62 protein-coding genes and 1 tRNA gene (1 of these 63 only partly in view) are annotated in these 55,932 nt (G+C 63.3%); 19 read left to right on the top strand and 44 right to left on the bottom strand.

Going from position 1 to position 55,932, the window contains the following annotated elements; translation table 11 throughout:
* Positions 1–412: 412 nt before the first annotated feature.
* Positions 413–3,160, bottom strand: coding sequence for a pyruvate, phosphate dikinase (gene ppdK, locus VKS22_12980; protein HLW71523.1), 2,748 nt, complete (start codon positions 3,158–3,160; stop codon positions 413–415).
* Between the two features lie 75 nt (positions 3,161–3,235).
* On the bottom strand, positions 3,236–4,576 hold the full coding sequence (locus VKS22_12985) for a glycine--tRNA ligase (protein ID HLW71524.1): 1,341 nt from the start codon (positions 4,574–4,576) through the stop codon (positions 3,236–3,238).
* A 279-nt stretch (positions 4,577–4,855) separates the two neighbouring features.
* Here VKS22_12985 and VKS22_12990 point away from each other — a divergent pair, with 279 nt between their 5' ends.
* Positions 4,856–5,113 carry a hypothetical protein gene (locus VKS22_12990; protein HLW71525.1) on the top strand — a complete coding sequence of 86 codons (258 nt, stop codon included), beginning with the start codon at positions 4,856–4,858 and terminating at the stop codon, positions 5,111–5,113.
* 12 nt (positions 5,114–5,125) lie between these two features.
* On the opposite strand, the gene VKS22_12995 is transcribed toward VKS22_12990, so the two are convergent.
* From VKS22_12995 to priA, 11 genes are all read right to left on the bottom strand, one after another.
* Positions 5,126–5,464 (bottom strand): P-II family nitrogen regulator, encoded by a 339-nt coding sequence (locus tag VKS22_12995; GenBank protein HLW71526.1) that lies wholly within the window; start codon positions 5,462–5,464, stop codon positions 5,126–5,128.
* A 232-nt stretch (positions 5,465–5,696) separates the two neighbouring features.
* Positions 5,697–6,311, bottom strand: a complete 615-nt coding sequence (gene plsY, locus VKS22_13000) for a glycerol-3-phosphate 1-O-acyltransferase PlsY (GenBank protein HLW71527.1) — start codon at positions 6,309–6,311, stop codon at positions 5,697–5,699.
* Positions 6,311–6,387 (bottom strand) — tRNA-Pro (locus tag VKS22_13005). Before VKS22_13005 ends, plsY begins: the two co-directional genes overlap by 1 nt.
* A gap of 101 nt (positions 6,388–6,488) precedes the next feature.
* Positions 6,489–7,160, bottom strand: a complete 672-nt coding sequence (gene rpe, locus VKS22_13010) for a ribulose-phosphate 3-epimerase (GenBank protein HLW71528.1) — start codon at positions 7,158–7,160, stop codon at positions 6,489–6,491.
* Positions 7,161–7,210: 50 nt separating this feature from the next.
* Positions 7,211–8,608 carry a 16S rRNA (cytosine(967)-C(5))-methyltransferase RsmB gene (rsmB, locus tag VKS22_13015; protein HLW71529.1) on the bottom strand — a complete coding sequence of 466 codons (1,398 nt, stop codon included), beginning with the start codon at positions 8,606–8,608 and terminating at the stop codon, positions 7,211–7,213.
* The gene (gene fmt, locus VKS22_13020) at positions 8,605–9,657 is read right to left on the bottom strand and encodes a methionyl-tRNA formyltransferase (protein ID HLW71530.1); all 1,053 of its coding nucleotides are present in this window, start codon (positions 9,655–9,657) and stop codon (positions 8,605–8,607) included. The genes rsmB and fmt overlap by 4 nt, the downstream gene beginning before the upstream one ends.
* Positions 9,620–10,168, bottom strand: coding sequence for a peptide deformylase (gene def / locus VKS22_13025; GenBank protein HLW71531.1), 549 nt, complete (start codon positions 10,166–10,168; stop codon positions 9,620–9,622). Before def ends, fmt begins: the two co-directional genes overlap by 38 nt.
* A 31-nt stretch (positions 10,169–10,199) precedes the next feature.
* On the bottom strand, positions 10,200–11,003 hold the full coding sequence (locus VKS22_13030; protein HLW71532.1) for an ABC transporter ATP-binding protein: 804 nt from the start codon (positions 11,001–11,003) through the stop codon (positions 10,200–10,202).
* Between the two features lie 12 nt (positions 11,004–11,015).
* Positions 11,016–11,924 (bottom strand): alpha/beta hydrolase, encoded by a 909-nt coding sequence (locus tag VKS22_13035; protein ID HLW71533.1) that lies wholly within the window; start codon positions 11,922–11,924, stop codon positions 11,016–11,018.
* A 157-nt stretch (positions 11,925–12,081) separates the two neighbouring features.
* Positions 12,082–12,414 (bottom strand): hypothetical protein, encoded by a 333-nt coding sequence (locus VKS22_13040; protein ID HLW71534.1) that lies wholly within the window; start codon positions 12,412–12,414, stop codon positions 12,082–12,084.
* A gap of 627 nt (positions 12,415–13,041) precedes the next feature.
* Positions 13,042–15,555: a primosomal protein N' gene (gene priA / locus VKS22_13045; protein ID HLW71535.1), complete on the bottom strand. Its 2,514-nt coding sequence runs from the start codon at positions 15,553–15,555 to the stop codon at positions 13,042–13,044.
* Between the two features lie 117 nt (positions 15,556–15,672).
* Here priA and VKS22_13050 point away from each other — a divergent pair, with 117 nt between their 5' ends.
* The 7 genes from VKS22_13050 (at position 15,673) to VKS22_13080 (ending at position 21,908) form a co-directional block, all read left to right on the top strand.
* A complete protein-coding gene (locus VKS22_13050) occupies positions 15,673–16,443 on the top strand; it encodes a glucose 1-dehydrogenase (GenBank protein HLW71536.1) in 771 nt (256 codons plus the stop codon).
* Positions 16,444–16,487: 44 nt separating this feature from the next.
* Complete coding sequence (locus tag VKS22_13055; protein HLW71537.1) at positions 16,488–17,036, top strand: uracil-DNA glycosylase; 549 nt, start codon at positions 16,488–16,490, stop codon at positions 17,034–17,036.
* Positions 17,033–17,941, top strand: a complete 909-nt coding sequence (locus VKS22_13060) for a MoxR family ATPase (GenBank protein HLW71538.1) — start codon at positions 17,033–17,035, stop codon at positions 17,939–17,941. The genes VKS22_13055 and VKS22_13060 overlap by 4 nt, the downstream gene beginning before the upstream one ends.
* Positions 17,942–17,953: 12 nt before the next feature.
* On the top strand, positions 17,954–19,198 hold the full coding sequence (locus VKS22_13065; protein HLW71539.1) for a VWA domain-containing protein: 1,245 nt from the start codon (positions 17,954–17,956) through the stop codon (positions 19,196–19,198).
* 114 nt (positions 19,199–19,312) lie between these two features.
* On the top strand, positions 19,313–20,920 hold the full coding sequence (locus VKS22_13070; GenBank protein ID HLW71540.1) for an FAD-binding oxidoreductase: 1,608 nt from the start codon (positions 19,313–19,315) through the stop codon (positions 20,918–20,920).
* On the top strand, positions 20,917–21,387 hold the full coding sequence (locus VKS22_13075) for a nitroreductase/quinone reductase family protein (protein ID HLW71541.1): 471 nt from the start codon (positions 20,917–20,919) through the stop codon (positions 21,385–21,387). Before VKS22_13070 ends, VKS22_13075 begins: the two co-directional genes overlap by 4 nt.
* Positions 21,384–21,908 carry a macro domain-containing protein gene (locus VKS22_13080; GenBank protein ID HLW71542.1) on the top strand — a complete coding sequence of 175 codons (525 nt, stop codon included), beginning with the start codon at positions 21,384–21,386 and terminating at the stop codon, positions 21,906–21,908. The genes VKS22_13075 and VKS22_13080 overlap by 4 nt, the downstream gene beginning before the upstream one ends.
* Positions 21,909–21,973: 65 nt before the next feature.
* Here VKS22_13080 and VKS22_13085 read toward each other — a convergent pair whose 3' ends face one another.
* Both VKS22_13085 and VKS22_13090 read right to left on the bottom strand, forming a co-directional pair.
* A complete protein-coding gene (locus VKS22_13085; GenBank protein ID HLW71543.1) occupies positions 21,974–23,683 on the bottom strand; it encodes a mechanosensitive ion channel family protein in 1,710 nt (569 codons plus the stop codon).
* A gap of 521 nt (positions 23,684–24,204) precedes the next feature.
* Entirely contained in the window at positions 24,205–24,588 is a 384-nt protein-coding gene (locus VKS22_13090; GenBank protein ID HLW71544.1) for a hypothetical protein, read from the bottom strand.
* Positions 24,589–24,637: 49 nt separating this feature from the next.
* On the opposite strand from VKS22_13090, the gene VKS22_13095 reads away from it, so the two are divergent.
* The gene (locus VKS22_13095; protein HLW71545.1) at positions 24,638–26,815 is read left to right on the top strand and encodes an ATP-dependent RecD-like DNA helicase; all 2,178 of its coding nucleotides are present in this window, start codon (positions 24,638–24,640) and stop codon (positions 26,813–26,815) included.
* An 11-nt stretch (positions 26,816–26,826) separates the two neighbouring features.
* Here the strand turns inward: VKS22_13095 and VKS22_13100 are convergent, their stop codons facing one another.
* The 6 genes from VKS22_13100 to VKS22_13125 all read right to left on the bottom strand — a co-directional run bounded on the left by VKS22_13100 (position 26,827) and on the right by VKS22_13125 (position 31,508).
* The gene (locus tag VKS22_13100) at positions 26,827–27,486 is read right to left on the bottom strand and encodes a hypothetical protein (protein HLW71546.1); all 660 of its coding nucleotides are present in this window, start codon (positions 27,484–27,486) and stop codon (positions 26,827–26,829) included.
* A 23-nt stretch (positions 27,487–27,509) separates the two neighbouring features.
* Positions 27,510–27,995: a DUF2231 domain-containing protein gene (locus VKS22_13105; protein ID HLW71547.1), complete on the bottom strand. Its 486-nt coding sequence runs from the start codon at positions 27,993–27,995 to the stop codon at positions 27,510–27,512.
* A 20-nt stretch (positions 27,996–28,015) separates the two neighbouring features.
* Positions 28,016–28,369, bottom strand: a complete 354-nt coding sequence (locus tag VKS22_13110) for a hypothetical protein (protein HLW71548.1) — start codon at positions 28,367–28,369, stop codon at positions 28,016–28,018.
* Between the two features lie 237 nt (positions 28,370–28,606).
* On the bottom strand, positions 28,607–29,983 hold the full coding sequence (locus VKS22_13115; protein HLW71549.1) for a S41 family peptidase: 1,377 nt from the start codon (positions 29,981–29,983) through the stop codon (positions 28,607–28,609).
* Between the two features lie 73 nt (positions 29,984–30,056).
* A complete protein-coding gene (locus VKS22_13120; protein HLW71550.1) occupies positions 30,057–30,635 on the bottom strand; it encodes a TlpA disulfide reductase family protein in 579 nt (192 codons plus the stop codon).
* 3 nt (positions 30,636–30,638) lie between these two features.
* Complete coding sequence (locus VKS22_13125; protein HLW71551.1) at positions 30,639–31,508, bottom strand: prolipoprotein diacylglyceryl transferase; 870 nt, start codon at positions 31,506–31,508, stop codon at positions 30,639–30,641.
* A gap of 106 nt (positions 31,509–31,614) precedes the next feature.
* On the opposite strand from VKS22_13125, the gene dtd reads away from it, so the two are divergent.
* The 4 genes from dtd (at position 31,615) to VKS22_13145 (ending at position 34,481) form a co-directional block, all read left to right on the top strand.
* The gene (gene dtd / locus VKS22_13130) at positions 31,615–32,058 is read left to right on the top strand and encodes a D-aminoacyl-tRNA deacylase (GenBank protein HLW71552.1); all 444 of its coding nucleotides are present in this window, start codon (positions 31,615–31,617) and stop codon (positions 32,056–32,058) included.
* A 95-nt stretch (positions 32,059–32,153) separates the two neighbouring features.
* Entirely contained in the window at positions 32,154–32,627 is a 474-nt protein-coding gene (locus VKS22_13135; GenBank protein ID HLW71553.1) for a DUF1285 domain-containing protein, read from the top strand.
* Positions 32,624–33,112 (top strand): tRNA (cytidine(34)-2'-O)-methyltransferase, encoded by a 489-nt coding sequence (locus tag VKS22_13140; GenBank protein HLW71554.1) that lies wholly within the window; start codon positions 32,624–32,626, stop codon positions 33,110–33,112. Before VKS22_13135 ends, VKS22_13140 begins: the two co-directional genes overlap by 4 nt.
* A gap of 37 nt (positions 33,113–33,149) precedes the next feature.
* The gene (locus VKS22_13145; GenBank protein HLW71555.1) at positions 33,150–34,481 is read left to right on the top strand and encodes an alkaline phosphatase family protein; all 1,332 of its coding nucleotides are present in this window, start codon (positions 33,150–33,152) and stop codon (positions 34,479–34,481) included.
* Between the two features lie 18 nt (positions 34,482–34,499).
* Here the strand turns inward: VKS22_13145 and VKS22_13150 are convergent, their stop codons facing one another.
* Positions 34,500–34,958 carry a VOC family protein gene (locus VKS22_13150; protein ID HLW71556.1) on the bottom strand — a complete coding sequence of 153 codons (459 nt, stop codon included), beginning with the start codon at positions 34,956–34,958 and terminating at the stop codon, positions 34,500–34,502.
* 31 nt (positions 34,959–34,989) lie between these two features.
* The gene (locus VKS22_13155) at positions 34,990–36,477 is read right to left on the bottom strand and encodes an amidohydrolase family protein (protein ID HLW71557.1); all 1,488 of its coding nucleotides are present in this window, start codon (positions 36,475–36,477) and stop codon (positions 34,990–34,992) included.
* A 213-nt stretch (positions 36,478–36,690) separates the two neighbouring features.
* Here VKS22_13155 and VKS22_13160 point away from each other — a divergent pair, with 213 nt between their 5' ends.
* From VKS22_13160 to VKS22_13180, 5 genes are read left to right on the top strand one after another with little or no spacing between them, the layout of a single operon-like run.
* On the top strand, positions 36,691–37,446 hold the full coding sequence (locus VKS22_13160; GenBank protein HLW71558.1) for an SDR family oxidoreductase: 756 nt from the start codon (positions 36,691–36,693) through the stop codon (positions 37,444–37,446).
* A gap of 37 nt (positions 37,447–37,483) precedes the next feature.
* Entirely contained in the window at positions 37,484–37,921 is a 438-nt protein-coding gene (locus VKS22_13165; GenBank protein ID HLW71559.1) for a nuclear transport factor 2 family protein, read from the top strand.
* 4 nt (positions 37,922–37,925) lie between these two features.
* Positions 37,926–38,342, top strand: a complete 417-nt coding sequence (locus VKS22_13170) for an OB-fold domain-containing protein (GenBank protein HLW71560.1) — start codon at positions 37,926–37,928, stop codon at positions 38,340–38,342.
* Between the two features lie 22 nt (positions 38,343–38,364).
* The gene (locus VKS22_13175; GenBank protein ID HLW71561.1) at positions 38,365–39,561 is read left to right on the top strand and encodes a hypothetical protein; all 1,197 of its coding nucleotides are present in this window, start codon (positions 38,365–38,367) and stop codon (positions 39,559–39,561) included.
* A complete protein-coding gene (locus tag VKS22_13180) occupies positions 39,558–40,751 on the top strand; it encodes a M20 family metallopeptidase (GenBank protein ID HLW71562.1) in 1,194 nt (397 codons plus the stop codon). Before VKS22_13175 ends, VKS22_13180 begins: the two co-directional genes overlap by 4 nt.
* A 3-nt stretch (positions 40,752–40,754) precedes the next feature.
* Here the strand turns inward: VKS22_13180 and VKS22_13185 are convergent, their stop codons facing one another.
* From VKS22_13185 to VKS22_13225, 9 genes are all read right to left on the bottom strand, one after another.
* A complete protein-coding gene (locus VKS22_13185) occupies positions 40,755–41,537 on the bottom strand; it encodes an alpha/beta fold hydrolase (GenBank protein HLW71563.1) in 783 nt (260 codons plus the stop codon).
* A gap of 73 nt (positions 41,538–41,610) precedes the next feature.
* Positions 41,611–42,573: a hypothetical protein gene (locus VKS22_13190; protein ID HLW71564.1), complete on the bottom strand. Its 963-nt coding sequence runs from the start codon at positions 42,571–42,573 to the stop codon at positions 41,611–41,613.
* Positions 42,574–42,765: 192 nt separating this feature from the next.
* Positions 42,766–43,080 carry a hypothetical protein gene (locus tag VKS22_13195; GenBank protein HLW71565.1) on the bottom strand — a complete coding sequence of 105 codons (315 nt, stop codon included), beginning with the start codon at positions 43,078–43,080 and terminating at the stop codon, positions 42,766–42,768.
* 330 nt (positions 43,081–43,410) lie between these two features.
* A complete protein-coding gene (locus VKS22_13200; protein ID HLW71566.1) occupies positions 43,411–43,740 on the bottom strand; it encodes a hypothetical protein in 330 nt (109 codons plus the stop codon).
* Entirely contained in the window at positions 43,733–44,698 is a 966-nt protein-coding gene (locus VKS22_13205; protein HLW71567.1) for a tyrosine-type recombinase/integrase, read from the bottom strand. Before VKS22_13205 ends, VKS22_13200 begins: the two co-directional genes overlap by 8 nt.
* Positions 44,699–44,705: 7 nt before the next feature.
* Positions 44,706–45,590, bottom strand: a complete 885-nt coding sequence (locus tag VKS22_13210; protein ID HLW71568.1) for a hypothetical protein — start codon at positions 45,588–45,590, stop codon at positions 44,706–44,708.
* A 367-nt stretch (positions 45,591–45,957) separates the two neighbouring features.
* Positions 45,958–46,134, bottom strand: a complete 177-nt coding sequence (locus VKS22_13215; protein HLW71569.1) for a hypothetical protein — start codon at positions 46,132–46,134, stop codon at positions 45,958–45,960.
* A gap of 68 nt (positions 46,135–46,202) precedes the next feature.
* Positions 46,203–46,598 carry a hypothetical protein gene (locus VKS22_13220; protein HLW71570.1) on the bottom strand — a complete coding sequence of 132 codons (396 nt, stop codon included), beginning with the start codon at positions 46,596–46,598 and terminating at the stop codon, positions 46,203–46,205.
* A 167-nt stretch (positions 46,599–46,765) separates the two neighbouring features.
* A complete protein-coding gene (locus VKS22_13225) occupies positions 46,766–46,912 on the bottom strand; it encodes a hypothetical protein (protein HLW71571.1) in 147 nt (48 codons plus the stop codon).
* 6 nt (positions 46,913–46,918) lie between these two features.
* Between VKS22_13225 and VKS22_13230 the strand changes: the two genes are divergently transcribed.
* Complete coding sequence (locus tag VKS22_13230; GenBank protein HLW71572.1) at positions 46,919–47,083, top strand: HigA family addiction module antitoxin; 165 nt, start codon at positions 46,919–46,921, stop codon at positions 47,081–47,083.
* Positions 47,084–47,145: 62 nt separating this feature from the next.
* On the opposite strand, the gene VKS22_13235 is transcribed toward VKS22_13230, so the two are convergent.
* The 12 genes from VKS22_13235 to VKS22_13290 all read right to left on the bottom strand — a co-directional run.
* A complete protein-coding gene (locus VKS22_13235) occupies positions 47,146–47,961 on the bottom strand; it encodes a hypothetical protein (GenBank protein ID HLW71573.1) in 816 nt (271 codons plus the stop codon).
* Positions 47,962–48,002: 41 nt separating this feature from the next.
* Positions 48,003–48,443: a hypothetical protein gene (locus VKS22_13240; protein ID HLW71574.1), complete on the bottom strand. Its 441-nt coding sequence runs from the start codon at positions 48,441–48,443 to the stop codon at positions 48,003–48,005.
* 35 nt (positions 48,444–48,478) lie between these two features.
* Positions 48,479–48,970, bottom strand: coding sequence for a hypothetical protein (locus VKS22_13245; GenBank protein HLW71575.1), 492 nt, complete (start codon positions 48,968–48,970; stop codon positions 48,479–48,481).
* The gene (locus VKS22_13250; GenBank protein HLW71576.1) at positions 48,971–49,717 is read right to left on the bottom strand and encodes a hypothetical protein; all 747 of its coding nucleotides are present in this window, start codon (positions 49,715–49,717) and stop codon (positions 48,971–48,973) included.
* A gap of 24 nt (positions 49,718–49,741) precedes the next feature.
* Positions 49,742–50,248, bottom strand: coding sequence for a hypothetical protein (locus tag VKS22_13255; GenBank protein HLW71577.1), 507 nt, complete (start codon positions 50,246–50,248; stop codon positions 49,742–49,744).
* Positions 50,236–50,595: a head-tail connector protein gene (locus tag VKS22_13260; GenBank protein HLW71578.1), complete on the bottom strand. Its 360-nt coding sequence runs from the start codon at positions 50,593–50,595 to the stop codon at positions 50,236–50,238. The genes VKS22_13255 and VKS22_13260 overlap by 13 nt, the downstream gene beginning before the upstream one ends.
* 3 nt (positions 50,596–50,598) lie before the next feature.
* The gene (locus VKS22_13265; protein HLW71579.1) at positions 50,599–51,042 is read right to left on the bottom strand and encodes a hypothetical protein; all 444 of its coding nucleotides are present in this window, start codon (positions 51,040–51,042) and stop codon (positions 50,599–50,601) included.
* 21 nt (positions 51,043–51,063) lie between these two features.
* Positions 51,064–51,693 carry a hypothetical protein gene (locus tag VKS22_13270; protein HLW71580.1) on the bottom strand — a complete coding sequence of 210 codons (630 nt, stop codon included), beginning with the start codon at positions 51,691–51,693 and terminating at the stop codon, positions 51,064–51,066.
* 29 nt (positions 51,694–51,722) lie between these two features.
* Positions 51,723–53,324: a hypothetical protein gene (locus VKS22_13275; protein HLW71581.1), complete on the bottom strand. Its 1,602-nt coding sequence runs from the start codon at positions 53,322–53,324 to the stop codon at positions 51,723–51,725.
* A 111-nt stretch (positions 53,325–53,435) separates the two neighbouring features.
* A complete protein-coding gene (locus tag VKS22_13280; GenBank protein ID HLW71582.1) occupies positions 53,436–54,485 on the bottom strand; it encodes a hypothetical protein in 1,050 nt (349 codons plus the stop codon).
* A 2-nt stretch (positions 54,486–54,487) separates the two neighbouring features.
* Positions 54,488–55,465, bottom strand: a complete 978-nt coding sequence (locus VKS22_13285) for a hypothetical protein (GenBank protein ID HLW71583.1) — start codon at positions 55,463–55,465, stop codon at positions 54,488–54,490.
* Positions 55,466–55,590: 125 nt separating this feature from the next.
* On the bottom strand, positions 55,591–55,932 hold the final stretch of the coding sequence (locus tag VKS22_13290; GenBank protein ID HLW71584.1) for a hypothetical protein. 1,473 nt of this gene lie beyond the right edge of the window; the window shows 342 of its 1,815 coding nt (coding positions 1,474–1,815); its start codon lies beyond the right edge, outside the window; it ends in the stop codon at positions 55,591–55,593.

Consider the following 55,932-nt stretch of genomic DNA (forward strand, 5'->3'; position numbering starts at 1 on the left):
GCTTTCCCTGCTCCTCCATCCCTGCTATCGCTTTCCATGGCGTCATCCTCCGGCACCCGCCGCCTAGCGGGTGTGAGTTGTGGCTCAACTCGCCGGATCTTGACGCCTTTTCACTTTTCCACCAACTTCCCGACACTACCAGTCCAATTAGAATAGAGAGAGTGCTTATTATACCCCATCCAGTTTTTAAGTACTTGATGACGGCATTAAGCTTCCCGGACGCATCTCGAGAGCTTGCTGTTGGCTCTATACCTGGAGGATGCCGCCGAGCCCTTTTCTCGCGAGACTTCTTTCCCATAACTAGAGCTTTTTAGCACAGTTAAGCTCTGTTCGTCGGATCTCGCCGTCGCGCCAAGAGCGTGCGGAAAGCCGGATCTTCGTCGGCTTCCGATAGTCGTCGAGCCGCCCCAGCCTAAACGTCTTTAAAATCGCGCTTGCTTTTGCGCGATTCGATCGCGGCCTGCGCCGCCGCGAGCCGCGCCACCGGCAAGCGGTAGGGCGAGCACGAGACGTAGTCGAGACCGAGGCGATGGCACAGCTTGACGCTGGCCGGGTCGCCGCCGTGCTCGCCGCAGATGCCGAGCTTGAGATTTTTCTTGACCTTGCGCCCACGCTCGATCGCGATTCGCATCAGATCGCCGACGCCGTCGGGGTCGAGCTCCTGGAACGGATCCTTTTTGTAGATTCCGCGCGCGACATAATCGCCGAGAAATTTTGACGAGTCGTCGCGCGACAGCCCGTAGGTCATCTGCGTCAAGTCGTTGGTGCCGAAGGAAAAGAAGTCGGCGACGGCGGCGATCTCACCGGCCTCGATACAGGCGCGCGGCACTTCGATCATTGTGCCGATCGTGTAATGCAGCTTTTTTCCGTTGCGGCTCGCGACTTCCTTAGCGACCTCGCGAATATCGGCGGCGAGCAGGTCGAACTCTTTGCGATCGCCGATCAGCGGCAGCATGATTTCCGGAATCGCATTGACCCCCTCGGCGCGCAACTGGCTCGCGGCCTCGAGGATCGCGCGGGCCTGAGCCTTGTAGATTTCCGGATAGCTGACGCCGAGGCGGGCGCCGCGGTGACCCAGCATCGGATTGAATTCCTCGAGGCTGTCGCGGATCTGCGTCAGGCGCTCCGGGTCGGCGCCGGTAATCTCGGCGAGCTTGGCGATCTCTTCGGCGGTCTTGGGCAGGAATTCGTGCAGCGGCGGATCCAGCAGGCGAATCGTCACCGGCTTGTCCGCCATCGCGCGCAGGATCTTGATGAAGTCCCCGCGCTGCATCGGAAGGATCTTCTCGAGCGCGCGCGCCCGCTGCGTACTATCCTCGGCCAGGATCATTTCGCGCACGGCGTCGATTCGGCCAGGTCCGAAAAACATATGTTCCGTGCGGCACAGTCCGATGCCTTCGGCGCCGAAATCGAGCGCGACCCGCGCGTCCACCGGCGTGTCAGCGTTGGCGCGCAGCCCGAGCCGGCGTTCTTTGTCCGCCCAGTTCATGAAAGTGCGAAAGAAGACTGACATCTCGGGTTGCGCGGTCGCCACCTGGCCCGTCATCACTTCGCCGGTCGCGCCGTCGAGCGTGATGAATTCGCCGCGATGGATGTCGCGGCCGCCGGCATGCATCACGCCCGCCGCATAGTCGATCTCGATCGCGGAACATCCGGCGACGCAGCATTTGCCCATCCCACGCGCCACCACTGCGGCATGACTGGTCATGCCGCCGCGCGCAGTCAGGATGCCCTCGGCGACCTGCATCCCGTGGATATCCTCGGGCGAGGTCTCGTGGCGCACGAGGATCACGTGGCGGCCGCTCTGATGGGCGGTGACGGCTTCGTCGGCGGAAAAGACCACGGCGCCGGAAACCGCGCCGGGCGAAGCGGGCAAGCCGCGCGCGATGACGTCCTTTTGCGCTTTGGGATCGAGCCGCGGATGGAGCAACTGCTCGAGTTGCACCGGCTCGACCCGAGTCAGCGCGGTGCGCTTGTCGATCAGCTTTTCGCCGACCATCTCGACGGCAGTACGCACCGCCGCCTGCGCCGTGCGTTTGCCGCCGCGCGTCTGCAGCATGAAAAGGCGGCCGCGTTCGATCGTGAACTCCATGTCCTGCATGTCGCGAAAGTGCTTTTCCAGCCGCGCGGCGATTTTCAGCAACTCGCGGTAGACCGCGGGGAATTGTTCTTCGAGCGTCGGCGTTTGCGCGGCGCGCTGCTTCTCGCCGACATTGTTCGCGGCGGCCGACTTGCGACCCGCGGCGAGACTGATCTGGCGCGGCGTGCGGATGCCGGCGACGACATCTTCGCCCTGGGCGTTGGGCAAAAACTCGCCGTAGATGCCGCGCTCGCCGGTTGAGGGATCGCGCGTGAAGGCGACGCCGGTGGCGCAGTCGTCGCCGAGGTTGCCGAAGACCATCGCCTGGACGGTGACGGCGGTGCCCCAGTCGCCCGGGATATTGTTGAATTTGCGATAGGCGATCGCGCGATCGTTGTGCCACGAGTCGAAGACCGCGCCGATCGCGCCCCAGAGCTGTTCCTTGGGATCCTGGGGCAGGTCGCGGCCGACGCGGCGGCGAATCAACTCACGAAACTCGCCGACCAGTTCCTTGAGGTCATCGACGGAGAGCTGAACGTCCTCGGCGACGCCGCGGCGGTGTTTTTTCTGCTCGATCAGCTCCTCGAAGGGATCGCGATCGAGCTGGTTTTCCGGCTTGAGCTTGAGCACGACGTCGCCGTACATCTGGCAGAAGCGCCTATAGGAATCCCAGGCGAAGCGCGGATTGCCGCTGGCCGCCGCGAGCCCCTCGACCGTGGCGTCGTTGAGCCCGAGATTGAGGACCGTATCCATCATTCCGGGCATCGAGACTCGGGCCCCCGACCGCACCGAGACCAGCAACGGATTCGCCGGGTTGCCGAATTTCTTGTCCAGGGCTTTTTCGATCCGAACTACGCTTTGAGCGACGCCCGCCTCGAGGCCCTTCGGATATTTGTGCTTGTGATCGTAAAAGTAGTTGCAAACCTGCGTCGAGATGGTGAAGCCGGGCGGCACCGGCAGTTTGAGCGAGGCCATCTCGGCGAGATTGGCGCCCTTGCCGCCGAGCAGGTCGCGCATCGACGCGCGGCCTTCCGCCACCTTGCCGCCAAAGAAATAAATTTCCGGATGAACTCGCGCCATGATGCAGATCTCTCCCGCAGTCTTCGGATAATTTAGTTGGTCCCGCGGCGACGCGGCCGGGCGGCCTCGCTTCGTTCAGCCCCCGATGCGCTCGCGCAATAGCCCGGCCAAATCAGCGATCGCAACGCGCTCCTGCGCGGTGGTGTCGCGATCGCGCACTGTGACGGTGTCGTCGGCCATCGTCTGATGATCGATCGTCACGCCATACGGCGTGCCGACCTCGTCCATCCGCCGGTAGCGCCGCCCGATGGAACCTGCCTGATCATAGCCGACGGTGAAAAATCGTTGCAGTGATTCGCGCACCACCTGCGCCTTCTCGGGCTGGCCGCCCTTGCGCAGCAACGGATAGACTGCGACCTTCACGGGCGCGAGCCGCGGATCAAGCCGCAGCACGATGCGCTCCTCGTGCTCGACGACGTCTTCGTCGTAAGCGTCGAGCAGGAAAGCGAGCAGCGCGCGATCGAGCCCGGCGGCCGGCTCAATCACCCACGGACGGTAGCGGCTTTTGGCCTCCTCGTCGAAGTAGGTGAGGTCCTTGCCGCTAAATTTCGCGTGTTGATCGAGATCGAAGCTGCCGCGCCGCGCGATGCCCTCGAGTTCGCCCCAGCCGAAGGGATAGAGGAACTCGACGTCGGTGGTGCCGCGCGAATAGTGCGACAACTCATCCTGCGCGTGGGGCCGCAGTCGCAGGTGATCGGGCTTGACGCCGTACCTGACGTACCAATCGAAGCGCGCGGCGACCCAGTAGTCGAACCAGCGTTGCTCTTCGTCCGGCTCCGGCTTGACGAAAAACTCCATCTCCATCTGTTCGAACTCGCGCGTGCGGAAAATGAAATTACCCGGGGTGATTTCATTGCGAAAGGATTTTCCGGTCTGCGCGATCCCGAACGGCAATTTGACCCGTTGGGTATCGATCACGCTCGCGAAGTTGGCGAAGATGCCCTGCGCGGTCTCGGGGCGCAGATAGATCGTGCTCGCAGTGTCTTCGACCGGACCCATGAAGGTTTTGAACATCAGGTTGAACTGACGGGCCTCGGTGAGCTCGCCGCCACACTCCGGACAGCGCGGTCCGGCGATCTGATCGGCGCGAAAGCGCTGTTTGCAACTCTTGCAGTCGACCAGCGGGTCGGTGAAGTTCTGCAGATGACCGGAAGCTTCCCAAGTGCGCGGATGCTGCAAGATGGCGCTATCGAGACCGATCACATCAGTGCGCCGCTGCACCATCTCGCGCCACCAGGCCTCACGGACATTGCGTTTAAGCTCGACGCCGAGCGGACCATAATCGAAGGTCGAGCCCAGGCCGCCATAGATCTCACTGGTGGGAAAGACGATTCCGCGCCGTTTGCACAGGTTCACGAGTTTTTCCATCGTGACCGGGCGCTTGGTCGCCGGTAGCGCTGCGGCAGCTTCGGACAACTACTCCTCCTTCTTGCGGTAAGCCGTGCGCCCGCAAATCCCCCAGAAGAGAGCGGCGAGGCCGGGCGTGTTATCCGTCAGTTATGCTTTTCCTCGGAGAAGCGATCAAAGTATCATGCGCGTGCCGGTGCAGCAATTTTGTCGTGCCCCAATGACCGTTTAGAGTTCAGCGACCGTCAGCGATCAGAAAAACAGAAGTCGAGGATGCGAAAAGCTCGAATCAAACTCAGGACTGCGGTCTGCCTCGCCTTACTGATGCTTGTCGGATGCAGTCATTCGGTGGTCGCTCACAATGGCGAGACCACCGTCAACGTCTACCCGAGCAAACAGCAGTTCGACAAGGTCAAGTCGATGAAGTCACAAGGCGGGGCCGCTGGATTCCTGGGCGGGCTGGGCGAAAGCATGCTCGCCAAGCAGATCGACAACAATACGCCGGTGAAAATCTTGTCGAGCGATGACGAAGGCGCCACCATCGAGGTCTTGGACGGAGCTGAGAAAGGCCTTCAAGGCTACGTAGCGAAAGATAACTTAGATTGACGGATTTGTGCCTCAGAGTGCGTTGGAACCGCGCTCGCCGGTGCGGATGCGGACGACCTCTTCCATCGGCATCACGAAAATCTTGCCGTCGCCGATGCGGCCAGTGCGCGCTGCCCGCTCGATCGTCTCGACTACCTGCGCGGCCATATCGTCGGAAACTATGATCTCGAGCTTCACTTTGGGCAGGAAGTCCACGACGTATTCCGCGCCGCGGTAGAGTTCTGTATGCCCCTTCTGACGCCCGAAGCCCTTGACCTCGCTGACCGTCAGACCTTGTATTCCCACGCTAGATAGCGCCTCTTTAACCTCGTCGAGCTTGAATGGCTTTATAATCGCCTCAACCTTCTTCATATGACTCCTCTGCCGAGGCCGCAGGACGCCATTTGGACGCCGCTTCGGCTTCTCCTCAGTAGCTTTCTCAGAAGTTGAACCGTCCACGCAAGTGCCCCGTCTCGGCGTCGAGTCCTGCCCGACCACGCAAGCGGGGTGCCAAATGGCTTTGCAGTGCACGCTAACCGCCAGCGCATCCCATTTGTCCGAATAACAGGCATTAGGCTAGTGAATATACATTAGCGCGCTGACCCTATGCAGCGCCGATTTTGCGTTCCGTCCCGCTTATCAGGCGTTGGATATTCTCCCGATGGCGCAAGACTACCAGCGCCGACATTACGATTGCGAGTAAAACGTACGGCCGCGGTGAATGGGTCACGGCGACTGCGGCGGGCAACGACATCGCCGCGCCGAGCGACGCCAGAGACATTATCCGGCTGAGGGCGAGTACCGCGACAAAGACCGCGAGCGCGATTGCGATCGCGATTGGCGCGAGGCCTAGCCACACGCCCAGCGCCGTCGCCACGCCGCGGCCGCCGCGAAGCCGCAGGAAGACCGATGCGATCGCCCCGACGAATGCTGCAAGCGCGACCAGCCTCAAGTGCGATGGCGCCGGCTCGAAGCGCTGCGCGATTAGCACCGGAATCAGCCCCTTAAGGAGGTCTCCCGCGAAGGTCAATGCGGCGGGAATTTTTCCGCCGGCGCGCGCCACGTTGGTCATCCCGATATTTTTCGAACCAACCGTGCGCGGATCGAAGCCGAACGCCTTGCCGACAATCACGCCGACCGGAATCGAGCCGCACAGGTATGCCAGGATTATCAGCGCGACGAGAATTAGCTTCCCCCCGAAGGCGCGCCCAGGTCGGATGGTCGGGGTGACTGGATTTGAACCAGCGACTTCTGCGTCCCGAACGCAGCGCTCTGCCAGTCTGAGCTACACCCCGAAACCGATGTCCGCAACCGTGACCGACGCGCAGGGCATCGGTTATACCATCGCCCCGTCGGTAACGCGAGTTGAGCGCGCGGGATTGGCGAGCGGCTTAGGCTAACCGGCGGAGGCCGTCGCGCGACGCATCCGCGCGATCACCTCGGCGTAATCGGGCTGGCCGAAGATGCCGGAGCCGGAGACGAAAACGTTGGCGCCGGCCGCCGCCACTGTCGCGATGTTCTCCGCCTTGATGCCGCCGTCAACTTCCAGATCAACCTCCAGCCCGCGGCGGTCAAGCTCGGCCCGAATGTGACGCAGCTTATCGAGACTCTCCGCGATGAAGCCTTGGCCGCCGAACCCCGGATGCACGCTCATCACGAGGATCATATCGAGATGCGCGGCCGCGGCGATAATGCGGTCGGGTGCGGTCTCGGGGTTGATCGCAACCGCAGCGCGGATACCGAGGGAATGCATACGCTCGGCGATCGCGGGCAAATCAGCGCAGACCTCGGCGTGCACCGAGAGCGAATCCGCGCCGGCTTTGACGAAGGGCTCCAGATAGCGCTCGGGCTCCTCGATCATCAGGTGGGCGTCCAGCGGCAACCTGGTAATACGGCGGACCGCCTGCAAGACCGGGATACCGATCGAAAGATTGGGCACGAAGTGGCCGTCCATCACGTCGAAATGGATTAGATCGGCGCCGGCGGCCTCGACCCGCCGGATGTCCTCGCCCAACGCTGCGAAGTCGGCCGAGAGGATCGAGGGAGCGATTTTGCAGACCCGTGTCACTGCTTTAAGTTATCGCGTGGTCTTTCGCCTCGCCACTACGCACCCCGGCACTACGCTAACCGTCTTAGTCGCGCGGCGAAGAAGGCGTCACGCGCGGCGCGGTCGGGGCGGGTGCGCAAAAAGCCATTTGCATCAATTAACTCCGACAGCGGCGACGCGCTTGGACGATCGATCACGAACTCCGAATGCTGCGCGAGAAAATCATTGACCACGCCTGCGCCCTCCTCAGGCGCGAGGCTGCAGACGGCATAGACCAGGATGCCGTTGGGAGTGAGCAGCGTTGCGGCCTGCTCGAGCATCGCGCGCTGGAGATGCGCCATCCGCGTGAAGTCGTGCGGCGCCAGCCGCCAGCGAATCTCAGGATGCTCGCGCAGGGTTCCAAGGCCGGTGCACGGGGCGTCGAGTAAAACGTAGCTCACTGATCGCTGACGAATGGGCAGCGATTGGGATGAGTCGCATCGAGCGACGTGGACGTGGTCGTGCTGCAAGCGCGCCGCGATACCGCGCGTCTGCTTCAGGCCGGCCAGATTGAGATCGAGCGCGACGACCCGCCCATCCGGTCCGACCAGCTCGGCAAGATGCGTGCTTTTACCGCCGGGCGCCGCCGCGCAGTCAATCACAATCGCGCCTGGCGGCGGCGCGAGCAACCGGGCGACGAGCTGCGAGGCCTCCGCCTGCTGCGCGAAGAGTCCCGCACGGAACGAGTCGCAGTCGACCGATGCGGTGCGATCAACGATCAGCGTTTCGGGGAATAGACCGCCGCGGGAGATAACTATCGCGTCGCGGCCGAGCCGTGCGGCCAACTCATCTGCGGCACCGCGGCGAAGATTGAGCCGGAGCACATTCGGCGCGGTGAGATTGTTCGCCGCCATGATCGTCTCGGCCTCTGCGACGCCGAACCAATCGACGAATTTCTTGACCAGCCATCGTGGATGCGAGTGCGTGACGGCGAGGTAACCCATCTCGTCGCGCGCGCGATCGGGCATCGGGGCGGGACTGCGGGCTGCGGCGCGCAGGATCGCATTGACGAAGCCGCGAGCGCCGTTGCGGCGACGCGTCTCGCCGGCGAGACGCACAGCAGTATCAACGGCGGCGTGAGCTGGTATTCGCGTGAGCTGGCGCAACTGATGAAGGCCCATCCGCAGGATCGCGCGGACGCGCGGGTCGAGTTCGGTGAGCTTGCGCGATGACAATCGGGCGAGTTCGTAGTCGAGCCGCCGCTGCCACGCGAGCGTCCCCAGCACGAGTTGGGTTGCGAGGCCGCGATCGGCGGGACGGTTAAGTTCGGCGAGCCGATGGCCGAGCAAAACGTCGGCAAACGCGTGATCGACCTCGACTCGTAATAAAATTTCGAGCGCGATCCGGCGGGCTTGCAATCCGGCGGGCTCCTCGCGGACGGGCCCGGACGGCGGCTTCGCCCGCTGCCGTCCATCGAGGGGCTTGCTCAATTTTCTGAGCTCATTCCCAGACTCATTCCGATTTTGGCGCGGCGACCGCGAAAAAATTCCGCTGCACTCATCCGTCGCCGTCCGGGCGCTTGTACTTCGAGCAGCCTCAGTGCATCGGCGCCGCATCGCACGATGGGAATAGGCTTAAGCTCCATCAGGGTGCCAGGATTCGCGGTTGCCTCCGCGTAAATGCCCTCAGGAGCGAGCGCGGTCTTCCATAAGAGCAGCTCTTCGTTATCGAACATCGTGCGGGCGGTTGGCCATGGATCGTAAGCCCGCACCATCCGCTCGATGCGATGCGCGTCCGCGCGCCAATCGATCTGCGCGTCATTCTTGGTCACTGGATGGGTATAAGTAGCGAGCGTTTCGTCCTGCGGGGTTTCGATCAATTCGCCGCGACGAATCCGCCCGAGAGCCTCGATCAAAGCATCGGCGCCCAATTCTGCGAGCTTCGCCTTGAGGCTGCCCTGCGTCTCGTCCGCCGCCAGTTCGAGCGAGCGTTGGAGCAAGATTGGGCCGGCGTCCATCTGCTCGGTGATGCGCATGATGGTCACGCCGCTTTCGCGGTCGCCGGCCAGGATCGCGCCTTCGATCGGCGCGGCGCCGCGATGACGCGGCAGGATCGAAGCGTGGACGTTGAGCGGAAGCAGGCGGGGCGCGGCGAGAATGGCATTGGGCAAAATGCGGCCGTAGGCCGCGACGACCAGCAAGTCCGGCGCGAAGGCCTCGATCTGAGCCAGAAATTCCGCGGTGCGAATTTTCGCCGGCTTGAGTGTCGCCAGCGCGTGACGGGCCGCGACCGCGGCGACTTCGGACGGTTCGAGCTTGAGGCCGCGCTTGCGCGGCTGATCCGGTCTGGTCACGACGCCGACGACCGCGAACTCCGAACCTCGCTCTGCGACCAGGCGTTCGAGGATCCGAGCCGCCAGCGCGGGCGTTCCCATGAAGATTATGCGTAGAGGTGGCGCGCCGGTTCGGCCGAACCTCGCAGAGTCCGCCGATCCGGGCGCGTCAGATGAGGGCGCGGGAGGGCTTGCTGGATTTTTCATCCGCCCGGCCTTCCTTAATCAGTTTAGCTCGTTTGCGCCGGTAGAGGTCGCGTTTGATGCGGCTGATGCGATCGATGAAGAGCGTGCCGTCGAGATGATCGATTTCGTGCTGCAGCGCGACCGCGAGCAACTCGTCGGCCTCGATTTCGATCTGCTTCTGATCGGGCGTCCAGGCGCGGACGAGCACGCGCGCGGCGCGCTTGACCTCGGCGGTGTAATCGACCACTGAGAGGCAGCCCTCCTCCCACATGATCGAGCCGTCGCGCTCGACGATTTCCGGATTGATCAGTTTAAGCAGATGCTTGCCCAAGTGCTCGTGGTCGGTATCGAGCACGACGATGCGCCGCGAATCGCCGACCTGAGTCGCCGCCAGGCCGACCCCGGGCGCGGCATACATCGTTTGCACCAGGCTCTCAACGAAGCCGTTAACGCCACCGTCGATATTCTCGACCGCGTCTGCGGCGATCTTCAAGGCGGGGTCGGGGAACTTACGGATTTTGAGCAATGCCATCGAGGTGATTCAAATTACCAAAGGACCGAAATCAGATCACCACGGCAGCGCTTGGGCTGACCGCGAGCGCGTAGCGGCCGCGATTGCGACGTAATCTGACGGAGGCTGCAAAGGCGCGCGACAAGGTCTTTGAAGTCAGCACCGCGCTTTTGACGCCACTCGCCAGCACGCGCCCGCCCTTAAGCACCAGCACGTGCGAGAAGGCAGGCATGATCTCCTCGACGTGATGGGTCACCAGAATCAGGGTTGGCGCGCCGCGGCGCTGCGCCAGCCGTTCGATGAATTGCACAAAATGCTCGCGCGCTGCCGGATCGAGGCCGGCGCACGGCTCGTCCAGAATCAGCAGTTGCGGCCGCGCCATCAGGGCGCGACCAATCAGGACGCGCTGCCGCTCGCCTTGCGAGAGCACGCGCCAGGGCCGCTCGCGGATCGCGACAGCCTCGATCTGGCGCAGGATCTTTTCCGCTTGCGCGCGCTCGGCGGTGGCGATCTCGCCCCACATTCCGATCATCGCGTGGCGGCCGCTGATGATCGTCTCGAGCGTATTCTCATGCCCGACCATGAGCTGGTGGACGCTCGTACTGACGATGCCGACGCGCTTGCGCAGTTCGCGCCAATCGCTGCGGCCGTAGGTCTCGCCGAGCACCGCGATCGAGCCGGCGGTAAGCGGCATATAGCCGGTAAGAGTGCTGAGCAACGAGGTTTTGCCCGAGCCGTTGGCGCCCAGGATAACCCAATGCTCGCCGCGGCGGACGGTCCAGTCGAGCCCGTCGAGGATCAGCGCGTCGCGCTCAACGCGCAGTCCCGCGACTTCGATTACCGGACGGCTCGCCACGCGCTTATGGATTCAGCCGACGACGCCCTGTGCGCGGAGAAAAGTCTCCATCGCGTGGATGCACTCGTGCGGCTTTTCGATCTGGAGGAAATGGGTGGTTTCGGCGATCGCTTCATACGCGACGCCCGACTCCGCGGCGACCGCCTGGCCCAGCCGCGCCGGCGGCATCGAGTCCGCGACGTCCGGGTCGCCGCAGATGAGCTTCACCGCAACAGGCATCTGAGCGAGCCCGGTCCACACCGTCGTGTCGCGATTGGTGCGAAAGACTTTGGCCTCGAACTCGCGCGGGCAGGCCAACAGCCATTGATTGGCGCGATCATCCCAGCGCAACGTCGCACGCGCCATCAGTTCATACGCCTCGGGCTTCCAGCGCGTCAGGCGGCGCGCGAAGCTGGCCGCGAGCTCCATCGGATCGGCATAACCGGGGGTGCGTTTTTCAGCGCGATCGGCGATCTCCTCCTCGTTCATAAACTGAACCGAACGCAGTCGATGGCTCTCGGGTGGATAGTAGGGAGGGTCAAAGAGCACCAGCGGATCCCAGCGCGGGCCGAACCGTTGCGCCTGCATCGTGGCGGCGATGGCGGCGAGTGAGTGGAAAACGCCGGTCGTGCGCCTCGCGCCGAAGCGCTCCTGGCTCGCGGAATAGATCTGTTCGAGGTCGCGAACAAATTGATTCCAGTTATGATTCTCGAAAGTGTGGCGCGGATTCTGTCCGTGATTGCGAAAGTCGAAAAGGATCAGATCGTAGTGATCCCGAAGCAGGCTCCAGAACGGGTAATAGCCGTCGATCGCGAGTCCGTTGCCATGGCTTAAGGCTAGACGCGGGCCGGCAGGATTGCCGTGACGGCGCAGGCGGATAATCGCCCCATCGCTCATCGCCAGGTCGACAGTTGCGCTTGGTTCAGGAAGTTCGATCGCCAACTCGGGTCTCCACGGCCTCGCGGCCCGCGCCGGATGCTAACAGTATCCGGGGCAGACGCGCAAAATTCTTCGTGGTTCGGCGCGACGGATGGCGAGCCAGTCGGCGCACGTTTGGCGGAACAGCGTCCTTGGCGTGAGTGTGCGAAAAGGGTCTCGATCAGCCTCCGAATCGGACGGCGTCATGATTATCCAAGGCGCTGCGCACGTCGTCCTCGGATACCGTCTCACCGCTTTGCAGTTTCTTAAGGAGAGCGTGGACCTGCTCCGCCTTCTGGTAGTAGGCGACGCCTTCGTCGCTGTCTTCGCCGGTGTATGACGCTGCGTTTAAGCGATCAAGGTGCTCGGCCCGCTCAAGCGTCGCAATCATGCGAGCGGCCTGGGGCGTATTCGGCCTCACCGTATTGGAATCGCTGGACGACCCCGCCCAAGCGAAAAGTGGGACGCTCAGCATCAAGGTGAGAGCGATCAAACTGGCGATCAGCGTTTTCATCGTTTGCTACCTCCTTTAACATTCGGATGGTTGGCGTGGAGCCGCTGGTGCGGGTCGAATTACAACGTTGCGATCAGCGCCGGCCGCCTCCATGGCCGCCACCGGATTCGGATCCGTGCATCGAGAACGACCCCCGCTCAGCACTCGCTAGAGGCGCACGGATGGCTTCCGCGCGGCTCGTAGCCGATGTTTCCCATCCGCGGTGACCGCGAGGACCGCAGAAGCCTTCGTCACAATCGTGATCGCCGTCACCATAAGCAACATATGGGTAATATGGATAATAACCGCCATCCGGAAAGCCATACCAGAACGGATCACCAACGTACTGTTGCTCTCCATAGGTGTAATCGTAAACGTTGCCGTAAGGCTGCGGCCAGGCGCCCGCCGAGAAGCATCCGGCGACGCCAGCGGCCAACGTCGCGATCAATACTGCCCTCAGAATTAATGCCGTCTTATTCGTCGCTCTGCACCGTTTCGCCCGGCTGGTTCGCGCGCGGAGCGCATCGTGGTTGCCGTCCCCGATCCTGGCTGGGCAAATCTTCTCACTATTTAGACGTTGCCGCTGACCTCTAACTTCATCTCCCGGCGTCGGCGTTTTTCAAGAGCTGTTCGGGCTCGCGCGTCTGCCTACATCATGTTCACCGGATCGAGATCGATCGCGACGCGGACGCCGGCGCGCTCGGCTGCGGCGTCGACTTCGGTACGCATCGCCGCCAATGCACGGCGCAACTGATCGAGCCGGGGAGATTTCACCACGACCTGCCAGCGGAAGCGCTGCTTGATGCGCTCGATCGGGGCAGGCGCGGGCCCCAGTATCCGCATCGAGTCCGGGGCCACGGCGCGGCCGAGAAGCGCCGCGACCCGGCTCGCGATCGCGCTGACCGCCGCAGCAGCCGGGCCTTCGATTCGCACCAGCGCCATCCGTCCGAACGGCGGATAGCCAAGTTCGTTGCGTAAATCGAGCTCGCGCCGCATGAAGCGCGCGTAGTCCTGATCGCGCGCCGCGCGCACGCTGTAGTGATGGGGAGCGTAGGTCTGGATCAGGACGCGGCCGGGTTTGTCGCCGCGACCGGCGCGTCCCGCGACCTGGGTCAGGAGCTGAAAGGTGCGCTCGGCCGAGCGAAAATCCGGCAGGTTCAAAGTCAGATCCGCCAGCACCACGCCGACCAGGGTTACGCCCGGAAAATCGAAACCTTTGGTGATCATCTGCGTGCCGACGACGACATCGATTGCGCCGCGCCGGAGTGCTTCGACGATCGCGCCGCGCGCGCCACTGCGCCCGCTGGTGTCGCTGTCCAGCCGCTCGATGCGCGCGGCGGGCAGCAGGTCGGCGATCGCCTGAGTCAGTCGTTCGGTGCCAAAACCTTGGCCCTCGAGGCCGAGGCCGTCGCAGGCTGGACACTTCTCGGGCGCGGGCGCGTGCGCGCCGCAGTAATGGCATCGTACGGTGCGATCGCGCAGATGAAACGTCATGCTCACGCTGCAGTTGGCGCACGCGATCACGTTGCCGCACAGATGGCACTGCAGGAAATTGTGATAGCCGCGCCGGTTGAGGAAGACGATGCTCTGTCCGCCGGCAGCGAGGTTGCCACGCAGGGCGTCGATCAGCACCGGCGACAGCGGGACCGGCGGAGCCTCGGCGGACTCGAGATCGGCTCCATTGCGAGCGTCGGGCGCGGGTGGATTTTGCCGCAAATCGAGCAGCTCGACGGCGGCCAACTCCCGCCCGGAGACTCGCGCCGTCAGCCGCGTCATCTTGTAGCGGCCGCGCCGCGCGTTAGCGTACGACTCCGCCGAGGGCGTCGCCGAGCCGAGCACCACCGGGCATCCGCTCAGCCGCCCCAGCTTCACCGCGAGGTCGCGGGCGTGATAGCGGATACCCTCTTCCTGCTTGTAGGCCGGATCGTGTTCTTCATCGACAACGATCAGGCCGGCGTCGTGCAGCGGCGCGAAGATGGCGGAGCGCGGACCGATGATCACGCGGGTCGCGCCGCTTAGCGCGGCCATCCAACCCGCCCATCGTTCGACGACATTTTGGGCGCTATGGAGGACGGCGGCGAGCGCGCCGAAGCGTTGGCGAAACGCCTGTACGACCTGATCCGCCAGCGCGATTTCCGGCACGAGCACGATCACTTGGCGTCCGGCCGCCAAAGCCTCGGCGGCGAGCCGCACGTAAACCTCCGTCTTGCCGCTGCCGGTGATACCCCACAGCAGAAAAGTCTCGAAGCGCCGCTCGCGGATCGCTGGAACGATCTCGGTGATCACGGCCGTCTGTTCCCAGGTCGCTTCGTAGGGCGACGGCGCCGCGGCGGCGACGGTGTCGCGAACGCCATGAGCGTCGGAGGGAACCAGTTCGGCGACGCCGCGCGCGATCAGGCCGCGCAAAACCAATCGGGCGTTGACAATCGCGCCGGCAAGCTCTTCGAGCGGCAGGCCTGCTGCGCCGGCAGCCGCCAGCCGTTCGACGATCGCGCGCTGCTTGACTCCGCGCAGAACTCCGCCCGCGTCGCCGACGAGCCGCACCGATTGGTGTTGCGTGTCGCGATGGCGGCCGCGGGCGCCGTTACGCGGCTCGGCATAGCCGTCTGCGAGCAACCGGTTCAGGGCAGCTTCGACCGACTCCTCCTGACCGAGCCGACGGAGCTGGCGCGCCGTCATCCCGCGCTTCGCCAACGCGGCGAGTATCGCGCGTTCGAGTGCACTGAAAGTCGCAGCAGCGAGCGGCGAAGGTTCAGCGGCAACGTGAAAGCGCCGGTGGGATTCCACCCGAGCCGTCGCCGGCATCACGCTGCGATACGCCTCAGCAAGCGGCGCCATATAGTAGGTCGCCATGAAGTTGATCAGTTCGAGATGCGGACGATCGAACAGCGGCCGCGCGTCGAGCAGTTCGAGTACGGCCCGTGGCGCGACGCCGCCCGCGTCGAGCTTTTCGCCAACTTCGAGCACGATCGCGGTGACGCGTCGGGAGCGTAACGGCACGAGCACACGACTGCCGGCAGTCAGACGCTCAGCCAACGCCGGGGGTACGCAGTAAGTGAGCTGCTCGACGGGGCCGGCGCTGCCGACAATCATTACGCGCGCCCGCAACTGAGCGGCGGACAATTCCGGGTCGGTGTTCCGATTCGCGCTGCTATGATCCATTTGCAAGCGTGCCAGTCTAACATGCGGCGCGGAGCGACCGCCGATCGCCGCAAATTGCATTTTTCCCGCCGGCTGCTACTTAACGCTTGAGACAATTCCAAGGCAGGAGGCGCGCCGATGAGACTCGAGAATAAGGTTGCGATCGTTACCGGAGCAGGACGCGGGATGGGCGGCGCAATCGCGCGGCGTTTCGCGCGCGAAGGCGCGCAAGTCGCGGTGGCGGAGATCGATGAAGCGAGCGCGCACGAAACCTTCGAGGCGATCGGCCGCCGCGGCATCCTCGTGATGACGGATATGAGCAGCGTCGCGGAGATCAACGCGCTGGTGGACAAGACGATCGCGCAATTCGGCCGCGTCGATATTCTGGTCAACAACGCCGGCGTCACCAAAAGCCTCGGATTTTTCGACGTCACCGAGGCCGACTGGGATTGGATGCATTCGATCAACGCGCGCGGGCTCTTCTTCTGCATGCAGCGGACGGCGCGCGAGATGGTCAAGCAACGCTCGGGCAAGATCGTGAACATCGCCTCGATCGCCGGCAAAGGTTTTCGCGGCACTTCCAACATCGCCTACGCCGGCACGAAGGGCGCGGTAATTGCGATGACAAGGGTCGGTGCGTCGCAACTCGCGCGGCATAATATCAATGTCAATTCGATCTGCCCGGGCGCAACGCGCACGCACATGTACGAGACGATTCAAAACGAGATCGTCAGCAAGCGCGGCATGACGGCAGAGGAGGCGCAGCGCCGGATGGACGCGCAAATTCCGCTGGGCCGCTCGAATTCGCCGGACGACATCGCCAACATGGCGTGCTTTCTCGCCTCGGGCGAGGCAGACAACATCACCGGACAATCCTTCAATGTCGATGGCGGCCTGATGTGGGATTAAGTCCCCGCCCCGCAGACGCGACGACATTGAGCGCCTTGCAAGAAATGCAGCGCAGTTGCATGCGCTGTCCGGCGTTGGTGCGCTCGCGTTCGCGCGTGGTGCCGGGCGCAGGCGCGGCGCCGGCAACAGTAGCCTTTGTCGGGCTGGCGCCGGGACGTTTCGGCGGCGATCGCACTGGACTCCCGTTCAGCGGCGATCGCTCGGGCGACCTGCTCCGCAGTATGGTGCGCCGCGCCCGTCTGGACGGCGTCTTCATCACAAATCTGGTGCGCTGCAATCCGCGCGACGGACGCGGACGCAATCGCGATCCCGATAGCAGAGAAATCGCCAATTGCCGGAGCCATCTCGAAGCGGAGCTCGCCATTGTGCGCCCAACCGTGGTCGCCTGTCTCGGACGGATTGCGTGGCGCGAGCTGGCCGGACGCGACGTCCCGTTCAATCCGCGACGGCCGCAATTGATTCTCGCCCGCGGGCTCAAGCTCTATCCGATGTACCATCCGGCCTACATCAATCGCGGCGCTTGCACGAAGCGAGCATATGCGACGCAATTCACGCGGCTGGCACGGTTGATCCGCTGTCCCATCGTCAATTGACTGCGACGGGAGTCCCGACGATCCTCGACTGGGTGGAGATCACCGCGGAGTTCGTCAATGAAGGGCTGCGGCGCGCGCGCTACATCACGAACGAGCGCGCCGCGACGGCAATTTTCCTTGCGCTGGCGCTCGAACAGCCGCTGCTGATCGAGGGTCCCGCCGGCGCCGGCAAGACCGAGGTGGCCAAGGTGGTCGCCGCGATGCTCGAGACCGAACTGATTCGCCTGCAGTGTTATGAAGGACTCGACGAGGCGCACGCGCTCTACGAATGGAATTACCAGAAGCAGTTACTGCGATTGCAGGCCGGCGAGCACGAAGGGCTGCGCTGGGAGGCCCTGTCGGATCAGCTCTTTTCGCGCGATTATCTGCTGGAGCGGCCGCTGCTGAAGGCGATCCTCGCGCCGCGCCGGGTCGTGCTGCTGATCGACGAGATCGACAAGGCCGACGAGGAATTCGAGGCTTTTCTGCTCGAAGCGCTTTCGGATTTCCAGGTCAGTATCCCGGAGCTCGGGACCTTGCGGGCGCACGAGCGCCCGGTCGTCGTGCTGACTTCTAATCGCGCGCGCGAACTGTCCGAGGCCTTGTGCCGCCGCTGCCTGCATCTCTTTATCGATTTCCCGGGAATCGAGCAGGAACGCGAGATCATCCGGCTTAAAGTCCCCGACCTTCCCGAGCAGAGCGCGCTCGCCGTCGCACGCTTCGTCAACGCGCTGCGTAAGCTTGACTTGAAAAAGGCGCCGTCGATCGCCGAGACCCTGGATTGGACCCGCGCGCTCGTCCGCCTGGGAATCAGCGAACTCGACTTGCCGGCGATCCGCTCGACCCTTGGCCTGCTGCTCAAACACGAAGACGACCGTACTCGCGCCGAGAGTAAGCTTACTGCGATCCTCGGCCGCGCCCGCTAACCCACAGCGCCGATGAGCCAACCGCTCGGCGATCGGCTTCTCGAATTTATCGCCGCGTTGCGGGCGGACGGCGTGCGGATCTCGGTCGCGGAGTCGCTCGATGCGATGCATGCGGTCGCCGCAGCCGGGTTGGCGCGCGTGCGCTTGCGCGAAGCGCTGCGCGCGTCCCTGATTAAGGACGAAGCCGACAATCTATCGTTTGAAAGTTTGTTCGCCGGCTATTTCGAGGCGTCGGGGCAACGGCCAGGCTCACCCCTCAACAGCCGTGGCGCGAAGACCGGGGTTACTGGGAGTGGCGGCGGTCGCGCAGAGGGTGCGACCTCAGTGAAGCCGAATACCAGCCACGAGCCGCCACTCACGCAATCCGGCAAGCCGAGTCCGTCCCGTCACGACGGCAAGGCGTCGGACGGCGCGATGCGAGATTCCGAAGAGCGATCCGATCACGGCCGCGAGGGCGAATCCGCAGCGAGTCATGAACGCAGGGAGCAGTCGCATGCCGCGGCTTCATCCGATACGCACGATGGTGAAGCCTCGCGTCACGCCGGTCTGAGGACGTTGGAGCGCACACCCTTCGCGCGCTACTCGGATTTGGAATACGCCACGGCCCGCGAAATTCTGGCGATCCTCCAGCGGCGGCTGCGCGTGAGCCTCGGCCGGCGGATGCGTTTCGCGCGGCGCGGCCGGCTGGATTTTCGCCGGACGATTCGCGCGGCGACCCAGCGCGGCGGCGCGCTGATCGATTTACGCTTTCGCGCACGGCGGCCGCGGCACATCGACCTGCTGATCCTCGCGGACGTTTCCGGCTCGGTGCATTATGCCTCCACCCTGATGCTCGAGCTGATCGCCGGCGCGCGCCAATGTTTTCGCCGGATGCGGGCTTTCGTTTTCATCGACCACCTAGCCACCGCGGATTTCGAGCGAGGTCATCTGGTGATGACTCCGGCGCTCGATCTGTACGCGCGCTCGGACTTCGGGCGGGTCTTTGCCGAGTTACGCGACCATCATGGAGCTTTGCTGACCAGCGCGACCGTGCTGGTGATCATGGGCGACGGCCGCAACAACCGGCGCGCGGCGCGCACGGACCTCCTGCGCGATATTGCAGGCCGTTGTCGCTCGACGATCTGGCTTAATCCCGAAGCGCCGGAACGCTGGGGCACCGGCGACAGCGCGATCGACTCGTACCGCAAAGCGGTGGATCTGTTGCTGCCGTCGGGCAATCTGCGCGAGCTCGAAGCCGGCCTCGCGCGAATTGTCTGAGCTTCAGGTCATCAAGTCTGCGCGTAACTCGATGCGGGTTCGCCCGGCTTGCCGACGCCCGCCGCGGCGGAGCAAAATCGGCTTCATCACAGTTCGGCCCGAGGAGTTGATCGCATGGCGGAACGCAAGCGCAAGTTTTACGGCTGGGGCTACGAGGATCAGGGCCCCAATGCCGAACAGCAGCAGCAAATGGCCAAGCGGATGGCCGAGCGCTTCGGCCTCGCGGAACTGAAGATTACGCCCGCGCCAACCGCCGCCGAACTCCAGTTGCGCGCGCCGCGCGTCAAGCCGCCCGATACGCTCGCGGCGCTTTGTTCTGTCGAGCCGCACGCCCGCGCCGAACACAGCTACGGCCGCAGCTATCGCGACATCGTGAGGGCGTTTCGGCGCGACTATCCCAATCCATTCGATTTTATCGCTTATCCGCGCGACGAAAGCGACATCGTCAATCTCCTGACGTGGTGCGACTCGGCGCGCGTTGCCGCGTCGCCGTATGGCGGCGGCTCGAGCGTGACCGGCGGCGTCGAACCGCCCAGCCGCGGCGACTATCGCGGCGCCATCTCGATCGATCTGGGCAGGCTCGATCGCGTGCTTGAAGTCGATCGCGCGTCGCGCGCCGCGCGTATCCAGGGCGGCGTCTTCGGCCCGGCGCTCGAGGATCAGTTGCGCCCGCACGGCCTGACGTTGCGCCACTATCCTCAATCCTTCGAGTTCTCTTCCCTCGGCGGCTGGATCGCGACGCGCTCGGGCGGCCACTACGCCACCTTGTATACGCATATCGACGACTTCGTCGAAGCGATCCGCGCCGTCACCCCGGCGGGCCTGCTCAAATCGCGCCGCCTGCCCGGCTCCGGCGCCGGACCCAGTCCCGACCGGATGTTGATCGGATCGGAAGGCATACTCGGCATCATCACGGAGGCCTGGATGCGCCTGCAGGATCGCCCGACGTTTCGCGCGGGCGCGTCGATTACGTTTCCGGATTTTCTCACCGGCGCGAAAGCCGTGCGCGCGATCTCACAGTCCGGGCTTTATCCCGCAAATTGCCGGCTGCTCGATCCCGGCGAGGCGGCAAACGCGGGTGCGAATCAGGGCGAGGCCGCGGTGCTGGTGCTGGCTTTCGAGTCCGCCGATCATCCGCTCGAGCCCTGGATGAAGCGCGCACTCGAATGCTGCGCGGATTTCGGCGGCCGGATTCCTGAGGCTGCCACCGCAACTCGCACCGATGCCGCGGCTACGCACGAAGGCGCAGCCGGCGCCTGGCGCAACGCCTTTCTCAAAGCGCCGTATCTGCGCGACGCCGTCGTCGCGATGGGCATGGTTTCCGAAACCTTCGAGACCGCGATCACCTGGGATCGCTTCGAGGATTTTCACACTCGCATGATGGAGCGCGCGCGCGACGCGGTCACGCGGGTCTGCGGCGCGGGCACGGTCTCGGTGCGCTTTACCCACGCATACCCCGACGGCCCGGCCCCCTATTACACGATTCTTGCGCCCGGCAAACGCGGCTCGGAACTCGAGCAGTGGGACGAAATCAAGCAGGCCGTGTCAGACAGTTTGATCAGCTTCGGCGGCACGATCACTCATCATCATTCGGTGGGGCGCGACCATAGGCCCTGGTACGACCGCCAGCGTCCCGAGCTCTTCGCGACGGCGCTGCGCGCTGCCAAGCGCGCGCTCGATCCCAACGCGATCCTCAATCCCGGGGTGCTGATCGATCCATGACGACAAGCGTTGACCGGGTCTTCGCGCGGCCGAGCTTGTTCGAGCGCGGCTTCAATCGCTTGTTCGGCGCGATGGTCGGGCTGGGTCTCGCTCTGCCGCACAACTATCTGCTGCAAGTCCGCGGACGCAAAAGCGGTCGTCTCTACTCGGCGCCGATCGACCTGCTCGTGATTGATCAGCGGCGCTTTCTGGTCTGCCCGCGCGGGCGTTCGCAGTGGGTGCGCAATGCTGAGGCCGGCGGTAAAGTTGCGCTGAAAAAGGGCTGGGCGCTGCGGAAATTCACTATCCGCGCCCTGCCCGACGATGAGAAGCCGGAAATTCTCGAGCGCTATCTCGATAGCTTCAAGCTCACCGTGCAAAGATATTTCCCCCTGCCAGCAGGTTCTCCCGCGCAAAGCTTCGCAGAGTTCGCCAACCGCTACCCGGTCTTTGAGCTGCTCGCGACGGAGGATTCATCGCAACCGTGAATTTCGACTGGCGTGCGTGCGTGACGATCCGGCAGGGCGACCTGACCGCGGCTAACGTCGACGCGATCGTTAACGCCGCCAACAACGATCTGATCCTCGGCGGCGGTGTCGCGGGCGCGATTCGGAGCAAAGGCGGTCCGACGATTCAGCAGGAGTGCGACGCGGTCGGATCGGTGCCGATCGGCGAAGCGGCGATCACGGGCGCGGGCCGCTTGCCGGCGAAGCATGTGATTCACGCGGCCAGTATGCAGCTCGGCGGGCGCACTACCGAGCAAAGCTTGCGTGAGAGCACTCGCAATTCACTGCTGCGCGCCAAAGAGAACGGGTTGCGCACGATCGCTTTTCCCGCGATCGGCACGGGTATCGCCGGCTTTCCGCTCGCTCGATGCGCCGAGGTGATGCTCGTCGAGGTGCGCGAGCACCTGCGCGGCGCGACGTCCCTCGAGCGCGTCGAGTTCGTGCTCTACGATCGCCCTGCACTCGCGGTCTTCGAGAGCGTCTTCGTGCGGATGACGGATTGAGACGATAGCGACGGCCAATGCTGCCGCGACTGGCCGGTCAGGGCGGCCAAGGCGGGCGGCCCGATTCAGCTCTTCGCGGCAGCATCCGCCACGGGTTCGACGGGCGGCGCGAGATCGTTCTGAATCGTCGGAATGCCGGCGGTGGCGATGCGCAGGCCGGGCTCACGCTTGATCGTGTCGAGCAGACGGCGCGTGATTTCATCGGCGGTGCGCACAGCGCCAGTGAGTCGCGCCGGATAGCGAATAACGATTTCCAGTCCGTTTGAGCCAAGGTACAGCCGGGCATTGGGCCGCGGCGTATCGATCCGAATCGCCAGCTCCTTTTCGGCGAGCCGATATTCGCTCTGGATGCGATCACGATCGCGCGCAAAGACATCGTTCACCACTTCGGTGAGCCGCTGTTCCGCAACCCGATAGTCACAGTCGGGGGCGAGTGAAAGCCGCAGTTCCTGCCATGCGAAGGTGGTGCCGGGAAGCTGGCGATAAAAGTTGCTGTTGGGCTGAAAGACCACGGAGTTGGGAAAAATGACGGCGCGGCCGGTCGGTTCACGTCCGCTGTCGTCGCCCGCGAGTTCCATCAGCGTGAGCTTGAAGAAACCACTCTCGAGCACGTCGCCGGTAATGCCGGCGATTTGGACGCGGTCGCCAACGCGCAGCCCGAAGCGGCCGCTCAAGTAGAAATATCCCGCCATCGAGAGGATGACGTTCTGCAGGGCGAGGGCGATGCCCGCCGCGGCGAGGCCCATCACGGTGGCGAGGGCGCCGAGCTGACTGGCGAAGGCGAGCAGGGTTAGCAGCGCAATCGCGACAATCACGAGCAGGCGGCGCAACTGGAGCAACTGGGCGCGGCGCTGCGGATCCTGGACGTACCTGAAAGTGAGGCGGCGCCAGAGCGCGGCAGCGACAAAGATCGCGACCAGGATCAGGGCGAACGCGGCCGCGCGAATGATCAGACCGCGCAGCGCGTCGTTGAATTGCTGGCGGACCGCGTCACGCCAGCGAGTGAGGCTGCCGACGTAAAGGTCGAGGAGGACCGCCTGCTTGGAGAGCGGCAGGCTGGCCGCGCTCAGAAGCTTGCCGCGCCGCGTCAGTTGGTCGATTTCGGCTTGCGTCTGTTTGAGGGTATCGGCGTTTTCATCGCCCGCGCCGCCGGTCTGTGCGAGTCCCAGACTGTCGAGTTGGGCGAGGCGCTCGAGCAGAGGAGCGCGCAGAGCCAGATCCTCATTGCGAAGGTTCTGTGAGAGCGTGATAGCCAGCGCGAGATTACGGGCCTTGCGATCGATTGCGAGGATAGCTTCGGCGCGGCCAAGCAAGCCGGCCGACGGCATCGGGGCAAAAGCCATAGAGGAAGCGGAAACGGCGGTGGCTGCGGGCGCGGAGCGCTCGAGTTCGTCGATTTGGGTTTCAAGTCCGGCAGAACTGCCGGTGGCCTTGGTCGTCTCGAAGGCGATCATCGCGTCGATGGAATCAAGATGCGATTGGGCGAGACCGATTTGCGCTTGCAGGGTAAGCGCCTTATGCCTGAGCGCGTCGCGCGCGGATCGTGGGGCGCTCGCCAGATCGCCGCGTAGCTGCTTGAGCTGCTCAGCGAGTCGATCGTGGCTGGCCTGCACCTGCGCGCGGCGCGCCTGGAGCTGCTCGAGCGTCGGGTCCGCGCCGTTGGCGGCGCCCAGCGCAGCAGGTTGCGGCAGTTTCACGCTCTGGCCGGTCGCGGACTGGTGCGAAGCCGCGAGCAAGGCGGCGGCAGCGCGAGCGAAATCAAAAGCCAGTTTCAAAATCTCATCAGCGGTCTGTCGTTCCTCAAGAACGTAGAGGGTTTCCTCGGGTTCGCCCGCAGAGTGAAACTGCTCGGCTACGGTGTTATGCCAGCGGATGACGCGCCCTAGATAATCGATAATCCGAGCGGGACTGAGACCGTGAGTGGACGGCGGCTCGCCGGGAAGTGGGGAAGCCGTTGCCGAGGGCGAAGGCGCGGATGGCTCCGCTGTAACGCCAGGAATAGCGGTTAACGTCGGCGAAGCCGTCGCTGCGGGCGTGCTCGTCGGTCCTTGGGCCCCGTCGCCGGCGCTGATCGTGAACAGGACCCCAAGCGCTACCAGGACGGCGGCGGCTGAGCGACGGATAGGCGGCCTTTCAAACATAGAGCGGAAACAGTTACGGCCGGACACAAATCGAGATCCAGCCTAACATGAACTTGAACAGACTGCTGGCTGAGAAGCTGAAACGAAAAACGGACGCCCGCGAAGGGCGCCCGTTCTTTTAGTGCGGGTTATTCGACCGCTATTTCTGAGGTTGCTCAGGCAACATGCTTGAAGCCGCCTTGGGCCGCTTCGTCCGAGGCGCTCATGCCCACCGCGGCCGCCTTCTGATTCGCCGCCGCAACGCGACCCAGAGCGAGATCAGTTAAGAGATCCTCCGAACTCAGCGGGGTCATCCGGCTTGGCAGGCCAAAGTCTGGGGCATACCTTAAGCCCCAAACGTACCAGTTGATGGCGAACAGAACTGCGGTCACTACGATTCCCAGAACAACAAATGATGGATGCAACATGGTTTCAAGCCTCCCTAACTCTTGAGTGGAAGTTAAGCATCGTTTGTGCCATCTGCAAACAGTTGATTTATTTGATGAAATTGAGCACAGCCGTTTATGTCTGAGCATACTGCGAAGAATGGCTTCATTCATTTTGCGAAATGAGAAACCCCATCTCCATGATTCCAAGAAGATAGGGGACGTGTCAGAAGCTTCGCCAGAGAGTATCGAGGGGACGTTGGAGCAGATGCTCTACGTCAGCGAGGCGAGCGGCTATGCCGTGGCGATCCTTGAGATGGCGGATGTGGGGGCGGGCTCGGTGGGGCGGCGGCGAATTACGATCGTCGGCGATCTGGGCGAACTGGAGATCGGGGCGGGCTTAAAGCTGAGCGGCCGCTTTGAAAAGCATCCGCGTTATGGCGAACAGTTTCGCGTCGTAGATTTCGAAACGCTGAAGCCGGCTGGCGTCGCCGCGCTGGAGCGCTACCTGGCGGGGGAGATCAAAGGCGTCGGACCGGCTCTGGCGCGGCGGATCGTGACCTACTTCGGTGAGGCGTTGCCGGTGGTGCTGGAGACCACGCCGGAGCGGCTGCACGAGGTGCGCGGGCTGCCACGTCTGGTGGCACAACGAATCGCGGCGGCGTGGCGGGACTCGTCGGGACTGCGCGAGTTGACGGTCTTTCTGCGCGGCCACGGGATTGGCGCCGGGCACGCTCGGCGAATCCATAAAATTTACGGGCGCGAGTCGCTGGCGACGGTCAGCGCGGATCCCTATCTGCTCGCCCGCACGGTGGCGGGAATCGGTTTCCGCACCGCCGATCGCGTGGCGGAGAAGCTCGGGATTCCGCGCAACTCGACGCAGCGAGCGCGCGCCGCGATCCTCTATTTGCTCGAGCGGATGGCGGAAGAGGGTCATGTCTTTGCACCGGTGAGCCATCTGCAAGGGCAGTTCGAGACGACGCTCGAGATGGATGCGGGATTGGCGCGCGCGGCGCTTGAGGAGCTCGTGCAGAGCGGCGAGGTTTGCGTCGAGCGGACGGGCGAAGACGACGCCGTCTATCTGGCGCGGCTGCATGAGGCGGAGGTGGTCGCCGCCGATCGTTTGCATGTTTTGGCCGCGGGCCGCTCGTTAGGTGAGGCGGTCATCGCGCGCGCGCTGGAGGCTGCGGTGCGCACGAGCAGTGAATTCGAGCTCACGCCGGAGCAGCGCCAGGCGCTGACTTTCGCCCTCAAGAGCCGGGTGGCCGTGATCACCGGAGGGCCGGGGACCGGGAAGACGACGCTGCTGCGAACGCTGCTGGCGGCGCTGGATGCGGCGGGACTTAAACCGACCCTGGCGGCGCCGACCGGACGGGCGGCGCGGCGGCTGGCCGACGCCTGCGGGCGCGACGCCCGCACGATTCATCGGTTGCTCGAGTATTCGCCCGAGACGCAGACTTTTATCCGCACCGAGAACTTTCCGCTGCGGACCAATTATCTGGTGATCGACGAAGCCTCGATGATGGATGTCGAGCTGGCGGCGAGCGTGGTGCGGGCCTTGATGCCGAATTCGTCGATATTACTGGTGGGCGATCGCGATCAGTTGCCGTCGGTGGGGCCGGGCAGCGTGCTGAAGGACGTTATCGCGTCGGGGCTGGCGCCGGTGGCGGAGTTGCGCGAAGTTTTCCGGCAGGCGCGGCAAAGCCTGATTGTCGCCAATGCGCATCGCCTCAATCGTGGCGAGATGCCACAGACGACCAACGATCCGGAGAGCGATTTCTTTTTTTTCGAGCGCAATGCCCCGGAGGATGTGGCGGCGACGATCAAGCAGTTGGTGCAGCAGCGGCTGGTCGGGCGTTTTGGGATCCGTGATGCGCGCGAAATCCAGGTGCTGACCCCGATGAATCGGGGACCGCTCGGGGTCCACGCGCTCAATCGCGAGTTGCAGGAGCTGCTGAATCCGCGCGGACGGGAAATTCGCGCGGGCGATCGCCGCTTTCGCGAGGGCGATCGCGTCATCCAGTTACGCAACAATTACGAGAAGCTGGTCTTCAATGGCGCGATCGGCCGGGTCGTCTCGGTCGATTCGGAGCGCGGGCGGGTCGGCGTCGTTTTCGACGAGGGTCACGCCGAATATGATCTCGCCGGCCTCGATGAGTTGGGACTGGCCTATGCCATCTCGATTCATAAGAGTCAGGGCAGCCAGTATCCGGCGGTGGTGATTCCGATTCATCAGACGCACTATCTGATGCTGCGGCGCAACCTGCTCTACACCGCGATCACGAGGGCCGAGCGGGTCTGCGTGCTGGTCGGGACGCGCAGCGCGCTGGCGCAAGCAGTGCGCAACGAGGACGAACGGCGCCGCTTCAGCCGCCTGGCCGAACGGCTACGGATCGATTAGGTCGCGCACATTCAAGGCGCTGAATCGGCAGGCGGGGCGTCAGCGGGAGCGGTCAGGGTGAAATCGGCGGCGACGTTGCAGCAGAGGCGGAAACTCGAGCCGGCGCGGGGATCGGCTTCATAGGCTTCGAGCGAACCGTCGCCGTTGACCTTGACGGCCTCGTAGCTGACCGCGCCGGAGCCGCGCGTGACGGCAAAGACGTAGTAGTGATCGGGTTCGAGCGGTTCGGGCGGGCCACTGTCCGGAATTGAAGCGATGAAGTGCGCGGGCAGGTCCCCGTATTTGATTTCGGCGGGGGTATACTTCTTTGGGCCGGAGCCGACCATCGGGACGCCGCTAAGCAAATCTTTGGCGACTGCGAACTCCCAGACGACTACGCCGGTATCGAAGCGCACCAAGGTTGCACCGGAATCGTGCACGGGAACGTCGAGGGTCTGTGCGCTGGAATACTTCGTCACACTCAGCGAATCGAGAAAGTCGCCGGGATGCGCATAACTGATATGGATTTTGGCCTCAGGCGCCGCCGGCGCGCTCGCGACAGTATCGTCGGCAGCCGCGGGCTGATCGGGCGGGGCCGAAGTCTCGCGATGGGTCGTGCATCCGGCGATCAGCGCAAACGCGAGCGACGCTATGAGCAGGCGCAGCAGGCGCGCCTTACTCGATGCCGTCATTCGCAACAACCCCGGCGATCGGCTCACGACGAAAACTCGATCGGCTGGGGCAGGCTGCCACCGGCATTATAGCCGAACACCATCCAGGCGCCGTAGTCGGCGCCTTTGACGAGGACTCCCGCCATCAGGAGCAGGAGCGCCAGAAAGGCGAGTGCGCCTCGGCGCGGCATCGGCGGCGCGAGAATCGCCCAGCCCAGCAGCCCGAGGCTGAGACCCCAGGCCGTAAGCATCAGGTGCTCGTGTTGAAGCAGAATGCGGGCGCGGACGGCGGGCGCGACCATCACACTGGTTCCGGCAGCGAGGCCGGTGCGGATCGCGGCCGTAGCGCTGAGCGCGCCCAACGCCAGCATCCAGAGGGCGACCCATGCCCAATTTTCGCGGCGTGCGAGCGCGGCGGCGAGGTAGAGAGCAGTTGCGCCGAGGAGAAACGCCAGCGGAAAATGCACCACCAGCGGATGGAGGTTTTGCAACACGGCGGCACCCGGGAAGTCGAACAGGTGACGCAGCATCGTAACCCCCGCGGCGCGGGCTATTTCACTGACTTGACGGTCAGATAGTTGACGCCGCCCTTGCTGAACTGGTCGCCGGTCACAGTCACTTCGTCTTCCATCTTGTCAATCACGGCAGACGGCAGGGCCTCATCGTTCTTGGGCGGGAGCAAGGTGTACATATCGCCGCTGCCTTTTTCGACCAAGGCGACCGGAATGCCTTTTTTGGCGCATTCGGTAGCGCATTTTTTGTGATCGGCGCCATGCGCGCCCAATGTGACATAGCAGAAGCTGTCCTCGAGGGTGCCGGTTACCGTCTTCTCGGCGGCGCCGGCGGCGCCCGCGAGGGCAATCGAAATCAACAATCCGCCCGCGATGATCGCGATTCTGTTCATGGTTCCTCCTTGAGGGTGATAGCCCGTAAGTAGCGGGCAAACGCCTGTTCCTGCGGAGTTAATTAGATAGCAGAAAAAAATTGCATGAGCGACCGCGATCACAGTCCGCAACCTCTCGGAAGTCGCACTGGTTCATTTTGAGGGATGTTTGCGGGTAAAGATCCGGGTTTTTTCTTATTCTGAACGCAGCTCGCAGACTCGCCTGCTCGCTCCGCGCGGCGGCCGCGCTCGCTAGTGTCAGCGGCGGGCGAGTTGGACTTTGTATTCGCTCCAGTTCTCGAGAATTTTGACGGCTTTATCGAGCTGGACGTCTTTCTCGGGTTGAGCCTTTTTCGACTGCTCCGCAGGCTTGATAGTCGGATTTGCGCCGCCGCTGTCTGAGCTGGGCGGTTTGCCAGGCGCGCCGGTCTTCTGCTGATTGTTCTGGAAATGATGAGGCAGATCGCTCTCGTGGATTTCGTCTTCGTTGTTGAGCTGGATGTCGGGCGTCTCGAGCGTGGCTAGCGTCGGCTTGGGTGGCTCGACGATGACGTCAGGGGTGATGCCGACCGCCTGAATCGAACGGCCATTGGGAGTGTAGTAGCGGGCCGTAGTGAGGCGCAGCGCAGACTCGTCATCGAGCGGCAGGATGGTCTGCACGGAGCCCTTGCCGAAGCTCAGCGTGCCGGCGACGATCACGCGGCGCTGATCCTGCAAGGCGCCGGCCACGATCTCGCTGGCGCTGGCGCTGCCGCCGTTAATCAGCACGACCATCGGGTAATCCTTGTAGCTGCGCTTCTTGTGAGCGAAGTACTTCTGCTGCTGATTCTCGGCGCGTCCCTGTGTATAGACGATCAGTCCGCCATCAAGAAAATCGTCGGAGACAGAAACAGCCTGGTTCAGGAGACCGCCCGGGTTGTCGCGCAGATCCAGCACCAGCCCCTTGATTGGGCCGTGCTTGCTGAATTTGCTGAGCGCCTTTTCGAGGTCGGCGTTGGTGCCGTCCTCGAAGGTCGAGATGCGGACGTAGTCATAACCGTTCTTGAGTTCTTTGGCCTTGACCGACTGGATCCGAATGACGTCGCGCTCGACCGCAACCGTGAAGAGATCGGGGATACCGTCGCGATGCAGGGTCAGGCGGATTTTGCTGCCCTTGGGACCGCGCATCATTTTGACCGCGTCGGTCAGGGTCATGCCCTTGGTGAAGTCGTCGTTGATCTTGATGATCTGATCGCCGGACTTGATGCCGGCTTTGGCCGCGGGCGTATCCTCGATCGGGGAGACCACGGTCAGCATGTCGTTCTTGATGGTGATTTCGATGCCGAGGCCGCCGAAACTTCCGCGCGTTTCGACTTCAAGGTCGTGGTAAAGGTCGGGCGTCAGATAGGCGCTGTGCGGATCGAGCGACGAGAGCATCCCGATGATCGCGCCGTCGACCAGACGTTTGGTCGAGACTGGCTCGACGTAGTTTTTCTGTACGATCGCCAGCACGTTGGCGAAGGTCTGGAGCTCTTTGTAAGTATCGTCGGTTAGCGCCTGCGCGCGCCGCACGGCGAGGTCACCGATGACTACGAGGCAGACGATGAGCGCCATGCTCATCCCAACGATTAATCGATTGCGCTTGTGTCCTGGCATCACCAATCCGTCCGTAAATTCGCCATAATTCGCAGCCGCCGCCGACGCTGCGAAAGCTTGATTTTTGGTTCCATCAGCCTTTGGCCTTGATCAAATCATTGAGCGCGTCACGCATATCAGCGCTGGCCCAGTCATACGGGCCGACATGATGGGCGACGATGCGGCCGTCGCGACCGATCACAAACGATTCGGGCAGTCCACTCACGTCGTAGGCCTCGCCCACTACATTGCGTGGATCGAGCAGCACCGGGAAGCCCAGATGGTTGTCTTTGACGTAACCGGGCACGGGCTTCACGTCGGCGTCCTCGCTGACGGCGAGCACGACGAAGTCATTGTTGTTTTGGAAATTGCGGTAGAGCGCCTGAATCGACGGCATCTCGCCGCGGCAGGGCGGGCACCAGGTCGCCCACAGATTGAGGAAGACGATTTTGCCCCGCAAGGCGGCGAGCGAGTGCGGCTTGCCGTCGAGACCGGTCAAAGTGAAGTCGGGGGCCAGCTTGCCGGCGGCCACGACCGAAGCGCCGGCGTCAACGTTGGCGTCGGCCGATGCGCGCCTCCCGCGATTCGTGAGCGCGTTGGCGGCGATCATCGCGAGCGCCGCGATCATCGCGAGCCCCGCCAGTGTGGACAAGATTTTGCCGTCGCGACTCATTGCTTAGGCGGTCAGCGCGGCGCGCGAATCGAGCGCTTGCGGCCGCCGTGACAGCCACGCCCAAGCGAGCGCGCCCGCCGCGATCATCGGAATTGAGATCAATTGCGCCTCGCTCAAACCCCACATCACGCGCGGGTTGATTCTAACGAACTCAACTATGAAGCGTGCGGCACCGGCTAGGATCAGGTAGAGGCAGAGCAGTTCGCCATCGAACTTCGCCCGCGAGCGCATCGCCCAGATTACCCCGAAGATCGCGAGGTAGAGGATCACCTCATAGAGCGGGGCCGGATGCACTCGCACACCGGGAAAGAAGCCGTCAACCAGCGCGCCGGCTGGATCGAGCTTAAGCACCGTCGCGGGAATGAGGCCGCCGTCGGCCAGGTGCAGATCGCCATGCCATCCGACGATCGCGCGCGGGAAGGCCATCGCCCACGGCAGCGTCGAGGGCAACCCCCAGTCGCCGTCGCCGGAGAGCAGACAGCCCATGCGGCCGAAAGCCATGCCGAGGGCCAGCGGCGCAGCGCACATATCGGTGATCGTGAGGAACGGTATCTTGCGAAGGCGCGCGATGATCCAGGTCGAAAGGATGCCGGCGATTAGCCCCCCGTACCAGACGAAGCCGGCGCCGGAGAGCACGATCGAGGACGGATGCGCCATGTACGCCGGCCAGTTATCGAAGACATCGTAGATGCGCGAGCCGGCGAACCCAGCGAGGGCGCCCCAAACCACGATCGCGTCGGCCAGGCCGGAGTCGTAGCCGCGCCGGCGGCATTCGAGACTCAAGGTGAAGTTGCCGGCAAGGAAGCCGAGCGCCGCCATCACGCCGAAGCTGTAGATGGGAATCGGTCCAAGATGAAGCAGAATCGGAATCATCGCAGGTTACAAGCCTATCGCACGGGAACCTGTCGCGCGACTCCGTAGGAACGCGCGCACTGATAGTGGCTTGCGCGATTTCGCCACACTAATATACGACGCTCTTATGCGTGCGATTGTTCAACGGGTGAGTCGCGCCGCGGTGCGAATCGAGGGGCGGCAAGCCGCCGGCATCGGGCGCGGCTTCGTGGTCCTGCTGGGAGTCGGCGGCGACGACGGCGAAACAGACGCGGATTTTCTTCTCGATCGCATACTCGGGCTGAGGGTCTTTGCCGACGCCAGCGGCAAGATGAATCTCGCGCTCGGCGCCGTCGACGGCGCGCTGCTGGTGATCTCTCAATTCACCCTGTATGCCGATACGCGCCAGCGCCGCCCGTCGTTCACTGCGGCCGCGCCGCCGGAGCAGGCGTGCCGACTGTATAAGTACTTTCTGTCGCAGGCGGGCAAGCATGATGTTAAGGTTGAGTGCGGCGAATTCGGCGCGCACATGGAAGTCGATTTGATCAACGACGGACCGGTCACGATCCTCCTCGACAGCGCGACGCGGTGAAGGGGGCGGACCAGCGGAACGAAGCGGTGCGAGCAGGCGAGTCCGCGAGCTGCGTTCCGGGGAGGCGGAGTCTGCGACGCGCGGCCAAGGTAAACATGGCAAAGGCGGGCTTTTACGCGATCGAATCGGGCAAGATTTCGTTCCGGCGCGACGGCAACTGGTATACTGACGACGAGCGGATCGATAATCAGCGGATCGCGCTGCTCTTCAGCCGGAGCATCCGGCGCAACGCTGACGGCAGCTTTTTTCTCCAGGTCGGCGACGAACGCGCGTCGATCACGGTCGAGGATACTCCGTACGTCGTAATTACCGTGGAGGAAAGCGCCTACGGCGGTTTCCTCGTCGTCACCAACGACGGCGAACGCGAGGGGCTCGACCTGGCGACGCTCGAAGTCGGGGCCAATAATGTCCTCTACTGCCGGGTCAAGGCTGGCGTATTTCGCGCGCGCTTTCTGCGTTCCGCCTATTACCATCTGAGCGATCATTTCGTGGCCGAAGAGAATGGCGGTTTTGCGCTGAGCGTTGCCGGCCGGCGCTATCCGATCGCGATTGCCGGGAACGCCGAGTGACGACGCCGGCGTTGCATGTCGTGCTGGTGCGTCCGGAGATTCCGCAGAACACCGGCTCGATCGCGCGACTAGTCGCCGCCACGCAGACGCGCCTGCATCTGGTCGGGCCGCTCGGCTTTTCGCTTGAAGATCGCTATCTCAAGCGGGCCGGACTCGATTATTGGCCGCTGGTCGATTTGCAGACGTACGCCGCGTGGCCTGAGTTTGATCAAATCCATGCGACGACGCAGGCGGACAACTTCAAGTATTTCTCGGCCCGCGCCGAAAAGTCCTATCTCGACGCTCGCTATCGGCGCGGCGATTTCCTGGTCTTCGGCAGCGAGACCAAGGGGCTGGGTGCGGAGTTTCTCAATTCGCGCGCCGCGGCGGCCTATCGGATCCCGATCTTTGAAGCGGGCGTGCGCAGCCTGAATCTTGCCAATGCGGTCGCGATCGTGGTTTACGAAGCCCTGCGACAAACCGGAATGACTACGGCGCGGGCGTAAAGGACTCCGCCCAGCGCGCCGGAGACGGGGGAATTATATGCCGCCAGTACTCGACCTGATCGATACGATCGTGATCGTCATGATGGAGAATCGCTCCTTCGATCACCTGCTCGGCTACCTGAGGCTGCCGGCCTTCGGCGGGATGAAGCTCGACGGCATCGTTGACGACGCGGCGTGGCGGCAGAGATACGCGAATCCCGGCAAGGCGCCGGACAATTTCCTCTACGAGCCGATCCTGCAACATGATTTGCACATTCAGGATCCGCCGCACGAGCGCGCGGACATCAAGGTTCAATTGGGCGCGCCGAGCAACGGCGTCTTTCCGATGAAAGGCTTTGTCCGGAGCGCGAACGGCGATGCGCAGGTGATGCACTATTACACGCGCGAGACCGTGCCGATCATGGATTTCTTCGCGCGCAATTTCCTGGTCTGCGACCGCTGGTTCGCGCCGCTGCCGGCCGGCACGCAGGCCAATCGCCTGATGGCGATGAGCGGCTACACTGAAATCGACACCAACGTCGGCGATCCGATCGAGTTTCCCGACCAGACGCTGGCGTACGACTGGCTCGACCAGAAGAAGGTGAACTGGCGCGTCTACCATCAGGGTTTTTTCCCGTTCTTCTCGATGATGCCGCGGCTCTACGAGAAGATCGCCGGTGCGCCGATGTTTCGGCGCTTCGATCGGCTCGCGGTCGATTTCAAGCTCGAATCCGACGCGAAGCGTCCGCGGGTTATCTTCGTCGAGCCCAAGTACACCGACGCGCCCCATCTTGGCGAGGGGACCGACGATCATTCGCCGTCTTCAGTGCTGGGCGGGCAGCAGTTGTTGCTCGACATCTACAAGGCGCTGATTGGGAATCCGGCACGCTGGCGCAAGACCGTGATGATCGTAACTTATGACGAGCACGGCGGACTCTTCGATCATGTTCAACCGCTGCCGCTGGTGACAAAACCTCCGGTCGGCGCTAAGTATCGCGACGAGTTCACAAGCAGCGGGATACGCGTTCCGGGTCTGGTGATTTCACCCCTGGTCAAGGCCGGCGAAGTCTATTCGGGAGATCTCGATCACATCTCGATTCTCAAGTTGCTCGGGCAGAAATTCGGCGGCGGCAGCTACTCCGCGGAGGTGGACGCACGCGGGGTCGGCAGCGTGCTCGATACGCTGGGCGCGGAGATCCGGCAGACGATTCCACCGCCGCCGGTGGCTGCGACAATTCAAGCCGCGCCACAATTCGTGCGCGGGGTCAAGCCACAGACCAATAACGTGACGATTTTCTCAAGCGCCGCAGCCGCCATCACGCAGCTTTATCCGCATGACCTCGCAACGAAGTTCCCGGAGTATCGCGACTTCTTCGGCATCCTGCCGTAGGGTTGCGGGTTGGTGCAGTTACAATCGCTGATCGAATTGCACGATGATGCCGTCGGGGTCCTGGAAGAGGCAGGTCAGGACTTTGCCGCCCGCCGGCTCGCCATAGGCGACGGTGTCGGATTCGAGCGGCTTCACGAGAATCGGCACGCCTGCGGCGGCGAGCTTGTCGACCCGCTCGCGCAGGTCGTCCACCCAAAAAGCGAAATGGTGAACGCCTACCTGGTCGAGCTTGATCGCTTCACCTGGCGTCTCGGCGGGATTCTGCGAGAGCACGATGAAACTCGCGTGCGGGCCGTCCGCGAAGCGCAGATAGACCGCGCGCCGGCTGCCCTTCTGTGGACTGGTGAACAGCGTTTTGATGCCGCCGATGTTCTCCATCGTGTCGAGGCAGACCTTGAGCCCCAGCAGGTCGCGATAGAAGTGCAGCGAGCGATCCATGTCGCGGACGCCAACAGCGATATGGGAAACCGCTTTCATAAGCTTTGCTCCTCGAATATCCGCGCGGATCTCAGGCGCATACGGCGGCATCGCACCGGCCCGCACCCGACTTGATAAACGCGTTGACCTGACTTTCCACGACCGTACCCTTGAAGAAATCGGGATTCGCCCCGGCCCAGAACTCCACCGGATAGCCGAAGACAAAATCACGGAAGTCGCTCTCCGTGATGAGACCGTCGTCGACCAGTTCGTGCGCTTCAATCAGAACCTCGCGCATGTCAGCGACATCGAAGTGACCGATGTCGGAGCCGAACAGCGTCTTGATGCGCGCACCGTAGGGATTCACTTTGTCGGCGAAGCCCCAGGCATTGGTGGGGTCGTCGGCTTCGCAGCCGAAGTAGAAGTTGCACGCGAAGAGGTCGAGAAAATCCGCGGGCTTTTCGATCTTGCAGGCGGAGTAATCGTCGATCACTGCGGGACCTTGCGCAGCCCAGCGCGCGGCCACCTCTTCGCCTTCGGGCACGGCCTGCCAGCCGTCGAGTTTGGCCGCGGCCTCCTTGCTGCCGTACTGCTCGAACAGCTCGCGCAACAGCTTGCGATCGAGATTGGCCGGATCAACCTCCGCGAGCGCCCGGGCGTTGCGCTTTTTCCAGTGGCCGATCAGGTCGCTGTAGAGCTGACAGGCCCAGCCAACGCCGCCTTCGAGAAAGGCGCAGCGCAGCGTCGGAAAGCGCCGCGTCACGCCGCCAATCACCAGCGCCTTGCAAACTGCCTCGGCCGCCGTCGCGAAATGACCGATATGGTTGTAGGTAAAATTCGACGGCGACATCCTGAAACCCGCGCTGCGGCCGGCGCTGTGAAAGGTCGGCGCGAAGCCCAGCTCGACGCACTTCGCCCACACCGGATCGTAGTCATATTCGCTGTCGAGCCCGAGAGCGTCGTACGTAACGCCGGCGCGCAACGAGCCGCCTTTGCGCGCGAGCGCCGGGATGGGCCGGCGGATGATGCTGCCGGCCACGATCGCCTTCAGGCCGAGCGACTTGACGTGCTCCAGCTCCGCGAGCGCCTCGGCGGGCGTATGCATCGGGATGGCGGCGGCGGGCGTGAGGCGGTCGGCGAACTCACCAAAAACGTCCGCGATATACATATTGAAGCCGCGACAGGCCGCCTGCCGCATCTCGGCGTCGCTGATCGAATAGAGGCCGAGACCGGTCGTCGGGTAGAGCACGGCGAAATCGATGCCGAGTTCGTCGAGGCGATGGTAGAGCAGCTTCGGCAGCATCGCAGTGGCGCGATCGCGCGTGTTCCTGGTCGGAAACGCCCACCAGGCTTGTTGGGCGCGGCCCTGGTCGCGCCGCTCCGCATTGCTCATAGAGATAATCTGCGCGACCACGTCGTCGCGCGACTTGAAGCCGTCGGCCGCTTTGTTGCCCGCGACTTTTCTGACGTAGTCGAGAATCATCGGTTGGTATTCGACCCAGTGCCCGTCCGAATCGATTACCGGATGGCTGAGCCGCGCGCGCAGTTGCTGCGCGTCGACATGATGGTTACCTGACATTGCTTGCTTGCCTTCGATTGTTAGCCGTCGATGATCAAATTCAATCCAACAGCTAGCGGGCGGGAGGTTTTGATGTCAAGAACGGCGGTTGAAGGCGCGGCTGCACGAGCGTTTGGGCTGGCGCCGCGCATCTTGCTAGAACCCTTGGAGATAGGTTCCAGCACTGGGAGCCGCGACAGCGGAGCGGTGTGCTGACTGTGGGCGGTGAAAAAATTGGGCAGACTCGACGGCAAGGTCGCATTCATCACGGGCAGCGGGTCCGGGATCGGGCAGGCCGCGGCAGTGCGCTTTTGCCGCGAGGGCGCGCAGGTTGTGGTGGCGGAGATTTCGCGCGAAAGCGGCGAGCGCACCGTCGCGATGGCGCGTGATCTCGGCGGCGACGCCACTTTTATCCATACCGACGTGACCGAGCCCGAGAGCGTCGAGCGCGCGATCGTCGCCACCGTCGCGACCTATGGCAAGCTCAATATCCTGTACAACAATGCCGGCGGCTCGACCGCGCAGGATGGCCCCGTCACCAAGGTCACGATTGAAGAGTTCTGGCGGACGATCAAGGTCGATCTGTACGGCACATTTCTGGCCTGCAAGTACGCGATTCCCGAGTTGATCAAGGCGGGCGGCGGCGCGGTGATCAACACCAGCTCGGTTGTGGCTCTGACCGGGATCAAGGGGCGCGACGCCTATACCGCAGCCAAAGGCGGCGTACTGGCGATGACCCGCTCAATGGCGGCGAACTACGCCAAACACAAGATTCGGGTGAATGCGATCGCGCCCGGCGCGACGCTTACCGCGCGGGTGCGCAAGCTGCTCGGCGATGATCCGGCCGGCGCCGCATTGGCTGACAACCATCTGCTCGGGATGGGTGAGCCCGAGGATATCGCGAACATGGCGCTGTTCCTGGCGTCCGACGAGGCGCGGATCATCACCGGCGCGGTTTTTCCCGTGGATAGCGGCTGGAGCGCCGTGTAAAGCGCTTCGCGCGGCGAACTTAGTGACGGAGGCGGATATGAGCTCGATACTGGAAGAGAAAGAGGCCATCCGCGACCTGATGTCGGAGTACTGCTTTTATGTCGACAACGGCGAATTTGAAAAGTTCGCCGCGCTTTTCGCGCTCGACGGAATTTTCGAGACCGGTCCTCTGGGCAAGCTCGAGGGCCGCCGGGCGATTCACGATTTTATCGCCGCGCACGTTCCCCGCGCCGGTGAGGGACCGGCGCGCAAGCACTGCACGATGAATCACCTGATCCGGGTCAACGGCGCCGAGGCGCGCGCCGACAGTTATATCGTGGTGGTGCGCGAGGCCGGCGACGGCATAATCGCGTCGCTCGCGGGACGCTATGAAGACCAACTCATCAAGGAAGCGGGCGCGTGGCGGTTCAAAGTCCGGAAGATCCACTTCGACATCTCGGGCGATCTCGGACTGAAGAAACCGGAAACCAGGTAAGGGCATGAGTGAGGCTCGCGCCAAACCGGTCCCGCTCGCCGATGAGCTCTCGGCGCCCTTCTGGGCCGCAGCCCGCGAAGGCCGCCTCGTCGTCCAGCGCTGTGTATGCGGCTACTACAACCATCCGCCGCGACAAGTTTGCGATCAGTGCCTTTCTCAGGAACTCAAGTTTGTGCCGGTCAGCGGGCGCGGCAAAATCTATTCATTCACGATTATGCATCAGCGGGACGTCGCCGGCTTCGAGAGCGAGGCGCCGTTTCTTAATCTGGTCGTCGAGCTTGACGCGCAACCGATGCTGCTGATGGTCGCAAATCTCCCGGCGGCTGAGCGCGACCGCGTCAGAATTGGCGCACCGGTTGAAGTGCAATTCGAGGATCGGGGAGGCGGCGCAGTCATTCCGCAGTTTCGTCTAGCGGATTGAGACAATTGGGAGGATTGAGCTGATGTGGGCAGGGCGCGGCAAGACCGCAATCGTGGGGATCGGCTATTCGGAGATTACCCGCCGCCCGCAAAAGCCGCTCGGGCTGCTCGCGCTTGACGCCTCCCGCGCCGCGATCGCGGACGCGGGTCTCGAGCCCGCTCAGATCGACGGCCTCGCCACCTATCCGGAATCACCCTTCGCGGGCGCCGGTAATCGCGACGGCGAAGAGGTGGTCAGCGTGATGTACCTCGTGAACCATCTCGCGCCGGCGCCGGAAATCCGCTGGTACGCGCAGATTGAGACGGGCATGATCGCGAGCCCGATGATCGAGGCCGTTAATGCGATTATTTCAGACGCCTGCGACTACGTGCTGGTCTGGCGCGCGCTTCATCGGCCCGTCGTACGCGCCACGGCGACGCGGCCGAGCGGCGCGCCGAGCTGGGCGGGCGAGGCGCAGTTCCTCGCGCCTTACGGCTGCAACTCGATTATCCAGTGGCACGCGCTGGCGTGGCAGCGCTATATGCATCGTTACGGCGCGACCGGCGAGGCGCTGGCGGCGCTCGCGCTCAACAGCCGGCGCAACGCGAATCTGAATCCGCGGGCCTTCTTCTACAAGGAGCCGATGACCCGCGAAGACTATTTCGCCTCGCGCTGGATCGCCGAGCCGCTGCGGCTGTACGATTGCGACGTGCCGGTCGACGGCTGCGTCGCGATGGTCGTGACGAGCGCGGAACGCGCACGCGATTTGCGCCATCCGCCCGCGTACATCGCGGGCTACGGACAGAACACTGCGCCGCGCCGCGCGCTGCTGCACTACGCGCTCGACGACTACATGGAGTGCGGCGGTTCGCTGGCGCGCAAGTTGTGGGCCTCGGCGGGCGCCGGACCGCGCGAGATGGACGCCGCGCAGCTTTACGACGGCTTCAATCCCTCGACGCTCTATTGGCTCGAAGCGGCGGGCTTTTGCCCGCGCGGCGAAGGCGAAGGGTTCGTGCAGGACGGGCGTATCGCGCTCGCGGGCGAATTACCGGTCAACACCTTTGGCGGCAGCCTGAGCGAGGGGCGGATGCATGGGATGGGGCATATAGCGGAGGCGGTGCGCCAGGTTACCGGGCGGGCCGAACAGCGTCAGATAGCCGGCGCCGAGCTGGTCTGTGCGATCGACGGCTCGCCGATGCTGCGGGGCAGCGGCCTCGTCGTGGCCAAGCACCCGTCATGAGCAATTATCTTCACGAGTATCTTTACGAAGTTCTGGAGCGGCTCATCGCTTTCGATACGGTGAGCGCGCACAGCGACGTCGCGGCGATGGAATATCTCGCCGATCATCTGGATCGCGCAGGATTCAGGACCGCGATCCACAAGAGCGAGATCGCTCGCGTCACGCAGGCCAACCTGGTCGCATGGGCGGGCTCGCCCGCGCCCAACGGCCTGATCATCTCGGGCCATCTCGACACGGTGCCGTTTGCGGGTCAGCCCGGATGGGAGCGCGATCCGATCCGGATGGAACGCACCGACGAGCGCATCTTCGGGCGCGGCACGACCGACATGAAGGGGTTTCTTGCGCAGTGCCTCGACGCGGCGCGCGAGCTCGATCAGGCGCGCTTGCGCCGCCCACTGGTGTTCATTTTCACGGCGAGCGAAGAGATCGGCGGGTTGGGCGCGCAGCGCGTAACGCCAGCGCTGCCCGATCTGTTGGGCGACCTGCCCTGCCCAGCCCTCGCCTGGATCGGCGAGCCGACTTCATACGCGATTCACGCGGCGCATAAGAGCGCCGTGGTGGTCGAGATCAAGGTGCGCGGACGGGGCGGACACAGCGGCGCGCCGCAGCAGGGGGCTAATGCGATCGCGGTCGCGGGCAAGGTGATCGAGGTGATCGGACGCTTGCAGGAAGAGCGCCGCGCGCAACCCGATCCGCAGTTCGCCGCGCTCTTTCCCGATTCGCCCTTCGACGTCATGAACTTCGGGACGATCAGCGGTGGCATCGCCGAGAACGTGATCGCGGAGCAGTGCACGCTGCGCATCAGTTATCGCACGCTGCCCGGGACTGATGCGCTGGCCCTGCGCGAGGAGATCGCGCGACGTTGCGCGGCGATCGAAACTTATGACTACGCCTCGCGCGACCATCGCGCGACGATCGAAGTCGGCGCAGCCAAGGTGATGCCCGCGATGGCCTCGCGGCGCGGCACGCTACTCGAACGGGCGCTGCTTGAGGTAACGGGTGAGCAGCAAGTCTCAGGCGCGCCGTTCTGCACCGACGGCGGATGGTTCGCGGACGGCGGCATCAGCTCGCTGATCTGCGGCCCGGGCGAGTATGCGCAGGCCCATCAGCCCAATGAATCGATCCCGCGCGCCGCCTTTGAACGCGGCACTGCGGTCGTCTTGCAGGTCGTCGCGAAGCTCTGCTGCTAGTCCTTAGCTCGTGGCTTCCCTCAGGAAGCCGAGCAGGATTCGATTGAACTCTTCGGGGCGCTCGAAATAGACCGAGTGGCCCGCGCCCGGCACTTTGACGAAACGCGCGTGCGGAATCCGCCGCGCGATGAGTTCCATCAGCGGCGGCGGCGCGATCACATCTTCTTCGCCGACGAGGAGCATCGTGGGGATGCGCTTGGCGATGACCTCATCCACTTGATGCTTCAGGCCCGTCAAGGTCGCGAGTAGATTCGGCGGGACATGCCGGTTAAGCCCGGAGATTTGCTGATAGAGAAAATGGCGCATGGGCTCGCGATGCGGGAAGCCGGCGGCGTAGGCGTGCGTCAGGATCTGCGTCAGTCCGCCCTTGCGCAGGTCGCTGAGCGCCGCGGCCTGCTCGCGGATGATCTCGGGATCGTCCACCCCGGCGGTGGTGTCGCACAGCACCAGCGCGCTGACACGGTCAGGATAGGCCGCGGCAAAGCCGAGCACCGTCCAGCCGCCCATCGACTGGCCGGCCAAGGCTGCGCGCTCCAGGCCAAGATGATCGAGCAGTTGGCGCAGATCTTCGACGAAAGCGTTGGCGCCAGGTCCGCCCTCGGCGTCGCGCGAATCTCCGAAGCCTCGATGATCAAAGGTGACGCAGCGGAACTGTCGTGAGAGTTCAGGCACCTGCTGCCACCAACTGAGATGGTTGCCGCCGCCGCCGTGCGCGAGCACCAGGGCCGGCCCCTCGCCATGGACCTCGTAGCAGAGATCGATTCCGTTGATTTTAGCCTGCGGCATCAGAAGGCCTCCTGCTGATTGGTGCCAGCTCGCGCATTCCTCGAGTCCGTGCTTCCTTCCTTCGGATGACTGCTCATTGGATATTGCTTTGAACGAACTCCCAATGTGACGTTTGGGCGAAGATCTCCCCTGTGCCGCTCACGAATGCGGCGTGCGCCGTCGGGTCGAGACCCAAGCGATCGGCCATCCATGCGGTGGGGTAGCCAAGGTAGCCATAAACACCGACTATGCAGGGCGCCGAGGTCGCGGTATCACAGCCTGGCTGGCCTGAAATATCATTGTGTGTAGGACCGATCAGTGTTGCGGTAATTTTCGGCACGGCGTTTGGTACTGCGGCGTAGAACGCGGCGAGCGACTGCTCGCCTACCTGCTGCGGCGGCTGCAACTGGGTTGGCGGCGAGATCGGAATATCGTTGGAGCCGTCGACGAAGAACACTGATCCCTGCGTGATGCTCGCAGTGTCCAGCACCTGATTCGGAGAGCAAAAGCAGAATTGCTGTCCGGGCAATTCGATTGGTATAACCGTCGAAATTTTCCCATTGGACGCGATCATCGCGCGAGTAGCGCCGCCAGCGCCCTGAGAGTGTCCCATCGCGCCAATATGGCTCGTATCGAGTTTGTTGAAAAAGATGCTGCTGGGATCGCTATTCGCTTGCACCATGAACTTCGCCGCATCCAAAATCGTCGTTCCGTCGCCGGTGAACCGATCCCTCGTCGCCACGATCACGAAGCCCCATGACGCCAAGTGACGCAGGAAGTACGAGACGCCGCTGGAGACCCCGCCGGTGCCATTACCCCAGGTGATTATCGGGTGCGGGATGCCCGCGGCTAGATTCGTAGGGTAGTAGAGGTCACACCGATTGCCTCTGTGGTCGCAGGGTTGAGAACTGACTCCTACAGTAACGGCCTGGGGACCAGGCGCCGCGTATTTCTTTTCGATGGTGCCGGTCGCGTGATCGTCGGTCGACGTGCAAGCGGCGAGCGCCAACGATGCAATCAGTAATACGAAGAATTTGTAACTGCCACGCGGCATCATGATTCGCTCCTCTAAAGATGAACACACCCTCGCGTCGCCATCGCCACAGACAGATGTCAGCGTCGTTGACCCGACGCACTTATTTTAGCCTTTATGCTCACCGAGCAATGAACCCACTTAAGTTTACGCTTGACGGAATTGCAAAGTCGTTCATCGGCTGTCCGGAAATCGCATCGACGACAACCTCGTCGCTCATAGTTCAGTGTGACGTTGTCTCTGCGCCTCAAGAAGCAGGTCAGCCGAATCTTCAGAAAAGCGCTGATGTTGTTCATCCCGCAACCTCTTGGCGCGCAGGATCATGCGGGAAACAATTTTGCCATCGGAACCTTTGGTAATGCTCTTGGCCTCGGGCACGGCTCGCTCAAATACGTTGGCAATGTAGGCCGATACAGCCACGCCCTGAGCGGCTGCCGCAACCTTGATGCGTCTCTTCAGCGCCGGACTTATATCGACGGTTAGTCGGGGTCTCGGGTGCGTTGATTTCTTCGAGGCGCCTTTCGTTGTCATCGTGAACCTCGGGAGAATTTCGGTAGTTGTCAAAATTGTTATGATTACAAACTATGATGATTGATCGAACTCATCGGGGAAATCGCTGCGACATCGGGAGGCAATTCGCGTCAGGGAACGCGAGTTTATGGTTTTTTGAATTGGTCGGGGTGGCCGGATTTGAACCGGCGACCACACGCACCCCAAGCGCAAACGACGATATGACTCATACGAATTATCCTTGTTGCATAAGGCTTTTGACTGAGCAATGCTAACTTGGGGATGATTCGTTTGAGTCATTGGTTTACCGTATAAAGCCCGCCAAAATTGTCAGATACGTGTCAGATGGATTTAGAGGTCGTCGTCCTCGATGAGATCGTTATCTTGGTACGATGGTACGATGTGGGCGCTGGGGAGCTGTAATTCGTATTTGGTCACTGGCGCAGCGCGCGAGATGGTCTGCGAAAGACGTTTCGCGACCGCTTCCGTGGTCGGAGTCATGCAGTACAAAGAGTGAGCGCCATACCATTGAGTCATCACTGGCTGCTTCTCATCGTGCACGTCGATGCGAATTAGCGGCCCGTTGAGGCGAACGTAGCCGCCAAGCTTGCGATGACCCATCAGTTCGAGAATCGCCCAGCCCTCGAACTCGAACGCCGAGACTTGTTCTTGTTCAGCCATTACTCGTCCCCTGCCGTTTTCCTGCCGCTTGGCCCGGTTTCCACTTCAAATAATGATCGATCAGCATCTGCAGATTCGCGTGGCCCATCTGCTCGGCGACCGCTTGGAGCTCCGCGCCTTCCTGCAGGAGCCGCGTCGCGAAGGTATGCCGGCACTGGTAGAACTCGCGATGCTTCACGCCGGCGCGCTTCAGGATCGCCGGCCAGTTCTTCGAGCTGAACCGCTGCGGACCGTGCGGCTGCGGCCGCGACGGACTCATCGGCCACAGCCAGACGAAGCGCAGCTCGGTCGCCGAAATCTGCGCGCGTAGAGCCGCATAGACGGCGTCCGTCATCACGAGGTCGCGCCGCGCGCGCTTATTCTTGACCGTGCCCTCGCCCCAGCGCGAGAAGGTCTGCCGGACCCGGACGATCCGGTTGCCGAGGTCGATATCCGCGCGCTTGAGCCCGAAATTCTCGTTCGGCCGCAGGCCCGTGCCGAACGCGACCACGACGACGTCAGCCTTGACCGCGCCGATTTCCACATCCGCGACAAAGCCGACGAACAGCACCACCGAGCCATACGCGGTCGCGTCGACGCTCGCCTGGCCATTCGTCAGCAGCGCCGGATTGAAGATGCGATTGACGGTCACCGTCGCGCCGTCGAAGAGCCCGGCCACCAGCGCCTGCTTGAGCGTCAGCCCCAGCGCGACGATCGGCGTCCCCAGCGCCGCGACCGTAATCGTGACGTCGTAGGCCGCCTCCCGCGACTGCCGCAGCGTCTGCTGCTTGATCGCCGTGCGGCTCACCGCCTGGTCGCCTTTGGTGTAAACGTTGCTGTTGAAAACCGTGTCGCGGTCGAGCGAGGACCAGCGCAGCACCTGGCCGGTGACCAGCGTGATCGCGTAGAGGTCCGCCGTCAGCAGTTGCGCGGTCGGCGACGCCAGAAGAGCCTGTAGCGCGGCGGTCGCAGCCTTCATCGTTCGCTTAAGCCGGGACCTCGAGCATCGCCCCGCGGATCGCGCCGCGCAGCGCGTTTACCAAGGCCCCCCGATTGTTCATCAATAAGCGCGCCACGCTGTCCCCGTCCGTGGCCTCGATATGAAAGTGATTGACGAAGGTGTGGCCGCCGCCTGCGCCACCCGCGCCTTCCTCACCGCCACGCGGAAACGCGCGCTGCACCCGCTCGCTCAGATGCGCCGGCAACACCATCTCGCGCGGATGCAAAATCGCGAAAGTCCCACTGTTGCCGACTGTCATACCACCCGCCGCCGAGGGCACAATGCCGCCGCTGGCGAACCCAAATGGCTTGACCCCGGCAGGTGAGCTGAACAGCGCGATGAGCGTAAGGAGGGTCGTATGGATTAGCGCCTGCGCCAGATGCAGTTCGGCAAGGGCGAAATGCGATACGGCGGTGGCCAGATGCGCCGCGCTGATCGCATGCAGCGGAATCAGGGCAAGCGTCATCGCGGTCTGCAGGATTTTTCCTAACGGCCCCAGGATGCCTTGCAAGGCGTTGTTCATGGCTTCGCCCTGAGCCGCGGCGGCCTTCGCTGCGTTCTGGGCCGCATTCCCTGCGCCCGCCGCAGCGCTACCGCCGGCAAGATTCCCGACTACATTCCCGAGCCCTTTGAAGGCCTCGCCGAACAGGCTCTTGACTGCTGGCTCAGCCGCTTTGAAGGCGTCACCGAAAAGCTTGTTGACCGCCCCGGTCGCCGCCGGCCCGCCGAAAATTGACGCGCCGATGCCCGCCAGGCCGCCGCCGGCGCCCTCCTTGCCGAAGAGCGCCGCGCCGAACGAACCTTCCTTGCCGCCGAGCAGTAAATCCTTGATCCCGCTCTTCGCGATCGAGAGCGCGATATCTTCGCCCATCTTGCGAAAGGCCTGCGTCGCCGTCTGCGTGCCCTGCGCCGAGCGTAAGACTCGCGTGTTCGAGCGTTTCCGCCCACTCCGCCGTCCCGAAAATCGCTTCGTTGAATGCTTCCTTGATCTTCGACGCAAATTCCTCGATTTGCAGCCCGCCGAAGACCCCGGCCGCGACCTCGCCGACCCGTTTCAGCGTATCGCTGAAATCATCCGCGGCTCCTTGGGCAGCCTTCATCCCCTCGGGCAGTTGTTCGACCGCGGCCTTCGCCTCGTCGAGCCCCGCCTTCAGCCCATCGTCGGTCGCGGTTATCTGGACATTAATTTGATCATCAGCCATCGATTTTCCCCGTTGGCGCTAAGCACACGCGCAGCGCTAGTTCTTGGGTAATTCGATCTTGCCCTGGACGTTGAAACCGGCCGCGCCGAAGGCCGCCAGCAGCGTATCCAGCGATTGCTCCTGCGGTTTGGCCGGCGCCTCGTAGCCGGCCAACGCCGCCGCCAGAATATGCGTCGCCGGATGCTCGCGCAGGTAGCCGTTGAGCGCGCGCACCTGCGGAATCGTCAGCTCGTTTTCGACGTAGCCCCACGTCCAGTGATAGCAGGCGCATAGATGAGCTATCAGGAAATCCCAGTCGCCGGCGTCGCTGGCCCGCCCTGCGGGCCCGCCACTTCCCCCGCGGCGGGTTCCTCGTCGTTGAAGCCATTGGCCTTGCGCAGCGCGATAAAGATCGGCATCAGGTCCCTGGTCTGCAGCTGCTCCTCGAGCAGCGCGCTCGTCAGCTCGGGATAGTTCGGCTCCAGCGCCACCAGCGCGACATGAATCAGGGCGTCGGTGAAGGCGGTCTGCTGCTCCGGCGTTTGATGGTCCACGCCCTTTTGCAGGACGTAACTATCGCCGATCATCAGCTTTTCGCGCCGGATATTCGACGGCGGCACGGTGAATTTTTGCCCCTTGAGGTCGATCTCGACGCCCTCAAGCAGCGGTTCGCGAATTTTTCCGGTGTAGAACGTCATAAGGCTCGATTCCGCTCGATACCCCCTTGCGGCGGTGTGATGCTTCGATTATTTGGTCCGGCGCACGCGAGTTGCTAGCGCCCTCTGCCCGCCGCCTCACAACCCCTCTTGTCGCATTACACTTGACATTATGTCGCTCGTTATGAATGATTCCGTGATCAAGAGCTTCAAGCACAAGGGCCGATCGTCGCGCGATTACCCGCCCGCCGACGCATCCTGGCGTGCTGTTTGCCCGCGATATTCTGCCGGCGATGGGCCGCCGCACTATCGGCGAAATCGCCCTCCTGCTCGGCGTGAGCCGGTAGACCCTTCATCGCGTGATGGCGGGCGATACGGCGATCAGTCCGGAGATGGCGGTCCGGCTGGGTAAGCTTTGCGGCAATGGCCCTGAGCTGTGGATGAATTTACAGGGCCGTTATGACCTGTGGCACGCGAACCGCAAGCTCAAGAAAAAGCTTTCTTCGATCCCGACTCTTCGCGAGTAGCACCAAAAAAGGCCCGGCGCGGCTCGCGCCGCCCGGGCCTAACCCCTCTCCCGCCCCCGCGCCTAAAAGAACGCGCCGGTGATGATTCCGAGGTTCAAACCGCCATCGGCGAACATCATGAAATCTAACTCCGGGTAGACGAAATCTGTCGTCTTGGTGGTGTAGCCGAGCTTGCTGCCAACCACCTGATTGAACTGAAAGGCCAGCTTGATATTCGAGCCGCCATAGACCGACTTCCCGATCAACTTCACGATCGGCTGCGTCCCCAGCAGATGACTCTGAATCAGAATCGATTGGTTGCTGCTGGCGTTCGGCGCGAAGGAATAATCTAGCAGCACCGCCTTGGTCGTATCGCCCGAATTGAAGGTGTAAACCCCGCTCGTCAGATTGACTGAGTACTGGCCCGCCGTCGGCGCATTCGCCACTGCCGTCAGATATTGTCCGCCCGCCGCGCCGGTGCCGCCGTAGCGCACGCCCAAATCCGTCATCGGATTGCCCGCGCTGATCGACGCCGAATTGGCGACCGTCACCTGATAGGGCGTGGCCGGAATCGTCGCCGCCTCGTCGTTGACCGGCACGACCTGATTGGCGCCGCCCGCCACCGGCGCGCCAGTCTCGCCAAAAAACGCCGAGTTCAGCAGCCCGATATTGACGTTGGCGAACTTCACCTTGCCGCTGACCTTGCCCGCGCCGCGGCCGATCGCCAGTGGATACTGATAGAGCGCGGTCAGCTCCTTGACCGGCGTGTCGATATCGAGCGTCATGTCCTGCAGCGTGAAGCGCTGCGGCGTCGGCGTCGCGATCGTATTGCCGTTGATATCCTGGAGCGGCACCACCCACAGGATTCCCGAGCCGAAAACAAACGGTTGCACCGACATCTATCGCCCCTCCTCCGCTACACGCCCAAACCAAGCTTGAGTCACAGCGCGACGATCACGATCCGCGCGACGATTTCGCTCTGATCTTCGAGCCCCTCGATAATCTGCACCGGCCCCTCGAACTTGACCGTGTAAACGCCGTTGAGCCCGAGATGCGGCGCCCATTCGTTGACCGCATCGGGCTCGATTGTCGCTTCGAGGCCGTCCATGATCGCGTTGATTCCCGTCGCCGGCACGGCGTTGGCGACATCCGACCCGCTGTTCAGATAGATCAGCACCTCGATGTGCAGCTCCCACGTTGTGGGCACGCCCTTTTTCGCCTTGTGCGGAATCTCCTGCCGCTGGATCATCAGCAGCGCCGGCATCTCCTCGGGCGCGTAATTGGCGTACTGATTCGGCCGCCGCGTGAAATTCCTGATGCCGGCGATTCCCTGCAGCTTGGCGAACAGCGTCGAATAGATCGTCTCGCGTGGCAGTTGCACTAGTAGAGCGCCTCCCGGCGCGTAACTTCGGCGGGCTAGCCATTGACCGCCTCGCCGACCGCGCCGCGCAGCCCGTCGGTGATCGCGCCTTCCATCTCGTGCAGCGACGACCGCAGATACGAGCGCTCCGGCAGATGCATCCGCATCGAATGGGCCGAGACATTAACCTCGCGTGGCGCAATCCGATGGCCGAACGCCTGCTCAATTCGCCGCACCGAAGTCCGCACCGCGACCAGCCCCTGAAAGCCGTATTCGTGCGCGGCCGCATAGCGCGCCGCGTCCAAATCCGCACCGACAATCCCGACGATTTCGCTGCCGCGATCTTCCACCCGCTGATTGATCGAGCGCCGCAGCGTGCCGGTGCGCGTCTTGAGCACCTGGCCCGAGAGCTTGTCGTTGCGCACGTAGTTCTGCAGCGCGATCGTCTGCCGCGCCATCTCGCGCAGTAGCCGCGAATGAATCTCCGGGCCGAGCCGCGTGAAGCGCGCGCGCACCTCGGCATCGCCGGTGAGTACGACCGAAATCATCTATTCTTCAGTCCAGGTAATCTCGACATCTAGCGACGTGCCCGCCGGCACCGCCGCGTTATTCCAGTTGAGCGCGAGCACCTGCGCGGTCCCGCGCAACACCCACGCCCGTTCATTCTGCAGGCCGGGCCGCCACTCGACCGTTGGTACTGGCGTTGCCGCGACCCCGAGCGCGAGTTTCTTCGCTCCCAGATTGCCGACCAGCGTGCCGGTCGTCGGATTGGCGCCGTAAGTCTGCACGGTGGCCGAGGCCCCCGCGTCGTTGGCGTCATGCGCGACAATCGTCGCCGCGGTCGGCGACCCGCCGGTATTTGCCGCCGAGCGTTTGATCGCCAGCACATCCGTCAACGCCACCGCCGTCGCGAGGCCCGTTACCGTGACCTTGGTCACGCGCACGGTCTTGCTTGCACTGCCGGTGATCGCCGCGAAATCAGTCGCCGTCGCCGCCGGCGTAAAGCCCAGAATCGCCGCGGTGTAGCTGGTCTTCTGACCCTCGCTCAAGACCTTGAGCTGATTCTGCGGATTGACCCCGACGGTTTGTACGTTCGAGCCATCGGTGCCCGCCGTGAGCACCGGATTCGCGACCACCGCCGCGCCCGCCGCCTGCCCGCCGATCACCGCGACGCGGCCCGCGCCGTCAGTCGCGATCGTCCGGACGTTGGTGCTGTCCGAACCTGCAATCAGGACCGGACTATCTTGCGGTGCGCTGCCTGGTGAGGCGGTTCCGCCGACTGTGATCTGCGCCATATGCTCTTCCTCCGCCTCAGCCCATCAATTCATCACCGGCGCAACTTGCCGGTAGGTTTGCAAAAGTTCTTCGACGCTCGCCGGCATCGACGTGCGTACATACTGAATCGTCTGCTCGCCGCCCATCCCGACCGAGAGCTGCCCGATATGCCCCTTCTCGCGCACGCGCAATCCGACCAGCTCGATACAGGCCTGCGTGAGATCGGGCGGCAGCGCGGTCGTGAGCCCGTTCGGAAAGGTCGCCGGAATCGCCGTCACGCCGAGATTCGCCCAGACGATCGCACCGTCCGCAGTCGTTCCGCCCGCCGACTGGTTGAAGCTCGGCCGCGAAGCCCCGGTCGCCCCGCCGCGCGTCGCGACATAAGCGAAGCCGCCGGCATTGTTCGACGTCGGTATGATTGTCCCGCCGAAGAACACCGCCTGCGTTCCGCCCGGCCAATCGGGCGTCAGCTGATTCGGTAGCGCATAGCCCGCCGCGTAATTGATTTGCACGTTCTGCGCCGCGCGCGTGAAGCGCGTCAGCCAATACATCGCCGAGTTCTGCCGGGTCCCACCGGCGGCTGCAGACAGATCGAGTCCTCGTCGAAGCTGTAGCCGGCGCTGAGCGCGTCTGGCGCCGGCGCGACCGTCACAGTATCCGCGACCAATGAATTGATCGCGAAAGCCGGCGGATTCAGTAGGCTCATCGCCGCCGTCCCCGAGCCGTTGCGCTTCTCGTTGTAGACCATCGCGAGCAGCGGCCGGTTGAGCCACGACGTGATGAAGCGGCTCGCCGCGGTAATCAGCCGCGCGAGCTGCGCATCGAGCGTCGTATCGGTGATATTCAGCCATGCCTTCGCGTCTGCAAGCGCGCACAGATCTGTCGGATCCCCGGCCATCGACTAGGCCGCAGGCTGATCCGCCTCGCCGTTCTTCTTGACTTTCTTCGCCCCGGTCGCTTCGGCGAGCTTGGCTTCGAGCGCGTCAATTCGCTGCTGCAGCGCGGCATTGCCGGCATCTGCGCCTGGCGTCATCATCGCCGTCAGCCGATCAACCCCGTGCAGCATGATCTGGTTCATCGGCACGCCGAGGTCGAGCAGCTCCTGTATGCGCGCGCGTTTGCGCTCGTCGGAGGCGGCCTTCTCCGCGTTGACCGCGATCTCGACCATCCGCGCCGTGGCGACGCCGGTGGGCGACCAGCCATGGCCCTCGAGCAGATGCGCCACCTTGTCGGGCACATTGACGACGTCGCGTGAGCCTTCGTGGCGCACTTCGTAGGGCGTGCCATCGACGCTGAGATCGACACCGCCGTACTTGCCGCCGTTCAGCACAAATACCAGTTCCATAAAAATCGCTCCCTTTTTTCCTTACGAGCAGACCAGATTGGCCGAGCAGCTATAGCTCGGCGCGGTGCAAGACGAAGTCGTGGCGGTCTGCTCGAGTGCGATCGTGTCGTTGTAGGCAAAGACCAGCGTCTCGTTGGCGCTGGCGAGCGTAGCGACCGCCGTGGTCGGCGAAACCGCCGTGCCGGTAGTCGTCGCCGTGATATCGCCGACATTGATCGTCGGCCCGGTCGTGCAGGCGCCGGTCAATATCGCCGTGCAGATAAGTTTGCTGAACGTGCCGGCGCACGGCGCCGCGAACGGCTTCACCGCAGCATTGCCCAAGCCGCCCAGCGCGCCATCCCAGCTGATCGAGAAAGGCTCGCCGGTGAGCATCTGGAAGCCGGCCGCCAGCAGCCGCATGATGTCTTTGCCGGTATAGTCGCACTGTGTCCCGGCCGCGCAAGCGCCGCCGATCGGATTCGCGACTTGAATCGTCACCAAGCCGTTGGCGCCGACCGTCACCACGCCGTTGTTCTGCAGCTGCATCGTGGTGCCCAGCGCATTCGGCGGGGCTTTGAAAGTCAGGGTCTGATTAGCCGCCAGTACCGGCGCGCTCAGCGACAACAGGCACGCCGCCGCAGCGAGCGTGAGATTGCGAATTGCCTTGATCATGTTTTCCCTCTGCCTCTGCGTGCGGCGCTTTAGTTGTTCCCCAGATTCGAGATCATCCCGAAGGCCGGCGTGAAGTGATTTTTGAACGCGCCGTCCCAGTAAAAACCGCTCTGGTACTGACGCGTCGAGAGCGGCCAATCGATCTGATAGAAGCCTTGGCGTTCCTCGAATTCCAGAAGGTTCGTCACATTCGCCATCGGATACGGCACCCGCGAGCTGGCAAACATCACCGTTCCAGCCGGCACCCACGGATGAACCTCGATCGACACATCCTCATTCGTGTACTTATTGTGGTAGGCGGTGATCCGCCGGCCGACCACGATATTCTGCGCGTTGTATTCGAGACTGGTCCGGAACAGCGAGGTCGAACCCGCTGCCTGCTGCAGAATCTTCTTGGTTATATTGGCGATTTCCTGCGAATTCATCAGGATATAGCCGCCCTTGAAGCCCAGCCGGAAATTTTCCCAGCGATCTTTGAACAGCGCGTCGAACTCGACGATCCCGCCGGCGTTGTCGCCGGTCAGGCCGTTGCCGCCGCCGATCGTCCCCGCGCCGCCGCCCGCACCGACGCCGTTGCCGGTGTACTTCACGTAGCTGTTGGAGACCGCACCGAAGGTCGAACCGGTCATCTGCGTGATTAGCCCGTCAGGGATCAGACCGTCTTTCGAGTTATCCGCCGTCAGCGAGCTCGCGAGCTGCACGCCGGTCGGATTCGCCTTGAGCTCGATTCCCGCGATCGTAGTGATCGCGCCCAGCGTCTCGGTGCCGACGCCGCCCCAGAACCAGGCATAGGCGACCGCGCCCGAAACCGGCGCGACACTCGCCAGCGCCGTGTGACTCGCGGTCAACGACAGCGTTGCGTTGGCGGAGGGCTGCGCGCTGCCCCCGCCAAAAGCGATGCTGCTGCCGTCCAGGTTCTGGCGGACGATGCGGCCCGGCACCACCGTCGCCGACGTCACAGGATTGTTCGGCACCGCGCGCAGGTAGCCGTCGTTGGTCAGCGCGACGCAAATCACCGAGAGCGTGCCGCCGCCCTGCGACATGGTGCCGCCCGAGCTCGCGCCGTCGGTCACCGTCGGCGTCGGACTGATTCCCAGCGCCAGCGAGGAGTTGCCGCCGATCACCATCTTTTCCTGCTTGATCATCAGCGCGCGCAGCCCCGACTGGCTCGCAATCGCCAGCGGCTCCGGCGTTAGCTGGCCCGCCTCGTAGCGGGTTTCGAAATCGACCGGCACCTCGACGCCCATGCCATAGAAGGGCGAGAAGAGGTCGTTGCTGTTCATGCGCATCGCGCCCGCGCGCTGCCCGCGCCCGACGCCCCCCGCGACCGAGTCCGGGTCAATCGACGTGATCGTCTTCCAATGAGCCGCCGCGCCGCCCTTCGACTGCACCCGGGCAATCGGCGCGATCCCGCGCTCGGCATTGCCCGCGATCAAAGGCACCTGCTCGAGGTAAGGATAGAGAAACATGATCGTCGGGTTGAGGTTGTACCAGACCACCTGCTGGCCATTGACGCCCTGCGTAAAGGCGTCCTTCTGCAGCAGATCGCCGACGCCTTTCGACAGCCTGTCGAGCAGCCGCGGGTCGGCGCTGATCGCCTCGACCAATTCCTGAATTGCGTTTCCGTTCATTTGCTCCCCTTCCGCCTCTCCTCAACCTCGTAAAAAAATTAAAAGCCCAGCGCGCCCGCACGATCACTCGCGCAGACGGCCGGGCTCGATTCCGCTCGATACCCGAACTATTTATAACGTCGCCTGGTCAGCTTCCGCCTTGAGCTGCGACATCCGCTGCGGCTGCGCATAAGCCTTGGTCAGCGCCGTGCGAAAGGCCTCCGGATGCTTCGGGTCGAGTTTCGACAGATCGATATCCGCCGCATTCGCCCCGAGGTTCCCCGCTTCGCGCGCCAGATGCTCCGCGCCTTCGCCCTTTTGCACCGTGCGCAGGAAGCTGCCGCCGATTTGCGCCTTCGGCTTGATCGGCTGATTCCCCAGCGCATCGACCTGGCCTTTCAGGTAGATGTTCTCTTTCTCCAGTTCGGCGCTCTTTTCGGTCGCCGCCTTGAGGTCGCCGCGCAGGCTTTCCATCTGCTTGCTAAAATTCGCCGTCGCCTCGCCCACCGCCGCCTTGACCAGATCCTTGAGCTGGCTGGCCTTGGCCGGCGAATCCGCATCGCCAGGACTCTTGTCGTCGGCCTCGCCGAATTCGACCGCATCGGCCATCGTCGCATCCATCTTCGCCATGTGGTTCATGCCGGCGTTGAAATGCGTCGTGCCGTCTTCATAGTCGCCTTTGCCGAAGCAGCCGTCAGCCTTGTCCATGCACTTCTTCATATTGTCGAAGTGCCCCTTGCTGGCCATGCTGAGCTTCTTTTCGACCTTGCCGTCTTTGAGCCCGGCCACCGCCTGCTTCACCAATTCCAGAGCCTCTGCGCTGAGCGCCATGTCGGTTTCTCCCTTGCGCCATTCGTCGATATCCTCGGCGGTTACATCGGCGAGAATTTGCTGAATTTCTTGTTTGACCGGATCGGCGGCGACGGCTTTGTCGGTCGCAATCGAGGCCCCGGGCGTGCGCTCGCGCAGCCCGAAGAGTTTCTCGAAGAAGCCGCGGATAATTCCGCGCTCGGCCGGCGGCGCCTGCGCGATCAGCTCATCGAGCACCGGCTTCGCGGCCTCGCGCTTCGCCAACTCGACCTGATTGATCGTCGATTTCGAGTTTGCCGGATGGTCCACGAAGCTGACCTCGGAGAATCGGGCGTCCGTAATCTTGCCGGCTGTGATGCGTTTAGTCGGCACCGTCAGGCTGCCTCTCTGAGCACGACGCCGTTTTCATCGACTTCGACCTCGACGGTTTGACGGCCGCCTGGGTTGATGCTGCCGCCGACCGAGCAACCGGTTAAAAGACCGACCTTCAACTTGACGATCGTTTCTCTGCTGTCGCCGACATTCGGCACATGGACCCGCATAAAGGCCGCCGGCGTCTTGGTCTCCGGATGCTCCGCCATCCACCATCCCGGCTGCTCACCGTCGAGTTTGCCGATTGTCGGTTGACGAATCGTCCCCACCGGTTTCGACGGATTGTGCTGCTCACGGATATTCCCGAACGGCGCCCAATCGGTCATTGCCTTTGCCAGCGCCTCAGGGGTGAAATACTCGCCGTCCGAGTCGATAAAATCGCTCACGTTCGCGATGCAGGTAACCAGCAACGCGCCGTCCGGCAGCTCGTCGATCTTGCAGACCGGCAACCATAGCCGGAAATCATCGCGACTCGATTTCAGCAGCTCGCCCTTCAGCACCTTGGCCGTTTTGGTCGAGCCGTTGTCGCCCGCTTCGAGGCATTTGCCGAGCCCGGTCGAAGCGTCCTCGGCGTGCGCCGAGGCCTTCGCCAGATGGCCGCGCAAGTCCTTGTGCCGCGCAATCATCTGCGCGCCGTTCTGCTCGCGATCGGCCTGATGGAGCGCCGCATGACTCTCGGCCGCCATCTTGAGCTCGTGGCCCATTCCGCCCGACGCCGCTTTCGCCGCTTCGAACGCCGGGTTACCGTCGTAGCCTTCGCGGCCGATCAAGCTATCGACGTGCTTTTTGCCCATCGCGTGCTGCGCGGTGGCTTGGCCGATCTCGAAGGCGGCCTTCGACAGCTGCGCGCCGGCCATCTTCTCGACCCCGCCGCTCGCATCCTCCCAGCCGTCCAGATGCTCGCCCGCCGCGGCGACGTGATTCGCCGCCGCCTTGTAATGGCTGCGTGCGTGGTCGGCCTGTTCCGCATCACTGATCAATCGCTGCTCCCCGCAAAGCAAAAGCCCCGGCAGGATTTCTCCCGACGGGGCTCGATTCCGCTCGATATCCTGCTCTTTGCCTAGAATTATCTCTTCACCGCGATCTGAGTGTCAACGCCCGCCTTTCAGCGCGCCGGCCGCCCAAACCAATTGTGCCCGCCGGCCCCGAGCGCCACGTCTTCGTTATAGAGCCAGGTCATCTGATTCGTGTTCCAGTTCACGTCCGTCGCGTAAAACTCCTGGTACTGCGTATTCTTCTGGATCGCGATATTCGCCGCGCCGGTAAAGTGCGGATTGTCAGTGAAGACCGCGCCGGCTTGAAGCCCCACCAGCGCGGCCACCGGCACGAAGACGTACGCCGTCTCCGGATGGGTCGCCGAGGGCGCGAGGCCGTTGTTCTGCACTGCGTAAGGCTGCGCGCCTGAATTGACGATCCCCGATTGCACCATCAGCACCGGCACATTCGG

The sequence above is a fragment of the Candidatus Binataceae bacterium genome (genome assembly GCA_035308025.1).
Lineage (GTDB): Bacteria > Desulfobacterota > Binatia > Binatales > Binataceae > JAJPHI01.

What these genes read in the sequence shown, in the direction of transcription:
- ppdK (HLW71523.1), bottom strand. Translation starts at nt 3,160, where the DNA reads ATGGCGCGAGTTCATCCGGAAATTTATTTCTTTGGCGGCAAGGTGGCG.
- VKS22_12995 (HLW71526.1), bottom strand. Translation starts at nt 5,464, where the DNA reads ATGAAGAAGGTTGAGGCGATTATAAAGCCATTCAAGCTCGACGAGGTT.
- fmt (HLW71530.1), bottom strand. Translation starts at nt 9,657, where the DNA reads ATGAAAAATCCAGCAAGCCCTCCCGCGCCCTCATCTGACGCGCCCGGA.
- def (HLW71531.1), bottom strand. Translation starts at nt 10,168, where the DNA reads ATGGCATTGCTCAAAATCCGTAAGTTCCCCGACCCCGCCTTGAAGATC.
- VKS22_13040 (HLW71534.1), bottom strand. Translation starts at nt 12,414, where the DNA reads ATGAAAACGCTGATCGCCAGTTTGATCGCTCTCACCTTGATGCTGAGC.
- priA (HLW71535.1), bottom strand. Translation starts at nt 15,555, where the DNA reads ATGGATCATAGCAGCGCGAATCGGAACACCGACCCGGAATTGTCCGCC.
- VKS22_13050 (HLW71536.1), top strand. Translation starts at nt 15,673, where the DNA reads ATGAGACTCGAGAATAAGGTTGCGATCGTTACCGGAGCAGGACGCGGG.
- VKS22_13055 (HLW71537.1), top strand. Translation starts at nt 16,488, where the DNA reads ATGCAGCGCAGTTGCATGCGCTGTCCGGCGTTGGTGCGCTCGCGTTCG.
- VKS22_13065 (HLW71539.1), top strand. Translation starts at nt 17,954, where the DNA reads ATGAGCCAACCGCTCGGCGATCGGCTTCTCGAATTTATCGCCGCGTTG.
- VKS22_13070 (HLW71540.1), top strand. Translation starts at nt 19,313, where the DNA reads ATGGCGGAACGCAAGCGCAAGTTTTACGGCTGGGGCTACGAGGATCAG.
- VKS22_13075 (HLW71541.1), top strand. Translation starts at nt 20,917, where the DNA reads ATGACGACAAGCGTTGACCGGGTCTTCGCGCGGCCGAGCTTGTTCGAG.
- VKS22_13090 (HLW71544.1), bottom strand. Translation starts at nt 24,588, where the DNA reads ATGAATGAAGCCATTCTTCGCAGTATGCTCAGACATAAACGGCTGTGC.
- VKS22_13100 (HLW71546.1), bottom strand. Translation starts at nt 27,486, where the DNA reads ATGACGGCATCGAGTAAGGCGCGCCTGCTGCGCCTGCTCATAGCGTCG.
- VKS22_13105 (HLW71547.1), bottom strand. Translation starts at nt 27,995, where the DNA reads ATGCTGCGTCACCTGTTCGACTTCCCGGGTGCCGCCGTGTTGCAAAAC.
- VKS22_13110 (HLW71548.1), bottom strand. Translation starts at nt 28,369, where the DNA reads ATGAACAGAATCGCGATCATCGCGGGCGGATTGTTGATTTCGATTGCC.
- VKS22_13115 (HLW71549.1), bottom strand. Translation starts at nt 29,983, where the DNA reads ATGCCAGGACACAAGCGCAATCGATTAATCGTTGGGATGAGCATGGCG.
- VKS22_13120 (HLW71550.1), bottom strand. Translation starts at nt 30,635, where the DNA reads ATGAGTCGCGACGGCAAAATCTTGTCCACACTGGCGGGGCTCGCGATG.
- VKS22_13125 (HLW71551.1), bottom strand. Translation starts at nt 31,508, where the DNA reads ATGATTCCGATTCTGCTTCATCTTGGACCGATTCCCATCTACAGCTTC.
- dtd (HLW71552.1), top strand. Translation starts at nt 31,615, where the DNA reads ATGCGTGCGATTGTTCAACGGGTGAGTCGCGCCGCGGTGCGAATCGAG.
- VKS22_13135 (HLW71553.1), top strand. Translation starts at nt 32,154, where the DNA reads ATGGCAAAGGCGGGCTTTTACGCGATCGAATCGGGCAAGATTTCGTTC.
- VKS22_13145 (HLW71555.1), top strand. Translation starts at nt 33,150, where the DNA reads ATGCCGCCAGTACTCGACCTGATCGATACGATCGTGATCGTCATGATG.
- VKS22_13150 (HLW71556.1), bottom strand. Translation starts at nt 34,958, where the DNA reads ATGAAAGCGGTTTCCCATATCGCTGTTGGCGTCCGCGACATGGATCGC.
- VKS22_13155 (HLW71557.1), bottom strand. Translation starts at nt 36,477, where the DNA reads ATGTCAGGTAACCATCATGTCGACGCGCAGCAACTGCGCGCGCGGCTC.
- VKS22_13165 (HLW71559.1), top strand. Translation starts at nt 37,484, where the DNA reads ATGAGCTCGATACTGGAAGAGAAAGAGGCCATCCGCGACCTGATGTCG.
- VKS22_13170 (HLW71560.1), top strand. Translation starts at nt 37,926, where the DNA reads ATGAGTGAGGCTCGCGCCAAACCGGTCCCGCTCGCCGATGAGCTCTCG.
- VKS22_13175 (HLW71561.1), top strand. Translation starts at nt 38,365, where the DNA reads ATGTGGGCAGGGCGCGGCAAGACCGCAATCGTGGGGATCGGCTATTCG.
- VKS22_13180 (HLW71562.1), top strand. Translation starts at nt 39,558, where the DNA reads ATGAGCAATTATCTTCACGAGTATCTTTACGAAGTTCTGGAGCGGCTC.
- VKS22_13185 (HLW71563.1), bottom strand. Translation starts at nt 41,537, where the DNA reads ATGCCGCAGGCTAAAATCAACGGAATCGATCTCTGCTACGAGGTCCAT.
- VKS22_13190 (HLW71564.1), bottom strand. Translation starts at nt 42,573, where the DNA reads ATGATGCCGCGTGGCAGTTACAAATTCTTCGTATTACTGATTGCATCG.
- VKS22_13195 (HLW71565.1), bottom strand. Translation starts at nt 43,080, where the DNA reads ATGACAACGAAAGGCGCCTCGAAGAAATCAACGCACCCGAGACCCCGA.
- VKS22_13200 (HLW71566.1), bottom strand. Translation starts at nt 43,740, where the DNA reads ATGGCTGAACAAGAACAAGTCTCGGCGTTCGAGTTCGAGGGCTGGGCG.
- VKS22_13205 (HLW71567.1), bottom strand. Translation starts at nt 44,698, where the DNA reads ATGAAGGCTGCGACCGCCGCGCTACAGGCTCTTCTGGCGTCGCCGACC.
- VKS22_13210 (HLW71568.1), bottom strand. Translation starts at nt 45,590, where the DNA reads ATGGGCGAAGATATCGCGCTCTCGATCGCGAAGAGCGGGATCAAGGAT.
- VKS22_13220 (HLW71570.1), bottom strand. Translation starts at nt 46,598, where the DNA reads ATGACGTTCTACACCGGAAAAATTCGCGAACCGCTGCTTGAGGGCGTC.
- VKS22_13225 (HLW71571.1), bottom strand. Translation starts at nt 46,912, where the DNA reads ATGAAGGGTCTACCGGCTCACGCCGAGCAGGAGGGCGATTTCGCCGAT.
- VKS22_13230 (HLW71572.1), top strand. Translation starts at nt 46,919, where the DNA reads ATGGCGGGCGATACGGCGATCAGTCCGGAGATGGCGGTCCGGCTGGGT.
- VKS22_13235 (HLW71573.1), bottom strand. Translation starts at nt 47,961, where the DNA reads ATGTCGGTGCAACCGTTTGTTTTCGGCTCGGGAATCCTGTGGGTGGTG.
- VKS22_13245 (HLW71575.1), bottom strand. Translation starts at nt 48,970, where the DNA reads ATGATTTCGGTCGTACTCACCGGCGATGCCGAGGTGCGCGCGCGCTTC.
- VKS22_13250 (HLW71576.1), bottom strand. Translation starts at nt 49,717, where the DNA reads ATGGCGCAGATCACAGTCGGCGGAACCGCCTCACCAGGCAGCGCACCG.
- VKS22_13255 (HLW71577.1), bottom strand. Translation starts at nt 50,248, where the DNA reads ATGTATTGGCTGACGCGCTTCACGCGCGCGGCGCAGAACGTGCAAATC.
- VKS22_13260 (HLW71578.1), bottom strand. Translation starts at nt 50,595, where the DNA reads ATGGCCGGGGATCCGACAGATCTGTGCGCGCTTGCAGACGCGAAGGCA.
- VKS22_13265 (HLW71579.1), bottom strand. Translation starts at nt 51,042, where the DNA reads ATGGAACTGGTATTTGTGCTGAACGGCGGCAAGTACGGCGGTGTCGAT.
- VKS22_13270 (HLW71580.1), bottom strand. Translation starts at nt 51,693, where the DNA reads ATGATCAAGGCAATTCGCAATCTCACGCTCGCTGCGGCGGCGTGCCTG.
- VKS22_13275 (HLW71581.1), bottom strand. Translation starts at nt 53,324, where the DNA reads ATGAACGGAAACGCAATTCAGGAATTGGTCGAGGCGATCAGCGCCGAC.